At 68.7% G+C, this 56,236-nt stretch carries 51 protein-coding genes and 2 tRNA genes; 33 read left to right on the top strand and 20 right to left on the bottom strand.

The annotated features are described in order from the left end of the window. Window positions 1-137: 137 nt before the first annotated feature. Entirely contained in the window at window positions 138-1,211 is a 1,074-nt protein-coding gene (recA, locus tag H7F49_RS05185; protein WP_185682503.1) for a recombinase RecA, read from the bottom strand. 514 nt (window positions 1,212-1,725) lie between these two features. Here recA and H7F49_RS05180 point away from each other — a divergent pair. The 3 genes from H7F49_RS05180 to H7F49_RS05170 all read left to right on the top strand — a co-directional run bounded on the left by H7F49_RS05180 (window position 1,726) and on the right by H7F49_RS05170 (window position 4,068). Next, window positions 1,726-2,217: a hypothetical protein gene (locus H7F49_RS05180; protein WP_185682502.1), complete on the top strand. Its 492-nt coding sequence runs from the start codon at window positions 1,726-1,728 to the stop codon at window positions 2,215-2,217. A 180-nt stretch (window positions 2,218-2,397) separates the two neighbouring features. After that, the gene (locus tag H7F49_RS05175) at window positions 2,398-2,841 is read left to right on the top strand and encodes a hypothetical protein (RefSeq protein ID WP_185682501.1); all 444 of its coding nucleotides are present in this window, start codon (window positions 2,398-2,400) and stop codon (window positions 2,839-2,841) included. 57 nt (window positions 2,842-2,898) lie between these two features. Further along, window positions 2,899-4,068 (top strand): glycosyltransferase family 4 protein, encoded by a 1,170-nt coding sequence (locus H7F49_RS05170; RefSeq protein ID WP_185682500.1) that lies wholly within the window; start codon window positions 2,899-2,901, stop codon window positions 4,066-4,068. 6 nt (window positions 4,069-4,074) lie between these two features. Here H7F49_RS05170 and H7F49_RS05165 read toward each other — a convergent pair whose 3' ends face one another. The 3 genes from H7F49_RS05165 to H7F49_RS05155 all read right to left on the bottom strand — a co-directional run bounded on the left by H7F49_RS05165 (window position 4,075) and on the right by H7F49_RS05155 (window position 5,669). Then, window positions 4,075-4,521, bottom strand: coding sequence for a hypothetical protein (locus H7F49_RS05165; RefSeq protein ID WP_185682499.1), 447 nt, complete (start codon window positions 4,519-4,521; stop codon window positions 4,075-4,077). 162 nt (window positions 4,522-4,683) lie between these two features. After that, window positions 4,684-5,016, bottom strand: coding sequence for a DUF2218 domain-containing protein (locus H7F49_RS05160; protein ID WP_185682498.1), 333 nt, complete (start codon window positions 5,014-5,016; stop codon window positions 4,684-4,686). Continuing rightward, window positions 5,013-5,669 carry a PadR family transcriptional regulator gene (locus H7F49_RS05155; protein ID WP_185682497.1) on the bottom strand — a complete coding sequence of 219 codons (657 nt, stop codon included), beginning with the start codon at window positions 5,667-5,669 and terminating at the stop codon, window positions 5,013-5,015. The genes H7F49_RS05160 and H7F49_RS05155 overlap by 4 nt, the downstream gene beginning before the upstream one ends. Window positions 5,670-5,767: 98 nt before the next feature. On the opposite strand from H7F49_RS05155, the gene H7F49_RS05150 reads away from it, so the two are divergent. The 3 genes from H7F49_RS05150 to H7F49_RS05140 all read left to right on the top strand — a co-directional run bounded on the left by H7F49_RS05150 (window position 5,768) and on the right by H7F49_RS05140 (window position 8,051). After that, the gene (locus H7F49_RS05150) at window positions 5,768-7,090 is read left to right on the top strand and encodes a replication-associated recombination protein A (RefSeq protein WP_185682496.1); all 1,323 of its coding nucleotides are present in this window, start codon (window positions 5,768-5,770) and stop codon (window positions 7,088-7,090) included. Continuing rightward, the gene (locus tag H7F49_RS05145; RefSeq protein WP_185682495.1) at window positions 7,080-7,985 is read left to right on the top strand and encodes a hypothetical protein; all 906 of its coding nucleotides are present in this window, start codon (window positions 7,080-7,082) and stop codon (window positions 7,983-7,985) included. Before H7F49_RS05150 ends, H7F49_RS05145 begins: the two co-directional genes overlap by 11 nt. Beyond that, window positions 7,976-8,051, top strand: a tRNA-Thr gene (locus H7F49_RS05140). The genes H7F49_RS05145 and H7F49_RS05140 overlap by 10 nt, the downstream gene beginning before the upstream one ends. A gap of 48 nt (window positions 8,052-8,099) precedes the next feature. Here the strand turns inward: H7F49_RS05140 and H7F49_RS05135 are convergent. Further along, window positions 8,100-8,750, bottom strand: a complete 651-nt coding sequence (locus H7F49_RS05135) for a tetratricopeptide repeat protein (RefSeq protein ID WP_185682494.1) — start codon at window positions 8,748-8,750, stop codon at window positions 8,100-8,102. A 182-nt stretch (window positions 8,751-8,932) separates the two neighbouring features. Continuing rightward, window positions 8,933-9,502, bottom strand: coding sequence for an Npun_F0296 family exosortase-dependent surface protein (locus tag H7F49_RS05130; protein ID WP_185682493.1), 570 nt, complete (start codon window positions 9,500-9,502; stop codon window positions 8,933-8,935). Window positions 9,503-10,028: 526 nt separating this feature from the next. Between H7F49_RS05130 and H7F49_RS05125 the strand changes: the two genes are divergently transcribed. The 6 genes from H7F49_RS05125 (at window position 10,029) to H7F49_RS05100 (ending at window position 16,752) form a co-directional block, all read left to right on the top strand. After that, window positions 10,029-11,279, top strand: a complete 1,251-nt coding sequence (locus tag H7F49_RS05125) for an IS701 family transposase (protein ID WP_185682492.1) — start codon at window positions 10,029-10,031, stop codon at window positions 11,277-11,279. A gap of 210 nt (window positions 11,280-11,489) precedes the next feature. After that, entirely contained in the window at window positions 11,490-12,830 is a 1,341-nt protein-coding gene (gene miaB, locus H7F49_RS05120; protein WP_185682491.1) for a tRNA (N6-isopentenyl adenosine(37)-C2)-methylthiotransferase MiaB, read from the top strand. Window positions 12,831-13,209: 379 nt separating this feature from the next. After that, window positions 13,210-14,247 (top strand): PhoH family protein, encoded by a 1,038-nt coding sequence (locus H7F49_RS05115; protein WP_185682490.1) that lies wholly within the window; start codon window positions 13,210-13,212, stop codon window positions 14,245-14,247. A gap of 147 nt (window positions 14,248-14,394) precedes the next feature. Further along, the gene (gene ybeY, locus H7F49_RS05110; RefSeq protein WP_185682489.1) at window positions 14,395-14,892 is read left to right on the top strand and encodes an rRNA maturation RNase YbeY; all 498 of its coding nucleotides are present in this window, start codon (window positions 14,395-14,397) and stop codon (window positions 14,890-14,892) included. Window positions 14,893-14,931: 39 nt separating this feature from the next. After that, window positions 14,932-15,849 (top strand): hemolysin family protein, encoded by a 918-nt coding sequence (locus H7F49_RS05105; protein ID WP_185682488.1) that lies wholly within the window; start codon window positions 14,932-14,934, stop codon window positions 15,847-15,849. A 24-nt stretch (window positions 15,850-15,873) separates the two neighbouring features. Further along, window positions 15,874-16,752: a LysR family transcriptional regulator gene (locus H7F49_RS05100; protein ID WP_185682487.1), complete on the top strand. Its 879-nt coding sequence runs from the start codon at window positions 15,874-15,876 to the stop codon at window positions 16,750-16,752. On the opposite strand, the gene H7F49_RS05095 is transcribed toward H7F49_RS05100, so the two are convergent. Further along, entirely contained in the window at window positions 16,668-18,125 is a 1,458-nt protein-coding gene (locus H7F49_RS05095; RefSeq protein ID WP_185682486.1) for a hypothetical protein, read from the bottom strand. The two genes, H7F49_RS05100 and H7F49_RS05095, sit on opposite strands and share 85 nt — an antisense overlap. A gap of 245 nt (window positions 18,126-18,370) precedes the next feature. Here H7F49_RS05095 and H7F49_RS05090 point away from each other — a divergent pair, with 245 nt between their 5' ends. Next, complete coding sequence (locus H7F49_RS05090) at window positions 18,371-18,685, top strand: PilZ domain-containing protein (RefSeq protein WP_185682485.1); 315 nt, start codon at window positions 18,371-18,373, stop codon at window positions 18,683-18,685. A gap of 111 nt (window positions 18,686-18,796) precedes the next feature. Here the strand turns inward: H7F49_RS05090 and H7F49_RS05085 are convergent, their stop codons facing one another. Continuing rightward, window positions 18,797-19,267: a peptidylprolyl isomerase gene (locus H7F49_RS05085; protein ID WP_185682484.1), complete on the bottom strand. Its 471-nt coding sequence runs from the start codon at window positions 19,265-19,267 to the stop codon at window positions 18,797-18,799. 110 nt (window positions 19,268-19,377) lie between these two features. Here H7F49_RS05085 and mgtE point away from each other — a divergent pair, with 110 nt between their 5' ends. Both mgtE and H7F49_RS05075 read left to right on the top strand, forming a co-directional pair. Next, a complete protein-coding gene (mgtE, locus tag H7F49_RS05080) occupies window positions 19,378-20,829 on the top strand; it encodes a magnesium transporter (RefSeq protein ID WP_185682483.1) in 1,452 nt (483 codons plus the stop codon). 1 nt (window position 20,830) lies between these two features. After that, on the top strand, window positions 20,831-21,226 hold the full coding sequence (locus H7F49_RS05075) for a DUF1489 family protein (protein ID WP_185682482.1): 396 nt from the start codon (window positions 20,831-20,833) through the stop codon (window positions 21,224-21,226). Window positions 21,227-21,282: 56 nt separating this feature from the next. On the opposite strand, the gene H7F49_RS05070 is transcribed toward H7F49_RS05075, so the two are convergent. Genes H7F49_RS05070 through H7F49_RS05060 form a run of 3 tightly spaced genes read right to left on the bottom strand, consistent with a single transcriptional unit; the run spans window position 21,283 to window position 25,462 of the window. After that, window positions 21,283-22,842: a DHA2 family efflux MFS transporter permease subunit gene (locus tag H7F49_RS05070; protein ID WP_407940289.1), complete on the bottom strand. Its 1,560-nt coding sequence runs from the start codon at window positions 22,840-22,842 to the stop codon at window positions 21,283-21,285. Window positions 22,843-22,845: 3 nt separating this feature from the next. After that, window positions 22,846-23,994 carry an HlyD family secretion protein gene (locus tag H7F49_RS05065; RefSeq protein ID WP_185682481.1) on the bottom strand — a complete coding sequence of 383 codons (1,149 nt, stop codon included), beginning with the start codon at window positions 23,992-23,994 and terminating at the stop codon, window positions 22,846-22,848. Then, the gene (locus tag H7F49_RS05060; protein WP_328806526.1) at window positions 23,987-25,462 is read right to left on the bottom strand and encodes an efflux transporter outer membrane subunit; all 1,476 of its coding nucleotides are present in this window, start codon (window positions 25,460-25,462) and stop codon (window positions 23,987-23,989) included. Before H7F49_RS05060 ends, H7F49_RS05065 begins: the two co-directional genes overlap by 8 nt. A 122-nt stretch (window positions 25,463-25,584) precedes the next feature. Here H7F49_RS05060 and H7F49_RS05055 point away from each other — a divergent pair, with 122 nt between their 5' ends. The 10 genes from H7F49_RS05055 (at window position 25,585) to mtgA (ending at window position 34,798) form a co-directional block, all read left to right on the top strand. Further along, window positions 25,585-26,268 carry a TetR/AcrR family transcriptional regulator gene (locus H7F49_RS05055; RefSeq protein WP_185682480.1) on the top strand — a complete coding sequence of 228 codons (684 nt, stop codon included), beginning with the start codon at window positions 25,585-25,587 and terminating at the stop codon, window positions 26,266-26,268. Between the two features lie 114 nt (window positions 26,269-26,382). After that, the gene (gene bioB, locus H7F49_RS05050; protein WP_185682479.1) at window positions 26,383-27,414 is read left to right on the top strand and encodes a biotin synthase BioB; all 1,032 of its coding nucleotides are present in this window, start codon (window positions 26,383-26,385) and stop codon (window positions 27,412-27,414) included. Between the two features lie 10 nt (window positions 27,415-27,424). Continuing rightward, on the top strand, window positions 27,425-28,570 hold the full coding sequence (locus H7F49_RS05045) for an aminotransferase class I/II-fold pyridoxal phosphate-dependent enzyme (RefSeq protein WP_185682478.1): 1,146 nt from the start codon (window positions 27,425-27,427) through the stop codon (window positions 28,568-28,570). Next, on the top strand, window positions 28,567-29,190 hold the full coding sequence (locus H7F49_RS05040; RefSeq protein ID WP_185682477.1) for an alpha/beta fold hydrolase: 624 nt from the start codon (window positions 28,567-28,569) through the stop codon (window positions 29,188-29,190). The genes H7F49_RS05045 and H7F49_RS05040 overlap by 4 nt, the downstream gene beginning before the upstream one ends. 2 nt (window positions 29,191-29,192) lie before the next feature. Beyond that, entirely contained in the window at window positions 29,193-29,951 is a 759-nt protein-coding gene (locus H7F49_RS05035; protein WP_185682476.1) for a methyltransferase domain-containing protein, read from the top strand. Continuing rightward, the gene (gene bioD, locus H7F49_RS05030; protein ID WP_185682475.1) at window positions 29,948-30,604 is read left to right on the top strand and encodes a dethiobiotin synthase; all 657 of its coding nucleotides are present in this window, start codon (window positions 29,948-29,950) and stop codon (window positions 30,602-30,604) included. Before H7F49_RS05035 ends, bioD begins: the two co-directional genes overlap by 4 nt. Before the next feature lie 36 nt (window positions 30,605-30,640). Next, window positions 30,641-31,870 carry an adenosylmethionine--8-amino-7-oxononanoate transaminase gene (locus H7F49_RS05025; RefSeq protein WP_185682474.1) on the top strand — a complete coding sequence of 410 codons (1,230 nt, stop codon included), beginning with the start codon at window positions 30,641-30,643 and terminating at the stop codon, window positions 31,868-31,870. Window positions 31,871-31,925: 55 nt separating this feature from the next. Beyond that, window positions 31,926-32,915 carry an RluA family pseudouridine synthase gene (locus H7F49_RS05020; RefSeq protein WP_185682473.1) on the top strand — a complete coding sequence of 330 codons (990 nt, stop codon included), beginning with the start codon at window positions 31,926-31,928 and terminating at the stop codon, window positions 32,913-32,915. A gap of 92 nt (window positions 32,916-33,007) precedes the next feature. After that, window positions 33,008-33,910 carry an RNA polymerase sigma factor RpoH gene (gene rpoH / locus H7F49_RS05015; RefSeq protein ID WP_185682472.1) on the top strand — a complete coding sequence of 301 codons (903 nt, stop codon included), beginning with the start codon at window positions 33,008-33,010 and terminating at the stop codon, window positions 33,908-33,910. A gap of 171 nt (window positions 33,911-34,081) precedes the next feature. Beyond that, entirely contained in the window at window positions 34,082-34,798 is a 717-nt protein-coding gene (gene mtgA, locus H7F49_RS05010; protein WP_235981854.1) for a monofunctional biosynthetic peptidoglycan transglycosylase, read from the top strand. A gap of 353 nt (window positions 34,799-35,151) precedes the next feature. Here the strand turns inward: mtgA and H7F49_RS05005 are convergent, their stop codons facing one another. Then, window positions 35,152-38,514, bottom strand: coding sequence for an outer membrane beta-barrel protein (locus H7F49_RS05005; RefSeq protein ID WP_185682471.1), 3,363 nt, complete (start codon window positions 38,512-38,514; stop codon window positions 35,152-35,154). 514 nt (window positions 38,515-39,028) lie between these two features. On the opposite strand from H7F49_RS05005, the gene H7F49_RS05000 reads away from it, so the two are divergent. The 3 genes from H7F49_RS05000 (at window position 39,029) to H7F49_RS04990 (ending at window position 41,588) form a co-directional block, all read left to right on the top strand. Continuing rightward, entirely contained in the window at window positions 39,029-39,877 is an 849-nt protein-coding gene (locus H7F49_RS05000) for a cation diffusion facilitator family transporter (RefSeq protein WP_328806530.1), read from the top strand. 59 nt (window positions 39,878-39,936) lie between these two features. Further along, complete coding sequence (gene rarD, locus H7F49_RS04995; protein ID WP_185682469.1) at window positions 39,937-40,848, top strand: EamA family transporter RarD; 912 nt, start codon at window positions 39,937-39,939, stop codon at window positions 40,846-40,848. Between the two features lie 197 nt (window positions 40,849-41,045). After that, entirely contained in the window at window positions 41,046-41,588 is a 543-nt protein-coding gene (locus H7F49_RS04990) for a fasciclin domain-containing protein (RefSeq protein WP_185682468.1), read from the top strand. A gap of 97 nt (window positions 41,589-41,685) precedes the next feature. Here the strand turns inward: H7F49_RS04990 and clpX are convergent, their stop codons facing one another. The 4 genes from clpX to H7F49_RS04970 all read right to left on the bottom strand — a co-directional run bounded on the left by clpX (window position 41,686) and on the right by H7F49_RS04970 (window position 45,686). Then, the gene (gene clpX, locus H7F49_RS04985; RefSeq protein ID WP_185680247.1) at window positions 41,686-42,942 is read right to left on the bottom strand and encodes an ATP-dependent Clp protease ATP-binding subunit ClpX; all 1,257 of its coding nucleotides are present in this window, start codon (window positions 42,940-42,942) and stop codon (window positions 41,686-41,688) included. Window positions 42,943-43,102: 160 nt separating this feature from the next. Continuing rightward, a complete protein-coding gene (clpP, locus tag H7F49_RS04980) occupies window positions 43,103-43,786 on the bottom strand; it encodes an ATP-dependent Clp endopeptidase proteolytic subunit ClpP (protein ID WP_185682467.1) in 684 nt (227 codons plus the stop codon). A 182-nt stretch (window positions 43,787-43,968) separates the two neighbouring features. Then, a complete protein-coding gene (gene tig, locus H7F49_RS04975; protein ID WP_185682466.1) occupies window positions 43,969-45,537 on the bottom strand; it encodes a trigger factor in 1,569 nt (522 codons plus the stop codon). Window positions 45,538-45,601: 64 nt separating this feature from the next. Continuing rightward, window positions 45,602-45,686 (bottom strand) — tRNA-Leu (locus H7F49_RS04970). 143 nt (window positions 45,687-45,829) lie between these two features. On the opposite strand from H7F49_RS04970, the gene H7F49_RS04965 reads away from it, so the two are divergent. Next, the gene (locus tag H7F49_RS04965) at window positions 45,830-46,006 is read left to right on the top strand and encodes a hypothetical protein (RefSeq protein WP_185682465.1); all 177 of its coding nucleotides are present in this window, start codon (window positions 45,830-45,832) and stop codon (window positions 46,004-46,006) included. A gap of 298 nt (window positions 46,007-46,304) precedes the next feature. Here the strand turns inward: H7F49_RS04965 and sppA are convergent, their stop codons facing one another. Next, window positions 46,305-48,185 carry a signal peptide peptidase SppA gene (gene sppA / locus H7F49_RS04960; RefSeq protein WP_185682464.1) on the bottom strand — a complete coding sequence of 627 codons (1,881 nt, stop codon included), beginning with the start codon at window positions 48,183-48,185 and terminating at the stop codon, window positions 46,305-46,307. 155 nt (window positions 48,186-48,340) lie between these two features. On the opposite strand from sppA, the gene H7F49_RS04955 reads away from it, so the two are divergent. Together H7F49_RS04955 and H7F49_RS04950 are read left to right on the top strand one after the other, a co-directional pair. Next, complete coding sequence (locus H7F49_RS04955) at window positions 48,341-49,354, top strand: aspartate carbamoyltransferase catalytic subunit (protein WP_185682463.1); 1,014 nt, start codon at window positions 48,341-48,343, stop codon at window positions 49,352-49,354. Beyond that, a complete protein-coding gene (locus H7F49_RS04950; RefSeq protein ID WP_185682462.1) occupies window positions 49,351-50,583 on the top strand; it encodes a dihydroorotase in 1,233 nt (410 codons plus the stop codon). The genes H7F49_RS04955 and H7F49_RS04950 overlap by 4 nt, the downstream gene beginning before the upstream one ends. 113 nt (window positions 50,584-50,696) lie before the next feature. Here the strand turns inward: H7F49_RS04950 and H7F49_RS04945 are convergent, their stop codons facing one another. The 3 genes from H7F49_RS04945 to H7F49_RS04935 are packed head-to-tail and all read right to left on the bottom strand — an operon-like array spanning window position 50,697 to window position 53,429. Then, entirely contained in the window at window positions 50,697-52,064 is a 1,368-nt protein-coding gene (locus tag H7F49_RS04945; RefSeq protein ID WP_185682461.1) for a tetratricopeptide repeat protein, read from the bottom strand. Between the two features lie 17 nt (window positions 52,065-52,081). After that, window positions 52,082-52,696 carry a hypothetical protein gene (locus tag H7F49_RS04940; protein WP_185682460.1) on the bottom strand — a complete coding sequence of 205 codons (615 nt, stop codon included), beginning with the start codon at window positions 52,694-52,696 and terminating at the stop codon, window positions 52,082-52,084. 13 nt (window positions 52,697-52,709) lie between these two features. Next, window positions 52,710-53,429 carry a ParA family protein gene (locus H7F49_RS04935; RefSeq protein WP_185682459.1) on the bottom strand — a complete coding sequence of 240 codons (720 nt, stop codon included), beginning with the start codon at window positions 53,427-53,429 and terminating at the stop codon, window positions 52,710-52,712. 199 nt (window positions 53,430-53,628) lie between these two features. Here H7F49_RS04935 and H7F49_RS04930 point away from each other — a divergent pair, with 199 nt between their 5' ends. Continuing rightward, window positions 53,629-54,813, top strand: a complete 1,185-nt coding sequence (locus H7F49_RS04930; RefSeq protein WP_214647661.1) for an SPOR domain-containing protein — start codon at window positions 53,629-53,631, stop codon at window positions 54,811-54,813. 29 nt (window positions 54,814-54,842) lie between these two features. Then, window positions 54,843-56,054, top strand: a complete 1,212-nt coding sequence (locus H7F49_RS04925) for a DUF418 domain-containing protein (RefSeq protein ID WP_235981852.1) — start codon at window positions 54,843-54,845, stop codon at window positions 56,052-56,054. Window positions 56,055-56,236: the final 182 nt, after the last annotated feature.

Raw genomic sequence — 56,236 nt, 5'->3', positions numbered from 1 at the left:
GGGTGTAGGTGGCGGACGGTGGGGTATGGGCGCCGGGCTGGCCTTGGCGCATGGGCCCACACGCAAAGGCCGGCGCGAGGATCGTTCCCTCGCGCCGGCCCTGCGTTCCGGGCTCCGTCAGCGGAGCCCCTTGGGGATCAGAGGTCGTCGTCCGCGTCCGGACCCGTCATCATCTCCCCGGCAAGACCTTCGGTGCGGCTGCGGATGGCAGCCTCCAGCCGGTCGCAAACTTCGGGATTTTCCCGCAGGTAGGTCTTGGCATTCTCACGCCCCTGACCGATGCGGATCGAATCATAGCTGAACCAGGCGCCCGACTTCTCGACGATCCCGGCCTTGACCCCCAGATCGAGGATCTCGCCGATCTTCGAGATGCCTTCGCCGTACATGATGTCGAATTCGACCTGCTTGAACGGCGGGGCGACCTTGTTCTTGACCACCTTCACGCGGGTGGAGTTGCCGACGATATCGTCGCGGTCCTTGATCTGGCCGGTGCGGCGGATGTCGAGCCGGACCGAGGCATAGAACTTCAGCGCATTGCCGCCGGTGGTCGTTTCCGGATTGCCGTACATCACGCCGATCTTCATGCGGAGCTGGTTGATGAAGATCACCATGCAGCGCGACCGGCTGATCGATCCGGTCAGCTTGCGCAGCGACTGGCTCATCAGGCGGGCCTGGAGGCCGACGTGGCTGTCGCCCATCTCGCCCTCGATCTCGGCCCGGGGGACCAGCGCGGCGACCGAATCGACCACCAGCACGTCGATCGCGTTCGAGCGGACCAGGGTATCGGTGATCTCCAGCGCCTGTTCGCCGGTGTCGGGCTGGGAGACGATCAGCTCGTCGATGTTGACGCCCAGCTTCTTCGCATAGACCGGATCGAGCGCATGTTCGGCGTCGATGAAGGCGGCGGTGCCGCCCATCTTCTGTGCCTCGGCGATGACGTGGAGCGCGAGGGTGGTCTTGCCCGAGCTTTCCGGCCCGTAGACCTCGATCACCCGGCCGCGCGGCAGGCCGCCGACACCGAGCGCGATGTCGAGCCCGAGCGAGCCGGTGGAGATCGCTTCCACCTGCATGGTCTCCTTCGAGCCCAGCTTCATCGCGCTGCCCTTGCCGAACGCGCGGTCGATCTGGGCGAGCGCTGCCTCGAGCGCCTTCTGCCGGTCCATAGAGTCCTTGTCCTTGCCTTCCTGGATGAGCTTCAACTGAGCAGCCATCACGAGCCTCCTTGCCTAGTTGGCGCTGACCGGAAAGGTCAACCTTGAGCCCGATGTATCGCCTTTGTTCTCATGGAACAAGGGGGGAACGAAATTTTTCCTACGGCTTGCGCCAAGCGGCCGGAATCCTTGGAGCGGCGCCGCATGGGCACAAGGAACCCGGGCGGTGGTTGACACGGTTGACACGGTTCAGGCGAGAAAGTTCTCCCCGGTTTTCGTCGGCCTCCGGTCGACCTTGCGTCCGGCCATGCGTCCTTCCGATTCCCGCTGCGACCCAAAGGCCAGTGTGGCTTAGCGAACCCGGGTAGGACAGGCCCCCACGAGACCCCGCGCCGGACGGGCGCCTGCCAGCAGGGACGGCGGCCCTGTTAACATTCCTTTACGTCTGGATGAACGGTTCCTGCCCGGCCGGCACGGCTGCCGTTCAGGTTCGATCGCCTAAACATGAACTCACAGGCGAATCGCGGAAGGGGCAATGGGGCTCTCGTCCGGTCCGCCCGAGGAGTTTTGCGTCATGGGCATTCTCAAGAAGGCCACCCTCGCCACGGTTCTTGCCGCCACTGCCGTCACGTCGGTGACGCCCGCCATGGCCGACCCCTATTACGGCCGCCGCCGTGGGGGCGGAGACGCCACCGGCGCGGCGATCGCCGGCGGGATCATCGGTCTGGCACTCGGCGCGATCATCGCCTCGAGCGCCAACCGCAACAACCGCTTCGCCGATCGCGGCTGGACCTGGCGCGACGGATACTACTGGGACCGCCAGGGCCACCGTTACGATCGCGACGGCCGCCCCTGCGATGACGACGGCTATTACGATCGCCGCGGCTACAGCGACCGGGGCTGGAACGACCGGAACTGGAACGATCGCGGCTGGAACGATCGCGGCTGGAACGATCGCGGCTGGAACGATCGCAACTATGGCAACCAGGGCTGGTCGCGCGATGACCGCGGCGCTTACCGGAACGACGGGCCCCAAGGGGACCCGCGCTGGCGCTACGGCAACTGAACCGACCGGCCGGATCGTCCGGGGCCAGCCGCCCCGGACGATCCATCATCGCATCGGCAAGCACCGTACCGGCAATCACCAAATCGGATTGATCGTATATCGCTGAACGAATGAAGGTTCAGCGAGCATTCACCACCGGAATGGCGTGATCGGGTCAGTCCGGAACAGGCTGGAGTTCCCATGATGACGATCCTGCGCAATGTCCTGCTCGGCAGCGGTCTTGCTGCCGTTGCCCTCACCTCCTCCACCCCTGCCCTCGCCGACCACCGGGGCGGCGACACGACCGGGGCCGCGATCGCCGGCGGCATCGTCGGCCTGGCGGTTGGCGCCGCGGTCGCCTCGTCGGCGCGGCGCGACCGCTGGGACGACTGGGGCGGGCCGCCCCCCCGCTACTGGGGCGGGCCGCGCTACCGTGCCTATGTCTATCACGCCTATCCGCCGCGCTATTACTATCGCGACTGGAACCGCTATCGCTGGGAGCGCGAACGGTGGGAGCGCTGGCGCTGGCAAAACCGGGCCTGGCAGAACCGGGGCTGGCAGAACCGGGGCTGGCATGATCGGCGCTGGGACGGCCCACGGTACTGGGATGGTCCGCGCCACTGGGACGGACCGCGCGGCTGGTAAGCCTGCCCCCCGGCGGGACCCTCGCCAAAACGCGCCGAGCCGTGTAGGGGGCCCCGCATGACCGGCGCCCCCTCATCCTGTGCCGACCTGCGCATCGCGCTGTTCAGCGGCAACTACAACTATGTCCGCGATGGCGCCAACCAGGCGCTCAACCGCCTGGTCGGCTACCTGCTGCGCCAGGGTGCGGCGGTGCGGGTCTATGCCCCCGTGGTGGAGGAGCCCGCCTTTCCCCCGACCGGCGATCTGGTGGGGGTGCCATCCTTCGCGATCCCGACGCGGGCGGAATACCGCATTCCGCTGGGGCTGTTCGGCCGGGTCAAGGCCGATCTGGCCGCCTTCGCCCCCAACGTGGTCCATGTCTCGTCGCCCGATCCGGCGGCGCACCGCGCGGTCAGTTGGGCGCGCGGGCATGGGCTGCCGGTGCTGGCATCGGTCCACACCCGGTTCGAAACCTATCTGCGCTACTACAACCTGGCCGCGCTCGAGCCGGTGATGGTGGCCATGCTGCGGCGCTTCTACCGCCGCTGCGATGCCCTGGTCGCGCCATCGGAATCGATGGCCCAGGTGCTGCGCGAACAGCGCATGAACTATGACATCGACATCTGGTCGCGCGGAGTGGACCGTGAGATTTTCCACCCCGGCCGCCGCGACATGGCCTGGCGGCAGGGCCTGGGCGTGGCCGATGACGAGGTGGTGATCGGCTTCTTCAGCCGCCTGGTGATGGAAAAGGGGCTCGACGTCTTTTCCGACGCGATCGACGAGCTGAACCGCCGCGGGGTTAAGCACCGCGTGCTGGTGGTGGGCGATGGTCCGGCGCGCGAATGGTTCGCCGGGCGCCTGCCCCAGGCCCTGTTCACCGGCTTCCTCGGCGGCGGCGAGCTGGCCCGCGCCGTGGCGAGCATGGATGTGCTGTTCTTTCCCTCGGTGACCGAGACCTTCGGCAATGTGACGCTGGAAGCCATGGCCTGCCGCCTGCCGGTGGTCGTGTCCGAGGCGACCGGCAGCGAGAGCCTGGTCGACCATGGCCGCTCGGGCCGGATGATCCGTCCCGGAGCGATCCGCCAGTTCGCCGATGCCCTGCAGGGCTATGTCGAGAACCCCGCGCTGCGGGCCGAACACGGTGCCGCCGGCGAGGCACGCAGCCTGGACTTCTCGTGGGACCGGATCAACCAGACCGTGGCCGACACCTACCTCCGCCTGATCCGCCAGCGTGCATCCCGCGGCTGAGCGGCATCAGCGCAGCACGCCGTTCGCCGCCTGGCGCCGGGCATAGAGCAACTGGGCCAGCAACGCGACGGCGATCACCCCGGTCACCACATACATGGCCGGCGACATGACCCCCGCCGGCCGCGGCAGGATCGCCTCGGCCACCTGGCTCACGACAAAGCCGGTCAGCGATGCCGCGAAGGCTGTCACCGCGTGGCGCGAGCGGGCCAGCAGCAGCAGCGAACCGGCCAGCGATCCCCAGACCCCCAGGGCCCAGAATGCGGTGAGCCAGGCCGGCAGCCCGGTCATGTAATCCATCGCCGCCTGGCTCAACCCCATGCTGCCGAGGTAATCGGCGGGGTCGAGCTTGGTCATGGTGTAATCATAGCAGCCGAAGCTGTTCCACAGCAGGCTGACGATCCCGACGATCCACAGGTGGACCGGCGTGGTGTGGCGCGAGAGGGTCCGTTCCATCGCATACTCCCCATGCGGTGAGGCCTGGAGGGTACGCCGGGACCGGCCGCGGGGCAATGGGACGACCGGACCGCTCGCTCCGTCAGGTCGGCGCGGGCTGGCATCCCCGGCCGCGGAGCGCGGCCTGCGCCGGGAAGGTGGCGGCTGGAGCGGTGCCCCCGCTCAACCATCCACCCAAGCGAAGGTCAGCGGGGCCTCGCGGAAGGCGAAGCGGTCGAGGTGGCGCGCCACGGCGCCTTTCAGGCCCTCGAGCTGGCCCGGTTCGCTCGCCGCGATGGTGCAGGTCAGCGCCTCGGGTCCGGCGGTGAAGGTCACCACGGCATCGTCCTTCCACTCCGCCCCGCGGGCATCCCGGGGGAAGACGACGCGCCCCTGGCGCTCGTCGAACTCGACCGCGAGGTTGTGGGACCAGTGCTTGCACAACTGCTGGACATAGCGAGAGGCGCTGGTGGTGGGCACCGCGCAGGTGCTGGTGGTGCTGGCGGTCTGGCTCACAGGCGTTCGATCCTTCTGGCGGCCTCATCGAGGATGTCGGCGATCTGGTGGGAGATGTCGGTCTCCAGGCCGGCCATGGCGCGCTGGCGCAGGGCCATCTTGAGGTTGGTCATGGCCCGCATCACCGGCGGACTGGCCTCGCGGCCGCGGGCCTCGGCCAGAGCCTTGAGCCGGTCGACGATCGCCGCAGCCTCGTCGGCGCGGTGATCCAGCTCGGCGCGGCCGGCCTCGGTCAGGGTGAAGGCCTTGCGCGAACCCTCCCCGCCCGCTTCGGCGATCGCGTCCTCATCCAGCAGCAGGCTGAGCGTGGGATAGACCACCCCCGGGCTGGGGGCATAGTGCCCGCCGGTCAGTTCGCCGATCGCCTTGATCAGTTCATAGCCGTGGCGTTCGCCCTCGCCCAGCAGGTGCAGCAGCAGCAGGCGCAGCTCGCCCTGGCCGAACATCCGCCCGCGCCGGCCGCGACCGAACGGGCCGCCACCGAAGGGCCAACCACCGAACGGGCCGCCCCGGAAGCCCCCGCCCGGGGCATCGTCATCCGCGAAGCCCGCGCCGAATCCGGCGGCGTTCATCCGCATCATCATGGCCAGGGCGCGCGGGCTGAACCGGCGTCCCCGGAAAGGCCCATCAGGCCCGTGTCTGTCGAAACGCATATATCTCCTTTCGATTCGATGTTCTTAAGATATATCTTTATATGATCTTTGCAAGAGGCGGGTGCAAGATCGCGCGTGGGCCCCTATGTCGGGCGGCGATGGCCGAGCTGTTTCCCGATGCTGTTCCGCCCCCGACCGCCGAGCCGGTCCGCGCCGACGCCCCCCTGGCCGATCGGCTGCGGCCGCGCGCGCTGGACGAGGTGATCGGGCAGGACCATGTCACCGGACCCGAAGGCGCGATCGGGCGGATGGTCGCCGCCGGGCGACTGTCCTCGCTGATCCTGTGGGGGCCACCGGGCACCGGCAAGACCTCGATCGCGCGGCTGCTCGCCGATGCGGTGGGCATGCGCTATGCGGCGATCAGCGCGGTGTTCTCGGGCGTGGCCGATCTGCGCAAGGCCTTTGCCGAGGCCGAGACCGCGGCCCATGCCGGCCAGCGCACCCTGCTGTTCGTGGACGAGATCCACCGCTTCAACCGCGCCCAGCAGGACGGCTTCCTGCCCTTTGTCGAAGCCGGGACGGTCACCCTGGTCGGCGCCACCACCGAAAACCCCAGCTTCGAGCTGAACGCCGCGCTGCTGTCCCGCGCGCAGGTGTTGATACTCCACCGGCTCGACGCGGCGGCGCTGGAACAGTTGCTGGCCCGGGCCGAAGCGCTGGAGCAGCGCACCCTGCCCCTGACGCCTGAGGCGCGGGCCGCGCTGGTCGCCTCGGCCGACGGGGACGGGCGGTTTCTGCTCAACCAGGCGGAAACGCTGTGGTCGGTCAACCTGACCGAGCCGCTCGACCCGGCCGGGCTGGGCCAGTTCCTGCAGCGCCGCGTCGCGGTCTACGACAAGGACCGCGAAGGGCACTACAACCTGATCTCGGCGCTGCACAAGGCGCTGCGCGGGTCGGACCCGCAGGCGGCGCTCTATTACCTGGCGCGGATGCTGGTGGCGGGGGAAGAGCCGCTTTACGTGCTGCGCCGGCTGGTCCGCTTCGCCAGCGAGGACATCGGCCTGGCCGACCCGCAGGCGCTGGTGCAGTGCCTGGCGGCGAAGGACGCCTACGATTTCCTCGGCTCGCCGGAAGGCGAGCTCGCCGTGGTCCAGGCCTGCCTCTATTGCGCCACCGCGCCCAAGTCGAACGCGGCCTATGCGGCGCAGAAGGCGGCGTGGAAAAGCGCGAAGGAGACCGGATCGCTGATGCCGCCAGCCAACATCCTCAACGCACCCACCAAGCTGATGAAGGATATCGGCTATGGCGCCGGCTATGCCTACGACCATGATGCCGAGGACGGCTTTTCGGGCGCCAACTACTGGCCGGAAGGCATGCCCCCCCAGACCTTCTACCAGCCGGTCGAGCGCGGGTTCGAGCGCGAGGTGAAGAAGCGGCTGGACTGGTGGGACCGCAAGCGGCGCGAGCGGAATGGGGGGTGATCGCTTCGGCCATTTCGCCGCGATCGACTGGTCGGGCGCGGCGGGTGAGCGGCACCGCGGGATCGCCGTGGCCCTTGCGCACGCCGGCGATGAGGCCCCGGCCCTGATCCGCCCCGGCCATCGCTGGTCGCGCGGCGAGGTGCTGGACTGGCTGCTGCACGATCTGCCCGGCGATACGCTGGTGGGCTTCGATCTGGGTATCTCGCTGCCCTTCGCCGATTGCAGCACCTTCTTTCCCGATTGGGCAGACAGCCCGGCCACGGCCCGCGCGCTCTGGGCGCTGATCGATAACATCTGCGTCGACGAGCCGCACCTCGGGGTCAGCCGCTTTGTCGATCATCCCGAGCTGGCCCCCTATTTCCGCCGCCACGGCGGCCGCGAGGGAGCGCGGTTCGGTGGCGGGCGCGGCCGCTTCCGGGTCACCGAACGCGCGCAGGACAGCATGGGCTGCCGACCCACTTCGAACTTCAACCTGGTGGGCGCCGCCCAGGTGGGCAAGTCCAGCCTCTCGGGCATGCGCCTGCTGCACCGGCTGGGCGGCCGGCTGCCGGTATGGCCGGTCGACCCGGTGCCCGCCACCGGATCGGTGGTGGTGGAAATCTACACCACACTGGCGGCGCTCGCCGCCGGGCGTCCCCCGGGCCGTTCGAAGATGCGGACCATGGCCGAACTCAACGCAGCCCTGGTCGCCCCGGCCATCGCCAGCGCGCCGCTGGGCGGGCAAGGCGCGATCGATGACCATGCCAGCGATGCGCTGCTGACCGCCGCCTGGCTGCGCCGCGCCGCCGCCGACCGGTTGCTGTGGCATCCCCCTGGCCTGGATGCGGTGGCCCACACCGAAGGCTGGACCTTCGGCGCGACCTGGGGCAAAGACCCGGGCAACGCGCCGGCTTAGCTCAGTTGGTAGAGCACCTGATTTGTAATCAGGGGGCCACGGGTTCGAATCCTGTAGCCGGCACCAAGCTCCCGCCCGACCAGACCCTCGCTCTTGCGTCCGACGCGACCGCGATCAGTTGCCCGCCTTGCGCGGCTGCTCCGCAATGGCGCGCTGCATCGCCCGGGCAATCAGCTTCTGGTTGCGGCTGACCGAGGCGGTGATCGCCGCGCGGATCGATTCATCGGCATCCGAACCGGCGGGAACCTCGCGCAGCAGTTGCAGCCATTCGCCGATCGCCGCATCGTGCTGGCCGGTGAAGTCCTTCTCCATGGCGAAGTAGAACCGCGCGCGCGGGTCGCGGGGGTTCAGCGCCAGTGCCTTGCGGAAGGCCTCGGCGGCGCCGGCCGGCAGGCGCAGGCCATCGGAGCCCTCGAACTGGATGCGGGCCTCGCCCAGGGCCGACCACGTCTCGGAGCGACCCGGATCGAGGGCCACCGCCTTGGCATAGGACCGTTCGGCATCCCGGAACTTGCGCGCCTTGAGCTGGGCATTGCCCAGATCGCGCCAGGCAGCCGCATCATCCGGCTGCGTCCGGGTCCGGGCCAGGGCGTCCTCGGCACTGGCGGTCGGCGCATCGTAGGGCGAAAGGAACTCGGCGGTCCGCGCCGCCGCGGCCGGAGGCTTGGGCGCGGCAGGCGCCATCATCCGGATCGCGCCCAGAGCAATCAGGACAATCAGACCAAGCCCCAGAAGAACCAGGGCCAGACGCAAGGCAGTTTTCATGTCAGGCACTCGTGCAGAGGGCGCTGCCGCGCCGGCCCCGGGCTGCCCGGAGCGCAACGCAACAGACCATGGGGGCATGGCCTAGCGCGCCAACCCTTGCCGAACCGTCACCACGGGGGCGACGGTTCGACGGAAGGTGGTTCGGTGAGTGTGAGGCTTGGGGGCAGGCCGTGCGGCGCGGATCAGGCCCGCGCGATTGCCGACCGGCGCCGCAGCAGCGCAACGGCTGCCATGGCTCCGAACAACCCGGCCACGCCCGGCTCCGGCACGGCGACCGGACCCGCGTTGAAGAACGCGAAGTTGTCGGTCTCGAACGCGATGCTGGTGGACTTCAGCCGCACGCTGTTGATCAATTGACTCTTCGTGTCGGCATTGAAGGTGACGTAGCGGTTGGTGCGATCGGCGTTCCAATCCCCGTTGACCGGAGCCTGGGCTACCTGCGAACCCGTCAGGCTGCCCACGACCTTGCCGGTCTTGTCCAGGAATTCGACCAGGTTGTACGTGTCGATCGAGCCCCACAGGAAGCTGACCGAGCCATAGCCCTGATTGGCCGTGAGCGTGGCCGTCCCGATATCCGTCGTCAGATAATTGCCGGTCGAGCCCTTGGGCTGGGCCTGGACCCCGACCTTGCTGCCGGTGGTGATGCGCCCGCCGTTGAGCGAGAACCCGCTCGGCAGCGGCGAATCGAAGGTCACCCGAACCGCGTCATTGCCGCTGTACGGGGTGAGACTGGTAGAGAAAGACTGGGCCATCGCCGGCATCGACACCAACGCGCTGGCCAATACAAAACACTTAACGATCCTGGGCATAAGATAACCTCGTCTGCCCCCCTCTGCGCACCGCCCTAGCGAAAGCGTGAGGCGTTGACAGCCCGCCCGGGCGGCGGATTTTCCCGACGTGCCAAAGCGAAACATTAGGCCGTAAACTCATAAACAGTGCCATCGAGGCGCCCAAATGGCGAACCGATCGGGCGAAGCCGCCCGCGAGGAAGGCGGGTTGCCTTTCCAAGGGCGGGTTTGGCCGAGATGGAAGCCATTTGGGCGTCCCGCAGGGATTTGCTCAGAAAGGCCCATCGCCGCGTTTGGATAGGCTTGAAATAGAACCACTATTCCTGCGCCTATCCGCCTTGCGCTGGGCCTTTCTGCCTCAAACCTCGATGGCGCTGTTTATGAGTTTACGGCCTAACACTACTTTGGCAGAAATGTGATTTTTGGGATTCCCTTGGTGGCAAATGCGTGATTCATGGGGAGCCAGCTTTGATGAAGGCTGGCTGTGGATATGGAGTGGCAGAACGACCTCGAGCATTGGCTCGAACCGTTTCTGAAGGGGCTTGGTAACAAGACACGGCGCCGGATGTGCCCGGCCTATATCGCGGGCCTGATTGGCCCCGGTGATCGCAAGAGCATTCAGCCCATGGCGGCGCGCGTTGACGCAATCAGCTACGACCGGTTGCACCATTTTATTGGCGCCGGCGTCTGGGATAGCGCCCCCCTGGAAGCGACGTTGTGGCAACAGGCCGATGATCTTGTCGGTGGCGACAATGCGTGGTTGATTATCGACGACACGGCGTTGCCAAAGAAGGGCAATGCGTCTGTTGGCGTTGCGCCACAGTATGCCTCGGCCTTGGGCAAGAACGCCAATTGCCAGACGCTGGTATCGGTGACGCTGGCATCGGGGGAAGTCCCGCTCATGCTAAGCCTGCGACTGTTTCTGCCGGAAAGCTGGACGAGTAACGAGGCTCGCATGATCAAGGCCGGCGTGCCCGAGCAGTTCCGGCAGGCCAGAACGAAGCCAGAATTGGCCATCGAGGAGATTGATCGGATCGCAGCGGCCGGGGTGCGTTTCGGTTGTGTCCTGGCAGATGCAGGATACGGGCTTTCGGCACCATTCCGGCAGGCCCTAAGCGCGCGCGGGCTTTGCTGGGCGGTTGGCATTCCCAAGCACCAGAAGGTCTACCCGGCTGACGTGAAATTGGTCTTTCCTGTGGCCGGGCGTGGGCGTCCGCGCTTGCGCCACATACCCGACATCAAATCGGTCGCGGCGCACACGATGTTGGAAGGCGCCAAATGGCGGCGCGTAAGCTGGCGCAGAGGAACCAAAGGCCGGTTAGCCGCGCGTTTTGCCGCCATGCGTGTGCGCATCGCTGACGGCGCGCCGCAGCGTATCGGCTCTGCGGGAGCGCAGCACATGCCCGGCGAGGAAGCTTGGTTGGTGGGCGAACATCGTTCAAACGGTGAGCGGAAATACTACCTCGCAAACTTGCCTGCGGACACGCCGATCAAGGATGTAGCCGGTGCCATCAAGGCCCGCTGGATCTGCGAGCAGGCGCATCAGCAACTCAAGGAAGAACTCGGTCTCGACCATTTTGAGGGCCGTTCCTGGACGGGCCTCCATCGTCACACACTGATGGCAATAATGGCCTACGCTTTCTTGCAGACACGCCGCCTCGCCCAAGCGGGGCGGAAAAAAAAGAGTCCCAGGGCCACCACCTCAGCCCAGCCTGCCAGCAGTCCGGCAAGCCATCATTGAACGCCTTTCCAGATCGCCACCGCACCAATGTCCAAGATGCGGCTGTCCATTATCATGAACCCAAATCACATTTCTGCCAAAGTAGTGCTAACCATCCGCCCCCCTAACCCCGCTGCCCACCCCCGCTGTCCCCGCCCGTTCCGCCGGGTCGGACGGCGAGGCAGCATCGCGCTTCAACTCGCGGACGATATGGCGTAAGGCGCCGGCCCTATGCGTCCCACCCCCGCCCCCAAGACCTATCGCGTCAAGAGCTTCGGCTGCCAGATGAATGTCTATGACGGCGAACGCATGGCCGAACTGCTCGCCCAGCAGGGCATCGCCCCCGCGCCCGAGGGCGAGGAGGCCGATCTGGTGGTGCTCAACACCTGCCACATCCGCGAGAAGGCCGCCGAGAAGGTCTATTCCGACATCGGCCGGTTGCGGCGCGACGATGGTTCCAGCCCGCTGATCGCCGTCGCCGGCTGTGTCGCCCAGGCCGAGGGCGAGGAGATCATGGCCCGCGCCCCCGCCGTGTCGATGGTGGTCGGTCCGCAAGCCTATCACCGCCTGCCCGGGATGATCGCCGAGGCCGTGGCCGGGCGCCGGGCGGTCGACACCGACATGCCGGCCGAAACCAAGTTCGGCGCCCTCCCGGCACGCCGCAAGGTGGGACCGGGCGCCTTCCTGACCGTGCAGGAGGGCTGCGACAAGTTCTGCACCTATTGCGTGGTGCCCTACACCCGCGGCGCGGAAATCTCGCGCCCCTATGCCGAGATCCGGGCCGAGGCGGAGCGGCTGGTGGAAGCCGGCGCGCGCGAGATCACGCTGATCGGTCAGAACGTCAACGCCTGGCATGGCGAGGATGACAAGGGCCGCGCAATCGGGCTGGACGGGCTGGCGCGGGTCCTGGCGGAGCTGCCCGACCTGGCGCGCATCCGCTACACCACCAGCCATCCCAACGACATGACCGACGGGCTGATCGCCGCCCATGGCGACAACCCCAAGCTGATGCCCTTCCTGCACCTGCCGGTCCAGGCCGGAAACGACCGGGTGCTGCGCGCGATGAACCGGTCGCACACGGTGGACAGCTATCTGCGCATCCTCGACCGGGTCCGTGCGGTCCGGCCCGACATCGCGCTGTCGGGCGATTTCATCGTCGGCTTCCCGGGCGAGACCGAGGCCGAGTTCGCGGACACGCTGAAGCTGGTCGACGCGGTGGGCTATGCCCAGTGCTTCAGCTTCAAGTACAGCCCCCGCCCGGGCACCCCTGCGGCGACGATGGCGGACCAGGTTCCGGCCGCGGTGATGGACGATCGGCTGCAGCGGCTGCAGGCTGCGCTCAACCGCGATCAGTACGCGTTCAACCGGGCCTCTGTCGGCAAGCGCTGCACCGTGCTGGTGGAACGCAAGGGCAAGCTGCCGGGGCAGTGGCTGGGCAAGTCGCCCTGGCTGCAGTCGGTCCATTTCGAGGGCGGGGCCGCGATCGGGGACCTGGTCGAGGTCGAGCTGGTCCACGCCGGCCCCAATTCGCTCGGCGCGGTGCGGGTGGTGGGTTCGCCGTCTCGGGCCTGAGCCGGGGAGACCGGCATGGGTGGGGAGCGGACGTTTTCAGATCCTCCCCCACCGGGGGAGGGGGACCATCCGCAGGATGGTGGAGGGGCACCCCGCCTTGGCCAGCTGCCGTGCCCCAAGGAGAGTGCCCCTCCACCACCTTCGGTGGTCCCCCTCCCCGTACCGGGGAGGAAACAAAGGTCCGACTTCGGGCACTAGCCGCCATTCTGGTCCATCCGTGTGTCCCGGCATGGATGAGGCCAGTGGTCCCGGGGTGGGCCCGGGACAACGGCTCGGCGTTTTTCCACAAAGGTGCGGCCTGTGGCCGCTTGTGCCGACCAAGCCGGAGCCTATCTTGAGCCACGGGAATCGCCCGCCGGCGAACCCGTGAAAGGAGCGCATGGCCCGCAAAACCGCTCGTGCCCATGAAGAGATGGCGCATCCGTGGTCGTCCGAACCCCGTCGCGAAAGTGCGCGGCGCGCCAGGGCGGAGCTGGAATTCGATGAACCCATGGTCCTCGGGGCCCTGTTCGGACAGTTCGATTCGAACCTGGTGCTGATCGAGAACCGGCTGGGGGTCTACATCGCAGCGCGGGGCAACCGCATCCAGATCGAAGGCAGCGAGGATTCGGTCGCCCGCGCGCGCGACGTGCTGAAGGGCATGCACCAGCGGCTGCTGAGCGGGCAGGAGATCGATCCCGGCGCGGTCGAGGCCTTGATCGCCATGTCGAACGAACCGACGCTGGAAGGGATCATCTCGGGCGGGAACGAGGCTCCGCCGATCATGATCCGGACCCGCCGCAAGACGATCGTCCCGCGGTCGGCAACCCAGATCGAATACATGCGGGCGCTCGCCAAGTCCGACGTGATCTTCGCCCTGGGGCCGGCCGGCACCGGCAAGACCTATGTCGCCGTGGCCCAGGCGGTCAGCCAGTTGATGAACGGATCGGTCCAGCGGCTGATCCTGTCGCGCCCGGCGGTCGAGGCGGGCGAGCGGCTGGGCTTCCTGCCCGGCGACATGAAGGAGAAGGTCGATCCCTATCTCCGTCCGCTCTACGATGCCCTGTACGACTGCATGCCGCCCGAACAGGTCGAACGGCGCCTGGCCAGCGGCGAGATCGAGGTTGCGCCGATCGCCTTCATGCGCGGGCGCACCCTGGCCGATGCCTTCGTGATCCTGGACGAGGCCCAGAACACGACGCCGGCCCAGATGAAGATGTTCCTGACCCGCTTCGGCCAGAACAGCCGGATGGTGGTCTGCGGCGACCCGCGGCAGGTCGATATCCCGGGCGGCGATTCGTTCAGCGGGCTGGCCGATGCGGTCAAGCGGCTCGAAGGCGTCGACGGCATCGCCACGATCCGCTTCAACGCGGCCGATGTGGTGCGCCACCCGATCGTCGGGCGGATTGTCGAGGCCTATGAGGGCAAGGACGGATGAGGCCTGGGGCAAGCGCTGTGCGCGGGCTTCGACAGGCTCAGCCCGAGCGGTGTTTTGGATCGCTCGCCGATTGTCATGTCCGCCACTTCGCTCAGTCCCGCTCAGCCTGAGCTTGTCGAAGGCCACGCGCTGACCTACCCCGAAACAATGCTTTCGCTCGACATCGATATCGAAACCCCGTGGCCCGGCGACATCGACTGGGCCGATCTGGCCGAAGCCGCCGTGGAGGCCCTGGTCGACCTGGCCCCGGAACTGGACAACCCGCGCCTGACCGCCTCGGTCCTGTTCACCAGCGATGCCGAGGTTCACGTGCTCAACCGCGAATGGCGGGCCAAGGACAAGCCCACCAATGTCCTGTCCTTCCCGATGATCGCGCGCGAGGACCTGATCGCCATGCCGCGAGAGGGAGCGCCGGAACTGCTGGGCGACCTGGCCCTGGCCTTCGAGACCTGCGCGCGCGAGGCGGCCGACAAAGGTGTGCCGCTGAACCACCACGCGACCCATCTGATCGTCCATGGCCTGCTCCACCTGGCCGGGCACGATCACGAAATCTCGTCCGCCGATGCCGCGGCGATGGAGGCGCTGGAGATAAAGGCGCTTGCGAAACTGGGCATCGCGGACCCATATGGCGATCACGGCGATTGATGCCGGGGGCACCACGCAAGGGCAGGAGCTGAGCAGATCATGGCCGAACCGGGCCGCAACGGCGACTCCGGCAGCGGAGACGGGGACAGTAGCAGACGCAGCGTCTGGAAGAGCGTGCGCCGCCTGTTCGGCAGCGACCATGACCAGAGCCTGCGCGCCCAGTTGGAAGAAGCGATCGACGAGCACGAGGAGGATGGCGACCCCGGCCCGGCCGGCGACCTGTCCCCGCTAGAGCGCCAAATGGTCCGCAATCTCCTGCACTTCAGCGAGCACGATGCCGATGATGTGGCCATCCCGCGCAGCGAGATCGTGGCGGTGCCCGCTTCGGCCACCTGGGACGAGATGATCGCGATGTTCGCCCAGCATGGGCACAGCCGCATGCCGGTCCATGGCGATTCACTCGACGAAATCCGCGGCATGATGCACCTCAAGGACGTGTTCCCGTTCCTCGCCACCGGCAAGGCGCCGCCGAAGGACTGGACCGTGCTGATGCGCCAGCCGCTGTTCGTGCCGCAGGCGCGCGGCGCCCTGGACGTGCTGGCCGACATGCGCGCCAGCCGGGTCCATCTGGCCGTGGTGATCGACGAGTATTCCGGCACCGACGGAATCATCACCATCGAGGATCTGGTCGAGGAGATCGTCGGCGAGATCGAGGATGAGCACGACGACGCCCCGACCGAGCTGATCGTCCGCCAGACCGACGGGAGCTGGGAAGCCGACGCCCGGGTCGAGCTCGACGAGGTGGGCGAAAAGGTCGACGCGCGGCTCGCCGAGGTCGAAGAGGACGTCGATACCCTAGGCGGCCTCGCGTTTCTGCTCGCCGGGCAGGTTCCGGCGGTCGGGGCCTTGCTGTGCCATGACAGTGGCTGGAAACTTGAAGTCACAGCAGGTAACGAACGACACGTGACCCGGCTGCGGCTCCATCCGCCGGCCTTGTCCGATTCGCCCCTGACCTGACCTTTCGAGACCCCGCCAGCCCCCATGCGCCGCCTGCCGCCTCTCCGCGCGCTTGAAGCCTTTGTCCGCGTGGTCCGGCTCGGCTCGGCCAAGGCTGCCGCCAACGAGCTGGGGCTGAGCCCGTCAGCCCTGTCGCGCCGGGTCCAGGCGCTGGAGGACTTCACCGGCAAGAAGCTGTTCGTCCGGCAGCACCAGGCGATGAAGCTGACCGAGGATGGCCATGCCTTCTACGACGCGGTGAGCCCCAAGCTGGAAGACCTGGCCGAGGCGGTGGAAAGCCAGGTCGACAACGGGCTGGTGCTGCGGCTGCACCTGGGCGTGCCTTCGCTGTTCGGCGGGCAGCGCCTGTTCCCGCGCCTGCCTGAGCTGCGCAACCTGCATCCGCGCCTGCACATCGACATCGACACCAGCCCCCACCAGGAAACCCGGGTGGGCGACACGCTGGACGCGGCGATCATCCTATCGGCCAAGCCCGATCCCGCGCTTTACGCCGTGCGGCTGGACCACAACCGGGTCTATGCGATCACGTCGAAGGCGGTGGCGGCCGAACTGGGCGACACGCCCGACCTGGCCAAGCTGAGCCGGCAGACCTTCCTGATCAACCACGACCTGCCCGACAGCTTCGCGGCGTGGAAGGAGGCCACCGGGCTGGGCGATTTCACACCGGCCGCGATCGACCAGTTCGATTCGGGGCAACTGCTGCTGGAAGCGGCGGCCAATGGCCTCGGCATCGCGATCATGCATGACGATCACTTCAAGCGATCGGGCGATGACCGGCTGGCGCGGCTCTATGATTTCGAGGTGGAGAGCCCCTACTCCTACTGGTTCGTCTGCCGCCCCCGCGCGCTCGACAGCCGGCCCGTGCGGCTGTTCCACGATTGGCTGGTGAAGGCCGGCGTGTAGGCGCGGCCCGACCCGGCACCGGCCGGAACGAACAGCACGGCCGCCGGATCGCCGGGCACCTCACGCCATGCCTGCGGTTGGGCGCGCAGCGCCTCGATCAGTGGCCGGTCCATCCCCGGGCTCAGCACCCAGGCGACCGGACGATAGCGCGCGACCAGCGCGCTCACCGGCACCTGCCCCGCCATGGCGGCACGGCACAGGTCCCATTCGGCCATGCCATAGCGGTAATAGCGACCGTCGAAGGCGACCCTCAGCCTTGGGAAACCGCGATCGGCGATCACCCCGCCGAAGGGATAGCTGGCATAGACCGTGCCGGCGAGACCACGGGCCGCCAGCCGGTCCACCGCGGCGATCGGCAGGTCCGGGGCGAACCGGGGGCCCGGCCGGGCCGCAGCGGTCAGGGCGATCACCCCGGCGCCGGCCGCGAACAGCAGCAGGGCGAGGCGGTCGATCGGCCCGGAGTCATGGCGACCCCCCGCCAGGACCGGCACCAGCGCCAGGGCCCAGAACAGCACGAAGCGCCCCGCGATCAGGGCCATCAGCAGAAAGACCAGGGCGCCGGCCAGGGCCTCGAGGTCGAGTTCGCGCCGGACCACCCCCAGCAGGGCCAGCACGCCGCCATTGAGGATCAGCAGGATCGGCAGGAACGGGCGGTTCTGCGGATCGAGCACCGAAAGCCACTCGGTCGCGCCCATGGCCGTGCTCATCCGCGCGTTGAGCGTGGCCATGTCGAACACGGCGAACCCGGCGGGCGTGGCGACCATGGCCAGTCCGGCCAGCGGGAGCAGCAGGGTCTCGGCCCAGGGTGGTGTGGTGCGGCGTCCGGTGCGGTGGCGCAGCCAGCCCGCCGCAGCGCGCGCGCCCAGATAGGCGGCAGCCAGGCTGACCGAGGGATGCAGGTTCTGCCACAGCACCAGCACCGCGCCCCCGGCCAGGAGCGTTCGGCGCAGCGGCAGCTCCCGGCCGAGCAGCAGGATCAGGGCGCCCAGGCCGAGCACGGCGAAGCTTTGCGGACGCACCCCGGCGAAGGGCATGGCCATCAGCTGGCAGAGCACCAGGGCCAGGGCCAGGCGCAGCGGCATGGCTCCCCGGGCACGGGCGGCGAGCCCGACGGCGAGGAAGCCGCCGGTCCAGGCCAGCGCATCGACGATCTGGACCGCCGGCCAGCCGCCCAGCCGCCGCACCCCCGCGAGGACGATCTGCGCCAGCGCCGACAAGGGCACCAGCGCCTCGCCCAGATGAGTCGCGGCGAACGGCTCGCGCGTGACCGGCCAATGGCTGTCCAGCATCAAGTCGCCCAGCCGCAACTGCCAGAAGATGTCGACATCGCCGATCGGGGCGGCAAGCAGCCGGGCCAGCGCGAGCAGCGGCACGACGACCCACAGCGAATCCAGAGGCCTGACGCCGCGGGAGGCATCCCGCCCTGCTGCTTCGGCTCCGACTGTTCCGCCTGGTGTCACCGCGGCATGGCTAGCCGGGCGCGGCCCGGGACGCCAGCGGGTTGTTGCCAGGGGACCCTCGCGGACCGGCCTCCTCCGGCGGGCGGGGCAAGAACTAAGGGAAAACCCTATGCATCGGTTTGGCGAAACCTTGGCCCTGTCCGGGCCAGACCACGGCCATGACTCTGGTCGACAAGTCCCGCTTCGTGCCCACCCCGGTGTTCCGCGCCCGGCGCAAGCGGGTGGTCGTGCGCGTCCGCGTCGAGGGTGCGCCCGGCGAAAGCCAGGATGCGATGGTGCGCGACATATCCGCCGCGGGGATGAGCGCGGTGGCGCGGGTTGCGCCGCCGGCCGCGAACGATCTGGTGACGATTGCCCTGCCCGACGGATCGACCCTCTGGGGCATCGTCCGCTGGGTCGAAGGCAAGGCCTTCGGGGTCGAGTTCGACAAGGGCTCGCACGCCGCCGCGCCCAGCGGCCTGATCGCAGGCTGACGCACATCAGAAAGGGGCGGATCGCTCCGCCCCTTCCGACTTATGGCAATTCCGGCCTCAGCCTTCGCTGAGCAGCCCCGCCTGTCAGCCTTCGCTGACGGGCACCGGTTATCAGCCTTCGCTGATGGCTGCCTTCACGATCTTGCCCGGTTCGCGCGGGGGCTCGCCCTTGGGCAGGGCATCGACGTGCTCCATGCCTTCGACCACCTGGCCCCAGACCGTGTACTGGCGATCCAGGAAGGTCGCGTCGTCGAAGCAGATGAAGAACTGGCTGTTGGCCGAGTGCGGGTAGTTGGTCCGGGCCATCGAGCAGACGCCGCGGACATGCGGCTCGGCGTTGAATTCGGCCTGGAGATCCGGCTTGGACGATCCGCCCATCCCGGTGCCGTTCGGGCAGCCGCCCTGCGCCATGAAGCCCGGAATGACCCGGTGGAACTTGATCCCGTCATAGAAGCCTTCGCCCGTCAGCTCCTTGATGCGGGCGACGTGACCGGGCGCCAGATCGGGGCGCAGCTTGATCTTGACGTCGCCACCGCCGCCATTGCCGGTGTCGAGCGTGAGGGTGAGAAATTCGTCGGCCATCGGGCACACTCCACTTGTGATGGCGCGGATATAGCCGTGCCGGGCATAAAGTCACGCCTGCCCGCAACGTCCGGTTGCAATTGCGAGACGGGACAATAGACCCGACCGCGATGGCGACCGACGAACCCGACCTGTCGCTCCTCGAGGATTCGCCCGACCTCGACGGGGGCCTGCCTGCTGCGGACGATCCGCGGCGCGATGGCGATCGGCTGGACGATGAGAACCGCCTGAAGTCGGACTTCGTCCGGCGGGTCCGCGATGCGCTGGAGGAAGGCGAGCGCGACCGGGTTTACGATCTGGTCGAGCCGCTTCATCCGGCCGACCTTGCCGACCTGTTCGAGCTGCTCGACGCCGATGAGCGTCCGCTGCTGGCCAGCGCCATCACCGACCTGATGAGCGCCGACGTGATCGCCGAGATGAACGATCACGTTCGCGAGCAGCTCGTCGAGGACCTGCCGGCCGAGGATATCGCCGAGATCGCCGAGCAGCTCGACACCGACGATGCCGTCGCGATGCTGGAGGACCTCGACGAGGAGGACCAGCAGGCGGTGCTGGCCGAGCTCGATCCCGAGGACCGCGCCGCGATCGAAAGTGCGCTGGCCTATCCCGAGGAGTCGGCCGGCCGCCTGATGAGCCGCGACTTCATCGCGGTGCCCGGGCACATGACCGTCGGTCACCTGATCGACTATCTGCGCGAGGACCGGGGGCTCGCCACCGAGTTCTGGGAAGTGTTCATCGTCGACCAGCGGCATCATCCGGTCGGCACCTGCGCGCTGTCGTGGATCCTGCGCGCCCCGCGCCATATCGCCCTGGCCGACGTGATGATGCGCGATCAGACCCTGATCCCGGTCACCATGGACCAGGAAGAGGTGGCGCTGCGGTTCCAGAAGTACGCGCTGATCTCGGCCGCGGTGGTCGACGAATCGGGCCGCCTCGTCGGGCAGATCACGGTCGACGACGTGGTCCACATCATCCAGGAGGAAGCGGGCGAGGACGCGCTGCTGCTGTCCGGCGCGGGCGATGGCGACATCAACGAGCCGATCCACCTAACCATCCGCACCCGCCTGACCTGGCTGGTGGTCAACCTGGGCACGGCGATCATCGCCTCCAGCGTGGTCGGGCTGTTCCAGGGCGCCATCGCGAAGTTCGCCCTGCTGGCCGTGCTGATGCCGATTGTCTCGGGCATGGGCGGCAATGCCGGCACCCAGACGCTGGCTGTGGTGGTGCGCGCGCTGGCCACCAACCAGTTGACCGAAAGCAACACGCTGCGGATGATCTGGCGCGAGTTCCGCATCGCGCTGGCCAATGGCACCGCGCTGGGTCTGCTGATCGGCCTGGCGGTGGCGACGATCTTCCACAATCCGCTGCTGGGCGCGGTAATCGGCAGCGCCATGGTGATCAACAACCTGATGGCGGGCTGCGCCGGGATCGCCGTCCCGGTGGTGCTCGATCGGCTGAAGATCGATCCGGCCGTCTCGTCCGCGGTGTTCGTGACCATGGCGACCGACGTGATGGGCTTCTTCAGCTTCCTTGGCCTGGCCGTGCTGGCGGGACTGGCCTGACATGCCCCTGCACATGACCAAGGTGGCCTATGGGGCCCAGTCACTGGCGGAGGTGCACGGCTGGTTCGCCCAGCGTGGCGAGGTGGCCCGGCTGACCACCCGCTACCTGCCCAAGCGCCATGCCGAGATGATCGGCGGATCGGTGTTCTGGATCCTCAAGCACCAGTTGGTCGCCCGGTCGGAAATCCTCGGCTTCGAGGAGGCCGAGGGGGGGCGCACCAACATCGTCATTGCGGCCCGGCTGATCGACGTGCGCCCCAAGCCGCGCCGGGCGCATCAGGGCTGGCGCTATCTGGAGGACGCGGACGCTCCCGCCGACCTGACCGACGGGGAAGAGACCGGCGATATCCTGCCCGGACACATCGCCGGCGAACTGGCGCGGCTCGGGCTGGTCTAGAGCCTGTCCTGTTGAGGTGGACAGGCTCTAAGCCTGCGGAGCGAGGGCGGTCCGGTTCAGTGGCCGCCCATCGGTCCCGCGCCCTGGCGGGTGGTGTGCTTGGGCACGAACCACAGCACGGCGGCGGAGAAGAACAGCAGGAAGGCCGCGACCACGCTGGTGTTGTTGAGCGCCACGGTGATCGCCTGCTGATCGACCACTCCGTTGAGGAATCCGCTGATCGCTTCCGGTCCCAGGCCCAACCCGCCAAGCGCATCGGATGCCGGGCCGGGGTTGAGCGTGTTGGCGATCTCGTTGTGGACCAACCGCTGCTGGTTGCCCCAGTAGGTCAGGACCACCGAAGTGGACACCGCCACCGCCAGGGTACGTAGAAAGGCCTGCAGGCCCGCGCCCGAAGCGGTCTCCTGGGGATCGACCGCGGTCAGCGCCATGGTGGTGATGGTGATGAAGAAGAACGGCATCCCGAAGCCCTGCAGGAAGATGACCATCGCGTAGTCGAACATGGTCGCCTCGGTCGTCCAGGTTGACCGCAGCAGGTTGATCAGGCCCAGCCACACCAGCCCACCGCCCAGCAGCCAGCGCCGATCGACCTTGCCGCCATTGCTGAGCCGGGCGGCAAGCGGAGCGATCAGCAGGGCGGCGAGCGCGCTCGAGGCGGTGACCAGACCGGAATTGAAGGCGGTATAGCCCTGCACCGCCTGAAGCCACTGCGGCACCACCACGTTGCCGCAGAAGAAGGCACCGTAGCCCAGGGTCATCGTCACCATGATCGACGAGAACCCGACATGCCGGAACACCCGCAGGTCGACCACCGGGTGCTCCTCGGTCAGTTCCCAGATGATGAAGGCCACGAACCCGATCGCCGAGGCGCAGGTCAGCAGGACGATCCCCGTGTCGGCGAACCAGTCGTGGTCCCGACCGGTGTCGAGCACGATCTGCAGGCAGGCGATCCAGAAGATCAGGAGCCCCAGCCCGACCAGATCGATCGGCGCGCGGGTCAGCGGCGTCCTGACCTTGGCCAGCAGCACGCCGGCGGCCAGACCCGAGCCCAGCGCGATCGGCACGTTGATCAGGAAGATCCAGTGCCAGCTCCAGTTGTCGGAAATCCAGCCGCCCAGGATCGGGCCCAGCGCCGGCCCCATCAGCGTGGTCATGGCCCAGACCGCCATGAACGTGCCGCGCCGCTCAGGCGGGAAGACCAGCATCATCAGGGTCTGCGACATCGGCATCAGGGGGGCTCCGAACAGCCCCTGGCCGATGCGCGCGGCCACCAGCACGCCCAGCGTCGGCGCGATGCCGCAAAGCAGGGAAAAGGCCCCGAAGCCCGACATGGCGACAATGAACACCCGGGCCGCGCCGAACCGTGCGGCAAGCCATCCGGTCAGCGGCACGCAGACCGCCTCGGCCACGGCGTAGGAGGTGATGATCCAGGTTCCCTGGTCAAGCGAGATACCGAGGTTCCCCGCAATATGGGGGACCGAGACGTTCGCGATGGTCAGATCGAGCACCACCATGAAATTGCTGAGCGCCAGGATGACGCCCACCAGCCACTGCTGCCGAGCCGAAAGGTACGCGCCGCGCGCGCCCGGGGGCACCGGAGGGACTGGGCCGGCCACGGTTCAGTCCGCGCCGGTCAGGTCGATCTCGACCTCGGTCGACAATCCGACCCGCAGCGGATGGGCCGCCAGTTCCTTGGGATCGAGCTCGATCCGCACCGGCAGGCGCTGCACCACCTTGATCCAGTTGCCGGTGGCATTCTGGGCCGGGATCAGCGCCATCGAGGCGCCCGTGCCTCCGGCGATGCCCACGACCTTGCCGTGATAGACCACGTCGCTGCCATAGATGTCGGCCACCACCGTGGCGGGCATCCCGACCTTGACCCGGCGCAATTGACGCTCCTTGAAGTTGGCATCGATGTAGAGGGTGTTCACCGGGACGATGCTCATGATCGGCGCGCCCTGGGCGACCCGCTGACCAAGCTGGACCTGGCGGCGGGTGATCACGCCATCGATCGGCGCCCGGATCACCGCCCGGTCGATATCGAGCTTGGCCGCTTCGAGCCGGGCCTTGGCGGCGAGCACCGCGGGATCGGACTCGACACTGGATCCGCTGACCAGGGCCTCGTTGGCGGCGAGCTGCCCCGCCGCGGCGGCGCGACCGGCGCGGGCCTGCTGGACCGCCGCGCGCGCGCTGGTGGCCGCTGCCTGGGCGGCGGCGAAGCTGCGCCGCACCGCGGTCAGTTCGTCACCGGACACCGCGCCGGTGCCGGCCAGCGATTCACGGCGCTGGAGGTCGGTCCGGGCCTTGGCCAGATCGGCCTCGGCGGAGACCAGTTGCGCCTCGGCCCGGGCAATCTCGGCGGCTCCGCCCGAAACCTGGGCGCCCAGGGCGCCACTGGTCGCGGCCGCCTGCCGGAAGCGGCGGCGCGCCGCGGCCAGATCGGCTTCGGCCTGAGCCACGGCGATGCGCGCATTGGTGGCATCCAGCACCACCAGCACATCCCCGCGGCGCACGGCCTGCGTGTCCTTGACCCGCACCTCGATCACCTGGGCGGACAGCAGCGGGGTCACCTGGGCGACCTCGGCGTTGACATAGGCATTGTCGGTCGAGACGTGGTTGCGCCCGATCAGTAGGTACCAGCCCAGCCACAGCAGGCCGGCCACGACCACAAACCCGGCAAGCCGCGTCAGCCAGACCCGGCGCTGCGCCGCGCGGCGGGCCTTGGCCTCGGCGACGGCGGGATCCTGGGCAAGATTGGCGTCAGCCATGCGGACTATCCTTCTGTGAAGTCTGATCGGCAGCGGGATCGAACCCGCCGCCAAGGGCGCGCACCAGCGCCAGGTCGGCCCCGCGCGCCGCGGCGGCCACATCGGCCTCGGCGATCCGGGCGGCCAGCAGGCGGTCATCCACCTGCAGCACGTCAAGGTAGGTCGCGAGCCCGGCCTTGTAGCGCGCGCTGATCGTGGCGAACGCCTCCTCGCTGGCCGCCACCGCGGCGCGGGCATCGGCCAGGCGCTGCGCGGCCAGGCGCGTGGTCGTCACCGCATCAGCGGTTTCGCGATAGGCGCCCAGAATGGTGGCGTTGTAGCTGGCCACCGCCGCGTCATGGTCCGCGCGCGCCGCCCGATAGCGTCCGGCCAGCGCGCCGCCGCGAAAGATCGGCAGGCTGACCGCCGGGCCGACCCGGCCATAGGTGGCATCGGCCTCGAACAGCCGCTCGAGGCCCAGCGACTGGACCCCGAACAGGGCGTTGAGGCTGATCGACGGGAAGAACCCGGCGCGGGCTTCGCGAATCGAGCTGAGCCCGGCGGAAACCCGCTCGCGCGCGGCGATCACGTCGGGCCGGCGGGCCAGCAGCTCGGTCGTCGCCGTGGCGGGCAGGTCGCGCAGCGCGATCGGTGCCAGCGCCGGGGCCGTCAGGGCCAGGCCGCGATCGGGCCCGGCTCCGACCAGCGCGGCAATCTGGTGACGCCGCAAGGCCAGCGCCTCGTCCGCCTGGCTCAGCGCGATCCGCGCCACGGCCGCGGCGGCCGTGGCCTGGGCGGTGGTGCCGGTGGTTTCGAGCCCGCTGGCACGGCGCTGTTCGACCAGCTGGCTGGCCTGCTCCATGCCCCGGGCCTGGGTCGCGCGGATCGCGCGCTCGGCGATCAGCCGGTCGAGATCGACGTAGGCGGAGACGATCGCCACCGACAGCACCAGCCGGGCCTGCTGCAGATCGAGCGCGGCGGCGCGGCGCTGCGAGGTGGCGGCGGCGAAGGCGGCGCGGTTACGCCCCCACAGATCGAGATCGAAGCCCAGCGAGGTGGCAATCTGCCCGCCATCGTTCCAGCCCTGGGGCAGAACCGGCTTGAACTGCGGGGGGAAGCCCAGGTTCAGGCTCTGCTTTTCCTCCTGCACGCCGCCCTGCACATCGACCTGCGGGAGGCGCCCCGCCCCGGCCTGGCGCGCCAGCGCCGCGGCCCGGTCGAGCCGCGCCCGGGCCATGGCGACATCGGGCGACGCGGCCAGGCCTTCGGCGACAAGCGCGTCAAGCTGGGGATCCCGATAAGCGCGCCACCAGCCCTCGGCCGGCCAGGCGGCATCGGGCGCCGCCGGCGACAGGCTCTGCCGGGCGGCCACCGCTTCGGCGGCGATCGGTTGGGGCGCGGCACCGAGGTGGGGAACGGGCGCGCATCCTGCCAGCAGGGCAGCCCCCATGACCGCGACGCCACCCAACCCCGCCTGACGCCGACGCAAGGCAGTGCGAACAGAGAACTGTAACATGGGCGTCATGAAAAACCGTACCAGAGAGTATGGATTGTGCATTGCAACGCGTTAACGGGATAGTCAATCGAAAAAACGTACTATATGGTACGACAATGCCAACGTCCGAGCCCCCTGCTGGTTGCATCGAAGGAGACGTTCCCGAACGGGGCGTGGGCTACGGCGATCGTCCCAGCCGTCGCGAAACCCGGCGCGAGGAGCGGCGCGACGCGATCCTCGAGGTGGCGACCCGCTATTTCCTCGAACATGGCTACGCCGGTACCACCATGTCGGGCATCGCCGCCAGCCTGGGTGGCTCAAAGGGCACGCTGTGGTCCTACTACGCCAGCAAGGAGCTGCTGTTCGGCGATGTGCTGGACCGCGCCACCCGCGATTTCCGCGAACAGCTCAGCATGGTGCTCAACCGCGACGAGCCGGTCGAAAGTGCCCTGCTGCAGGTCTGCATCAAGTTTCTCACCCGGATCATCAACCCGGATGGCATTGCGCTGCACCGCCTGGTGGTGGGCGAGGCCGGGCGCTTTCCGGAAATGGGGCGGATCTTCTATGAACGGGTGCTGCAGCGGGTCCATTCGCTGCTGGCGCGATTCATTGCCGACGCGATGGAACAGGGCGATCTGCTGGCGGACGATCCTGAAGAGGCGGCGAGCGTGCTGACGGCGCTGTGCACGGCCGGACATCACCAGAAACTGCTGGTCGGAATCATCGATCGGGTGCCCGACGATCAAGCCGAACGCTGGGCCGCGAGGGCGGTGGAGAAGTTCCTCCGGGCCTATCGCTGAGCCTGCCGGGCCCCGGCGAGGCGCCCTGCCCTTGCGACTCCACGGGAAATCGGCAAGGGGGAGGCCGCTGCCCGAACCCGATGCTGCGGCAGCGCTGGACAGGACCCGACCGACATGACCGTGCTCGACCCGATCGCCCCCGCCGCTCCGGCCATCCGGACCGACTGGACCCGTGCCGAGATCGCCGAGCTGTTCGCCCTGCCCTTCACCGAGCTGGTGTTCCGCGCCGCCGAGGTTCACCGCGCGCACCATCGCGCGGGCGAGGTCCAGTTGGCGACGCTGCTTTCGATCAAGACCGGCGGCTGCCCCGAGGACTGCGGCTACTGCTCGCAGTCGGTCTCGGCCGAGAGCGGGGTCAAGGCGACCAAGCTGATGGACGTGCGCGAGGTGCTGCAGAACGCCGCCCGCGCCAAGGACAACGGCAGCCAGCGCTTCTGCATGGGCGCGGCCTGGCGCAACCCGAAGGACCGCGACATGCCCGCGATCGTCGAGATCGTGAAGGGCGTGCGCGCGCTCGGGCTGGAAACCTGCATGACGCTGGGCATGCTCACCCCGCAGCAGGCCGACCAGCTCGCCGAGGCCGGGCTCGACTATTACAACCACAACATCGACACCTCGCCCGAACGCTATGGCGAGGTGATCACCACCCGCTCCTTCGCCGACCGGCTGGAGACGATCGACAACGTCCGCAAGGCGGGGATCAACGTCTGCACCGGCGGGATCGTCGGCATGGGCGAAACGCGCGAGGACCGGGTGGGCTTCATCCACGCCCTCGCGACCATGCCGCAGCACCCGGAAAGCGTGCCGGTCAATGCGCTGGTCCCGGTCAAGGGCACGGTGCTGGGCGACATGCTGGCCGACACGCCGCTGGCCAAGATCGACGACATCGAATTCGTGCGCACCGTCGCCGTCGCCCGCATCACCATGCCGCTGAGCATGGTGCGCCTGTCGGCCGGGCGCGAATCGATGAGCGAAGCGACCCAGGCGCTGTGTTTCCTCGCCGGGGCGAACTCGATCTTCACCGGCGACCGCCTGCTCACCGCGCCCAATGCCGGGGATGACGCCGATCAGGCCATGTTCGCGCGGCTCGGACTGAAGCCGCTGGCCGGGCCCGAGCCGCTGCGCGCGGGCTGCGGCTGCGGCTGACCCCCGCCCGATGGGCAGCTTTGACGAACGCGTGGCGGATGGTCTCGCCGCGATCCGGGCCGGCGGGCGCTGGCGCGAACTGCGTCCGTCCCAGCTCGCCCAGGCGGGCCGGATCGGACGGGATGGCCAGGGCCTGATCGATTTTTCCAGCAACGACTACCTGGGCCTGGCGCTCCATCCGCGGCTGGCGGAACGCGCGGCCGACTGGGGCCACGCCTATGGCACCGGCGCGGGGGCCTCACGCCTGGTCACCGGGACCAATGCGGCGCACCTGGCGATCGAGGCCCGGGTCGCTGCGTTCAAGGGCACCGAGGCGGCCTTGCTGTTCGCATCGGGCTGGCAGGCCAACGCCGCGGTGATCCCGGCCTTGCTGGCGGCCGCGCCCGGGGCAGCGGTGTTCACCGACCGGCTGGTCCACGCCTCGATCCACGCCGGCCTGTCAGGAGTGCGCCAGCATCGCTTCCGGCACAACGACCTGGCCCATCTCAGCGAACTGCTCGACCGCCACGGCGCCGCCGCTCCGGCCAGGGTGATCCTGGTCGAAAGCGTCTATTCGATGGATGGCGACCGGGCCGACCTGCCGGCCCTCGCCACCCTGGCCGCGGCGCACGATGCGGTGCTGATCGTCGACGAGGCCCATGCCACCGGCGTGCTCGGCCCGGGCGGAGCGGGGCTGTGCCACGGGGTCCCGGGAATTGCCCTGGTGATGGGCACGTTCAGCAAGGCGCTGGGCAGCTTCGGGGCCTATGTCGCCTGTTCCGCCCTGCTGCGCGACTGGCTGGTCAACACCTGCTCGGGCTTCATCTTCACCACGGCCCCGCCGCCGCCGCTGCTGGGCGCTATCGACGCGGCGCTGGACCTGGTGCCCGGCATGACGGCCGAGCGCACCCACCTGGCCAACCTCGCCGACCGGCTCCGTGCCGGGCTGGCCGTGCGGGGCTTCGACACCGCCGGATCGACCACCCAGATCGTGCCGGCGATCATCGGCACCGAAGCCGATACCCTGGCGCTGAGCGCCCGTCTCGCCGGGGCCGGGATGCTCGCCGCGGCGATCCGCCCGCCGACGGTTCCGGCCGGCACCAGCCGCCTGCGGATCGCCCTGCGCGCCGGGCATGACATCGCCGATGTCGACCGGCTGCTGGAGGCGCTGGGGTGAAGATCGCCTTGCTGCATGGCTGGAGCGGGGATCGCGCGCTGTGGAGCCAGTTGATCCCGCAACTCGCCGGGTTTGACTGCCATGCCGATGACCGCGGCTATTTCGGCCAGCCCGTCGCGGTGGGCCAGGCCGACCTGGTCATTGCCCACAGCTTCGGCACCATGCGCGCGCTGGCCCATCCGCCCCATGGCACCCGCGCCGTGGTCGCCATCAACGGCTTCGACTGCTTCACCGCCCGCCCCGACTTCCCCGCCGGGGTGGCACCGCGCGTGCTCGAGCGCATGGTCCAGCGGCTCGGGACCGACCCGCTGGGCACCGTCAGCGAGTTCCGCCGCCGTTGCGGCGCGCTGCCCCCGGACCTGCCGCTCAGTCCGGAACCGCTGATCGCGGATCTGGACCGGTTGCGGGGCGAGGACCACCGTGGGGCCTGGACGGGACCGCTGCTGGTGATCCACGGGGCACGCGATCCGATCGTGCCCGCCACCCTGCAGGCCGCCACCTTCGCCGACCGTCCCGACGCGCGCCGGATCGTGCTGGACGGGCATGGCCATCTCGCCCCGCTAACCGCCGCGCGCAGTTGCGCCGCCGCCATCCGCCAGTTCATCGCCGAGCTGGGCTGAAGATGTCGGCCGACCCACGGATCGCCCCCGCCTTTGCCGCGGCCCATGGTTACGATGCCCACGCCCGGGTCCAGCAGCGCGTCGCCGTCGGGCTGGCCGATCGCATCGCCGCCTTGCCCTTGCCGCCCGCGCCCCGCGTGCTGGAGATCGGCTGCGGCACCGGCTTCCTCACCGCCGCGCTGCAGGACAGGGGCCTGGGCGGTCCCTGGCTGGTGACCGATCTGGCCGCCCCGATGGTCGAGCGGTGCCGAGCGCGGCTGGGCCAGCGCGCGGACACGCGGTTTGCCGTGCTGGACGGTGAACACGGCCCCCGCCCGGCGGAGGCACCGTTCGACCTGATCTGCGCCAGCCTGGCCTTCCAGTGGTTCACCGATCTGCCCACGGCCGTCGCCGGGCTGCGCGGCTGGCTGGCGCCGGGGGGCCATCTGGTCTTCACCACCCTGGCCGAGGGCACCTTCGCCGAATGGCAGGCCGCGCATCACGCCGAGGGTCTGTCTGCGGGCACGCTGCCCCTGCCGAACCGGGCGGCACTGGCCAGTCTCAGCCGGGCCACCCCGCTGGCGATCGCGCCTCACCGCGAGACCCACGCCGATGCCCGCTCCTTCCTGCGCAGCGTGAAGGCGATCGGCGCCGGGACTCCACACCGGCACCATCGGCCGCTTTCCCCTGCGGCGCTGCGCCGGGTAATGGCGCGATTCGATGAGGCCGGGGCCGTTGCCACCTATGTGGTTGCCACTTGCCATGACCGGAGAGAACCATGAGCACGATCCCCCCGAACACGCTGATCGTCACCGGCACCGATACCGGAGTCGGCAAGACGGTCTTTTCCGCCGCCCTGACCGGCGCGCTCGGCGCGCGGTACTGGAAGCCGGTCCAGGCCGGTCCCGACGAGTACGAAGGCACCGACGCCCTGCGCGTGGCGCGGCTGGCCGGGATCGCGGCCGACCGGGTCCATCCCGAGGTCTATCATCTCGCCACGCCCTGTTCGCCGCACCGCGCGGCCGAGATCGACGGGATCGTGATCGATCGGACCCGGCTCACCTTGCCCGCCGGCGACGGCCCGCTGGTGGTCGAAGGGGCCGGCGGCGCACTGGTGCCGCTGACCCGCGACTGGCTTTACGCCGATCAGTTCGCGGTGTGGGGCGCCCCGGTGGTGGTGGTCGCCCGCACCGCGCTGGGCACGATCAACCATTCGCTGCTCACCATCGAGGCCCTGCGCCGGCGCGGCGTGGCGGTGCTGGGGATCGCCTTCGTCGGCGATCCGGTGGAGGACAGCGAGGCGACGATCTGCGCCATGGGCGAGGTCAAGCGGCTGGGGCGCCTGCCGATGCTGCCGGACCTCAATGCGCAGACCCTGGCAGGGGCCTTCGCGGCGAACTTCCGGGTCGAGGATTTTCTCCTGCCCAACGCCTGACAGGCCCTGTTCTGTTCAACCGAGTTGGTCCCCACCATGACCTCACCGATCTGGCACCCCTTCACCCAGCATGGCCTGAACGAGCCGATCCCGCTGATCGCCCGCAGCGAGGGGGTCTGGCTGCACGGCGCGGACGGGCGCAAGTGGATCGATGCGATCTCGTCCTGGTGGGTGACCACCCATGGCCACAGCCACCCCCGGATCATGGCGGCGATCGCCGAGCAGGCCGGGCGGATGGACCAGTTGATCTTTGCCGGCTGGACGCACGAGCCGGCCGAAACCCTGGCCGCCGGGCTGACCGCGATCATGCCGGCCGACCTGACCCGGGTGTTCTTTTCCGATTCCGGATCGACCAGCGTCGAAGTCGCGCTGAAGATGGCGCTGGGATACTGGCTGCACCGCGGCGAGCCGCGCCAGCGGATCGTGGTGATGGAGCATTCCTATCACGGCGACACCATCGGCACGATGTCGGTGGGCGAACGCGGGGTCTACAACCGCGCGTACGAACCGCTGCTGTTCGACGTGACCACCGTGCCCTTCCCGGCAGCGGGGGCCGAGCAGGCCACTTATGACGCGCTCGAGGCTGCCTGCCGGTCCGGGGCGGCGGCCTTCATCGTCGAGCCGCTGCTGCTGGGTGCGGGCGGGATGCTGATCTACCCGCCGGCGGTCCTGGCCGAACTGGCCGCGATCTGCGCCCGGCACGGCGTGCTGTTCATCGCCGACGAGGTGATGACCGCCTGGGGCCGCACCGGCACGCTGCTGGCCTGTGAACAGGCCGGAGTGGTGCCCGATCTGCTGTGCCTGTCCAAGGGTCTGACCGGCGGCGCGGTGCCACTGGCCGTGACCATGGCCAGCGAGGCGATCTATGCCGCGCACCTGTCGACCGACCGGGGCCGGATGTTCTTCCATTCGTCCAGCTACACCGCCAACCCGATCGCCTGCGCCGCGGCCTGCGCCAATCTGGCGATCTGGCGCGAGGAACCCGTGCTGGACCGGATCGCCACCCTCGCCGCGCGGCAGGCCGAGCGGATCGCCCGCCTGCTCAACGTGGTGAACCCGCGTGTCTGCGGCACGGTGGCCGCAGCGGAGTTCCCGAGCGACCAGTCCGGCTACCTCGCCGGCATGGCCCCGCGGTTCAACGCCGCCGCGCGCGAGGCCGGAGTGCTGCTGCGCGCCCTGGGCAACACGGTCTATGTCATGCCGCCCTACTGCATCACGCCGGACGAACTCGACCAGGTCTATGCGGTGATCGCGGATTTCGTCTGATCCCGCCCAGGCCCGCACCCTTGCGGGCCGCCAAAGCGATCCCATATCCAACTCCATGGGGGGAACGACCGACGATATCCTGGACGGTGTGATCGCCGCGGACGGGCAGAGGCTCGACCGCGCGCTGGCCGACGTCACCGGTCTTTCCCGCGAACGGATCAAGGCGCTGCTGGGCGATGGGCGAATCGCGCTGGACGGAAAAACCGCCACCCAGGCCTCGCTCAAGCCCGCTGCCGGAACCGCCTTCCGCATTGCCGTGCCCGCCGCCATCCCGGCCGAGGCCGCCGCGCAGGACATCCCGCTGACGATCGTCCATGAGGACAAGGACCTGATCGTGGTCGACAAGCCTGCCGGGCTGGTGGTCCATCCCGCCGCCGGCAATCTGGACGGGACGCTGGTCAACGCCCTGCTGCACCATTGCCACGGGCAACTGTCGGGGATCGGCGGGGTCGCCCGGCCCGGGATCGTCCACCGGATCGACAAGGACACGTCCGGCCTGCTGGTCGTCGCCAAGAACGATGCCGCGCATGAAGGTCTGGCCCGCCAGTTCGCCGACCATTCGATCGAACGGGCCTACTTCGCGGTCACGTCGGGCCATCCGGTCCCGGCCGCCGGGACGGTGCGCGGCGCGATCGCGCGATCTGCCGCCAACCGCAAGAAGATGGCGCTCGTCGCAGACGGTCGGGGCAAGCACGCGGTCACCCATTACCGCACGCTGGAGCCGCTCGACGGTGCGGCGCTGGTCGAATGCCGGCTCGAGACCGGGCGGACTCACCAGGTGCGCGTTCACCTTGCGTCAATCGGTCATCCCTTAGTGGGCGATCCGGTCTATGGACGCACACCCCCGCGCCTTCGCCCGCTTCTCCAGCAGCTCGGCTTTGCCCGGCAGGCGCTGCATGCCGCCGTGCTGGGCTTCAACCATCCCGTCTCGGGCACGGCCCTGCGCTTTGCCAGCCCTGTCCCGCGGGACATGCAGGAACTGCTTCAGGAATTGGGCAGTAAGGTCAGCATCGATCATGTCGGGCAGGAAATGCGATCAGGCTGACCAGATTTTCAATCAACCCCCGATGTGGCGAAAATCGTTGATGCCTGCTAGGGTCAACACCCTTCGCCGACGCGAAAGGACGGTTTGGTAACGTGAGCAAGCAACGCAATCTTCCGGTGGTGCCGGCCCTGGGCGGTGAGGCCAGCCTCAACCGCTATCTGGCCGAGATCCGCAAGTTCCCGGTTCTGACCGCGGAACAGGAATACATGCTCGCCAAGCGCTTCTCCGAGCATGGCGATACCGACGCGGCCGCCCAGTTGGTCACCAGCCACCTGCGGCTCGTGGCGAAGATCGCCATGGGCTACCGCGGCTATGGCCTGCCGGTGTCCGAGCTGATCAGCGAGGGCAACATCGGCCTGATGCAGGGCGTCAAGAAGTTCGAGCCTGATCGCGGCTTCCGCCTGGCGACCTATGCCATGTGGTGGATCAAGGCCTCGATCCAGGAGTTCATCCTGCGCTCGTGGAGCCTGGTCAAGATCGGCACCACCGCCGCGCAGAAGAAGCTGTTCTTCAACCTGCGCCGGATGAAGAAGAACCTCGACGCGTACGAGGACGCCGATCTCAAGCCCGAGGATCTGAAGAAGATCGCCACCGATCTCGGCGTGTCCGAGCAGGAGGTGATCAACATGAACCGGCGCATGATGATGGGCGGCGATGCCTCGCTGAACGTCACCATGCGCGAGGACGGCGAAGGCCAGTGGCAGGACATGCTGGCCGACGATCGTCCGCTGCAGGACGAGACCGTCGCCGAGGCGGAAGAGGCGGCCTATCGCCGCGAGCTGCTGAGCGAGGCGCTGTCCAGCCTGAACGAGCGCGAACGGCACATCCTGACCGACCGCCGCCTGATCGACGAGCCCAAGACGCTCGAAGAGCTGAGCCAGGTCTACAATGTCAGCCGCGAGCGCGTGCGCCAGATCGAGGTCCGCGCCTTCGAAAAGCTGCAGAAGGCGATCACCCGCATCGCCACCGAACGGCACCTGCTGCCGGCGGCCTAAGCCAGCGCCCGGCCCCTCTCCCAACCCTCTCCCCTGAAAGGGGAGAGGGCCCAACCCGTTTTCAACTGCCCTCTCCCCTTCAGGGGAGCGATACGCAGGCTTGCCGGCAAGGCCGGCTCGCCGCACCATCCCCCCTTCCCCTGACCCGCCTGGCCGCGCTAACACCGCGGCATGGGATCGATCATGCGCTGGGGCCGACCGGGCCCGAATGCCGGCTTCGGCGTCCGCCTCGCCTCGTGGATCGCGCGCGCGATCCTCGCCTTCGTCGGGCTGAGCCTGTTTTTCGTGGTGGTCTACAAGTGGATCCCCGTGCCCGTGACACCCACCATGATCATGGACCCCAACGGCTTCACCAAGGACTGGACCCCGCTCAGCCGGATCGATCCCGACATGGTCGCCGCCGTGATCGCGGGCGAGGACGGCAAGTTCTGCAGCCATTCCGGCTTCGACACCGAGGCGATCGAGAAGGCCTGGGAGCGCAACCAGCGCGGCGGGCGAATCCGGGGCGGCTCCACGATCAGCCAGCAGACCGCCAAGAACGTGTTCCTGTGGCAGGGCGGCGGCTATTTCCGCAAGGCGCTGGAGGCCTGGTTCACCGTGCTGATCGAGCAGATCTGGGGCAAGCGGCGGATCATGGAGGTTTACCTCAACGTCGCCGAGACCGGGATCGGCACCTATGGCGTCGAGGCGGGCGCCCAGCGCTACTACCAGCATTCCGCCGCCAAGCTCAGCGCGGTCGAGGCGGCGCGCATCGCCGCCGCCCTGCCCAGCCCCAAGAAGCGCGCGGTCACCGGGGCGACCGGCTTCACCCGCCGCCACGGCAACGTCATCGCCCGGCGGACCACCGTGGTGCGCCGGTCCGACTATGACGAGTGCGTCTACGAGTGAGGGCGAGGCTTCGGGGGCACGGACTCGAGCGACGTCAAGCGATTCGAGCGGCGGGTTGCGCCTGGTTGCGGACGTGAAATCCCGCTCTTTTTCCGCACCAAACCCCGCTCAGGCTGAGCCTGTCGAAGCCCACGCGCGGCGGTTGGGCTGGGTGTTCGCGGCGGTTCCACCGCGAGGCAGGGTAGCAGGCTTGTGGGGCAGATGGCGGCGCATGGCCTTCGACAAGCTCAGGCTGAGCGGAGGAGGGAGATAGCGGGACGGGTTCCAGGCTTGCGCTTGCAATCGACCTCACAACCAAAAGAAAGGGGCGCCGAAGCGCCCCTTTCCGTGTGCGATGATCGCGGGAGCCAGGATCAGAAGCTGATCCGGGCGCCGATACGGATCGTGTAGAGCGACTGACGCGGATAGATCTGGTCGGTCGGCGCCACGAAGTTGCCGTTCGCGTCCTTCTGGTTCGCGTCGTAGCGATACTGGGCGCAGGCCTGGCCGGCGTTAGCCGTGATGGCTGCACCGGTGGCCGCGGTGCCGGTGGCAACCGGCGTGGTCAGGCAGGTCACGGTGACCGGAGCAACCGTATAGGCGAACGGATACTCGCGGATCTGGCCCCAGTTCTTGTTCAGCAGGTTGGTGAAGTTCTCCACGTCGGCGAAGACGGTGAAGCGGCTCTTGCCGAACCCGGTGGGCAGTTCCTGCTCGAGGTGCAGGTCGATGCGCGTCACCCACTTCGAGTTGAACGCGTTGCGCGGCGCGATGGTGCCGCGGTACTTGCCCAGGCCCGAAGCGTTGATGAAGTCGTCGATCTGCTGCGCCATGGTGGCGCTGGCATAGGACACCTTCGTATCGTTGATCCCGGTCGGCACGTACATCAGGTAGCGCGACTGGGCGCCGATCGTGCCGAACACGATCGAACGGGCGGCCGGATCACGCATGGTGTAGCTGTACACGTGGCCGGTGCGGCTTTCGCCGAACAGCGAGAACGTGGTCTTGTAATCGCCGAAGAACGCCTTCTTGAAGGTCAGGTCGAACTTGATGGCGTCACGCACCTGCTCGTTGCCGATGCCGTAGGCCGGGCCGTTGGGATCGAGCGAGACGCCCGCGGCGTAGTTCGACGCGGCGGTCGACGAGGTCGCCGGGTTGTTGTCCTTGATGTCCTGATAGGTGTAGCTGACGCCGGCGTTCAGGCCGAAGTCCCAATCCTTGCGCGCCCGGATCACGCCCACCCGGCTGCGGCCGAGCTTGGAATTGGTCAGGATGATGTCGGAGTTGGTGTCAGTGAACGGCGTGACCGGCGTGTAACGCGGGCGGCCATCCGGGGTGAACAGGCCGTTCGCCACGACGCGCGCATCGGTGAAGTAGACCTGATCGCGGACGCCCGAATAGAACACGTCCGCACCGAAGTTCCAGCCGCGACCCAGGAAGCCGAGTTCCTCGGGCGTCCAGTCGATCGACAGCGTCCCGCGCCACTGCGAGGGCAGACGGAAGTCCCGCGACAGGGCGTTGGTCGGCGCATTGGCGCTGAGCGAGGCGCTGTTCAAGACGGTGTTGGCCGCACCCGGGATAGTGGTGCCGCTGACATTGGTCAGGATCGAGGCGCCGGCGGCGTTGTTGTAGCTGGCGTTGCTGGTCTGCTGGATATCGATCGTGTTGGTCAGCACACCCGTGTTCGAGAAGCTGTTCGACACATAGACGTCCGGCGTACCGCCCGAGAACAGACCGACGCCACCGCGGATCGAGATCGAGTTCACCGGCTTGTAGTTGAAGCCGATGCGCGGCTGGAAGATGCCCAGGCCATCGAGGAACTTGTTGTTGGCAAAGCCATAACGCGACACGAAGATCGAATTCAGCGCGGCCCGGCTGTCACCACCGTAGAGGTCGTAACGACCGCCGTAGTTGATGGTCAGCTTCTCGCTGACGCGCCAGGTGTCCTGGATGCCGAAGGTGAACGACATGTAGCGGAAGGCCGCCGCAGCGTTCTCGGGCACGAGCGACGGGATCGCGTTGCCATAACGGAAGCGCTGGGCGTTGCCGGCCTGGAAGTCGGCGATCGAGTCGAAGTAGTAGTCACCCGCCGAGCGCTGCAGGAACGCGTTGAACGTGTTCGTGTTCGCATATTCGGCGAAGATCTTCAGGTCATGGTTTTCGTGCTTGTAGCGAAGCTGGAACAGGCCACCCCACGACTTGACCTTGAGCGCGTTGGTCTGGCGCGAGATGTCCGGGCCGAAGCTGACGATCGAGTTGGCCGTCGGGCAGTTGATCGACAGGGTGTTGCCGGAAACGGCGGTAGCCGGACGGTCCGAGGTCGGCGCGGTGCAGACCTGGAACTGGGCGAAGCCGCGACCCAGGTACGGATCCTGGCCGCGCACGTAGTCCTTGTAGAACGCGCGGAACTCGGTCGAGAGCTCATCGCTCCACTCCGAGTTCAACTGGAACACGCCGGTGTGCAGGCGGTTGGTCTGGACATAGGCGTTCGACGCCAGGCCCAGGCCCGAGGGCAGGTTGGTGGCGTTGGCGTTCTGGCCAAGGTTGATCGCGTCCTTGGCGTACATGTAGGTCACCGAGGCGCGCTGCGTGTCCGACAGGTTGGCGTCGATGCGCGCAACCAGGCGATCGTCCTGGTCGCCGTTGGTGTTGAGCACGCCGCCGGTCTCATGGCCGTACTTGCTCTTGGCGATCTGGCTGATCTGGTCGATCTGGGCCTGGGTCAGGTTGGGGATCGCGATGCCGGCATTGTTGTCGGTCGGACCCTCGGCAATCGGCTCGTTGGCGCGCAGGCGCTCGCCAGCGATCATGAAGAACAGCTTGTCCTTGATGATCGGACCCGACAGCTCGAGGCCATAGTTCTTGTAGTTGTAGTTGGGCAGGGTGACGCGGCCGGTCGGCACGCCGGGGCCGGCCTTGGTGTTCTTGCCGTTCAGCTCGTCGGCCGAATAGGCGAAGAACCCGGTGCCCTGGAACTCGTTCTTGCCCGAACGCAGCACGACGTTGATCGCGCCGCCCTGGAAGTTGCCTTCACGCACGTCGTACGGCGCGACCTTGGCCTGGAACTGGCCGATCGCGTCGAACGGGATCGGCGAACGGCGGCTCGGCAGGCCGTCCGAGTTCAGGCCGAAGCTGTCGGTGATCGCCACGCCGTCCACGGTGAAGCGGTTGTAGCGGGGGTTCTGGCCGGCGAACGAGATCGCACGGGTGGTCGGCGAGAAGTCGAGGCGCGCGAAGGGGTCGCGACGGGCAAGGTCGCGGACGTCGCGGTTGACCGAGGCCACGGCCGCGATGTCGGCCGCGCTCAGCACGGTGGCCGGACCCTGGCTGACGTTGCGGGCGCCGGTCAGCCGGTTCGCGGTGACCACGATCGGGGCGTTGACGTTGCTCTCGTCCTTGGTGAGCACGATCGGCAGCTCGAACACCTGGGCGGCCAGCGTCACGATGTCAGTGACCTGCGACGACGGGTAGCCCGGCGCGGTCACGGTAACGGTGTAGGAGTCGCCCGCACGCAGGCCCGACGCGTCAAAGTCGCCCGAGGCCGTGGTCGTGGTGGTGGAACGTCCGCCCGTCGAGGTGTTGAGGATTTCGACGGTCGCACCGGCAACCGGACCCGATTCGGAGGTCACCGAACCGTGGATGGTCGAAGTGGTTTCCTGCGCGAAGGCCGGCGTGGCAAGCGCGCACGCGAGCGAGACACCGGCCACACTGGCCGCCAAGAAAGTCCTGAGATGCATTGCGATACCCCGTCGTTAACCAGAAAAGGAAACGTCTGAACCCAACCCTCTACCGGGACGCTGCAGCGCAGCACGAATCCCGAACGCGGGCCTTTTACGGGCCAACAGGGGCTCTAGACAGGTCCTTGATGACGCTTTCTTGACAGTTTTCCGCCGTCCGACGGGGCAGTCGGTTGCAATTGAAATAATCCTGCGTTGGCTCGATCATGCTTATAGCAATGGTTCGCCAAAGGGCTCCACCACAGGCCCATTGCTGCGAGGATGCGATTGGCGCACTGACGATTCTTGCTGCACTGCGGCACCTGTGCAACAGAACGTGTAAAGGAGCCGCCGCTTGGCCAGTAATGAATCTTACCGTGGCGTTGAACAAGGCGGATCAGCCGGGCCGGACCCGTGCCAGCGACATGGACATGGGCATGGACATGGGTATGGTCACGAGCACGGGCATGGGCACGGCCACGGACATGGGCACGGACACCACCATCTCCCCGCCAGCTTCGGACGGGCTTTCGCCATCGGGGTCCTGCTCAACTCGGTCTTCGTCGCGGTCGAGGCCGGATTCGGCATTGCCTCGGGATCGATGGCGCTGGTCGCGGATGCGGGCCACAACCTGTCGGACGTGCTCGCGCTGCTGATCGCCTGGGGGGCCAGCACCCTCGCCGCCCGCCCGCCTTCCGCCCGGTTCACTTACGGGTTCAAGAGCTCGTCGATCCTGGCCGCGCTGGCCAATGCCGCCCTGCTGCTGATCGCGCTGGGGGCCATCACCATCGAAACCCTGCACCGGCTGATCGCGCCGGCGCCTGTCGCGGCCGATACGATGATCATCGTCGCGCTGGTCGGGATCGTGATCAACACCGCCACGGCCCTTCTTTTCCTGCGCGGGCGGGACCATGATCTGAACGTGCGCGGCGCCTTCCTGCACATGGCCGCCGATGCCGCGGTGTCGGCCGGGGTGGTGCTGGCCGGGCTGCTGATCCGCGATACCGGTCTGTGGTGGATCGATCCGGCCACCAGCCTGGCCATCGTCGCAGTGATCGCGTGGGGCACCTGGGGCCTCCTTAAGGATTCGCTGCGGCTTGGCCTGCTGGGCGTGCCGCCGGGGATCGATCAAGCCAGGGTGCGTGAGGTGCTGACGGCCCTGCCCGGGGTGTCCGCCGTCCATGATCTCCACATCTGGCCGATGAGCACCACCGAAACCGCGCTGACCGCCCACCTCGTCATGCCCGAGGGCTGCCCCGGTGACACCTTCCTCCACGATCTGGCCCACCGCCTGGAACACGATTTCGGCATCGGCCACGCCACCGTCCAGATCGAGCGACAGGCCGACGCCAGTTGCGCGCTGGCCGCCGATCACGTGGTCTGAAGGGCAGGACCGGCCGCGCCGCTTGCCGCCCCGCCGTCCCCCCTCTAGGGCTCGGCGCCATGGCTTCATCGTCTTCCTCCGACCCAGCCGCGCCGCGGGGCAGTGGCCTGCCCCAGGCCTTCGCCGCCTATGCGATCTGGGGGCTGCTGCCGATCTACCTGCATGCCACCAGGGGCGTGCCGGCGGCGGAATTTGTCGGCTGGCGGGTGGTGCTGACTGTTCCGGTCTGCCTGGGCCTGATCCTGGCGACCGGACAGGCCGGTGAACTGCTGGGCGTGCTGCGCGATCCGCGCCGGCTGGCCGCGCTGGGCCTCAGCGCGGCGCTGATCGGGGCCAACTGGCTGATCTACATCGCTGCGATCCAGGCGGGCCATGTCCTGGCGACGTCGATGGGCTACTACATCAATCCGCTGCTCAACATCCTGCTGGGCACCCTGTTCCTGGGGGAACGGCTTGCGCCACGGCAATGGCTGGCCGTGGCCGTGGCCGCCGCCGGGGTGATGGTGCTGGCCAGTGGCGCGCAGACCGCAGTCTGGCTGAGCCTCAGCCTCGCCGCGACCTTCGGGTTCTATGGCCTGGTGCGCAAGCTGGTGCCGGTCAGCGCGGTGACGGGGCTGACGGTCGAAACCCTGGTGCTGCTGCCGGTGGGGCTGGCGGTGGTCGGGTGGTATGCGGTGCAGCCCGCCGGAACCAGCCTGACCCACGGTCCGGGCACGGCGGCCCTGATCGTCGCCGCGGGCCCGATCACCGCCGTCCCGCTGCTGCTGTTCGCCGCCGCGGCGCGCCGCCTGCCTTACGCCACCATCGGCTTCATCCAGTTCATGTCGCCGACGCTGGTGTTCATCCAGGGCATCTGGCTGTTTCATGAGCCGATCAACCAGCGGCAATTGGTCTGCTTCGCGCTGATCTGGACAGCCTGCGCGATCTATTGCTGGGACCTGCTGCTGCGCCGGCGACAAGCCCCCGCCTGATCCTTTCACGAATTCGCCGGGGACCGTCCTTTGGGACAGTGTCCGGCGGGACAGGTCACAAGCCCGCCAAGGCTTCCCATCTGGGATAACGGAAGGGCCGGTGCGCGGTTTCGTGCCACCCGGCTTGCCGCATCACTCCCCCACGGCAGCCCCGCCGCACCGACCCTTCTCCCTCAGCCAATGGAGAGACCAAGCCCATGACCATCCGTTTCCCCCGCACCGCGGCCCTGCTGCTGGCCGCTGCCGTGCCGCTCGCCGCCACGCCCGCCCTGGCCGAACACCATCAGGGCCACAGCCAGACGATCGTCCAGGCGGCCGCCGGTTCGGCCGATCACACCACGCTGGTCGCCGCGGTGAAGGCTGCCGGGCTGGTCGACGCGCTGAGCGGCACCGGCCCGTTCACCGTCTTCGCCCCCACCAACGCCGCCTTCGGCAAGCTTCCGGCCGGGACGGTGGAGACGCTGCTCAAGCCCGAGAACAAGGCCCTGCTGACCAAGATCCTGACCTATCACGTGGTGGCGGGCAAGATCACCGCGGCCGATGCCATCGCCGCGATCAATGCCGGTGGCGGCAAGGCGGCACTGACCACCCTGGCCGGGACCACGCTGACCGCGACGATCGAGGGCGGCAAGGTTGTCCTGACCGACGCGAAGGGCGGCAAGGCCACCGTGATCGCCGCCGATGTGGGCGGCAGCAACGGCGTGATCCACGTCACCGACGCGGTCTCGCTGCCGGGCTGATCCCGCCGGCGCTGACGCCGCACAAAAGCCGCCCCGGAACTTCGGTTCCGGGGCGGTTGTGTTTCAGCGGTGTCGAAACATCAGGGCCGCGGAAGGCTCAGGCCGCCTGTTCCTTGCCCTTGTGGACGCGGACCGGCTCCTTGCGGCCCTCGACCACGTCCTTGTCGACCACGACCTCGGCAATGCCTTCTTCGGTCGGGATGTCGAACATGGTGTCGAGCAGCAGGCCTTCGACGATCGAGCGCAGCCCACGCGCGCCGGTCTTGCGTTCGATCGCCTTCTTGGCGATCGCCTCGAGCGCGTCGTCGGTGAAGGTAAGGGTCACGTCCTCCAGCTCGAACAGCTTGGCGTACTGCTTGACCAGCGCGTTCTTGGGTTCGCGCAGGATCTTGACCAGCGCCTCGATGTCGAGATCGTTCAGGGTCGCGATCACCGGCAGGCGGCCGACGAACTCGGGAATCAGGCCGAACTTGAGCAGGTCTTCCGGCTCGGCCTTCTGCAGCAGCTCGCCCACCTTGCGCTTGTCCGGATCGGCCACGTGCGCACCAAACCCGATCGAGCGCTTCTGCAGGCGATCGGCGATGATCTTTTCCAGGCCCGCGAAGGCGCCGCCGCAGATGAACAGGATGTTGGTCGTGTCCACCTGCAGGAATTCCTGCTGCGGATGCTTGCGCCCGCCCTGCGGCGGCACCGAGGCGGTGGTGCCCTCCATCAGCTTGAGCAGCGCCTGCTGCACGCCCTCACCCGAGACGTCGCGGGTGATCGAGGGGTTTTCGGCCTTGCGGCTGATCTTGTCGATCTCGTCGATGTAGACGATGCCGTGCTGGGCCTTCTCGACGTTGTAGTCGCTCGCCTGAAGCAGCTTGAGGATGATGTTCTCGACGTCCTCGCCCACATAGCCGGCCTCGGTCAGCGTGGTGGCATCGGCCATCGTGAAAGGCACGTCGAAGGTCTTGGCCAGGGTCTGGGCCAGCAGCGTCTTGCCCGAACCGGTCGGCCCGACCAGCAGGATGTTGCTCTTCGACAGCTCGACGTCGCCGCCCTTGCCGCTGTGCTTCAGCCGCTTGTAGTGGTTGTGCACTGCCACCGAGAGCACGCGCTTGGCGCGGTCCTGGCCGATCACGTAATCGTTGAGGGTCTCGAAGATGTCCTTCGGCGTGGGGACGCCGCCATCCTTCTTGCCCGCGATGCCGGCCTTGGTTTCCTCACGGATGATGTCGTTGCAGAGCTCGACGCATTCATCGCAGATGAACACCGTGGGGCCCGCAATGAGCTTGCGCACCTCGTGCTGCGACTTCCCGCAGAAGCTGCAGTAGAGGGTGCTCTTGGCGTCCGATCCGCTCAGTTTGGTCATCTCTTGTCCTGTTCGCCCCCGCGCGGGACGACTCGCCGAGTGTAGCCCGACGCGGGGTTTTATCAACTTCGCGCTGTAAACGCGCTATCCTTGCAGGGGCCTGAAGGTCCCCTCGTCGCAACTACGTGCGAACCCGGAAACCGTTCGCACGCGGTGAGCATCAGGCCATCGGGTCCGGTTCGCCGCCGACGGTGTCCGTCGCCGGGCGGCTGTCGAACACCTTGTCGACCAGTCCGAAGGCCAGGGCCTCTTCCGCCTCGAGGAAGGTGTCGCGGTCCATCGCCTTCTCGATCTCGTCGAGCGACTTGCCCGTGTACTTCACGTACATGTCATTCAGGCGCTTGCGCATCCGCAGGATCTCGCGCGCCTGGATCTCGATGTCGGAGGCCATGCCGCGCGCCCCGCCCGAGGGCTGGTGGACCATGATCCGCGCATTCGGCAGGGCGATCCGCATGCCCGGTTCACCGGCCGCGAGCAGGAAGCTGCCCATCGAGGCGGCCTGGCCGATGCACACGGTCGACACGCGCGGCCGGATGTACTGCATGGTGTCGTGGATCGCCATGCCCGCCGTCACCACGCCGCCCGGCGAGTTGATGTACATCGAGATGTCCTTGGAAGGGTTCTCCGATTCCAGGAACAGGAGCTGGGCAACGATCACCGAGGCCATGTGGTCCTCGATCTCGCCGGTGATGAAGATGATGCGTTCGCGCAACAGGCGCGAATAGATGTCGAAGCTGCGCTCGCCACGGCTGGTCTGCTCGACCACGACAGGCACGAGCGCGCCGGTAACCGGATCGACAGTGAACTTACCCTGCGCGCCGGCGGCGCCGAACAGATCGAGCATGAAGGTCCCTCGTTGATTGCGACGGCCTATGTCGCGTGCCCCGTCGCGATGTTCAAGGGCGTTTACCGTGAAATGCTGGTGATGAGGTGAAGATGGAACACCCGACCCGGTTCGCCGATCCAGCAAAAAGGGGCGCACCTTGCGGCGCGCCCCTCCCGAATGTCAGCCGACTGGCCCGCTGATCAGGCTTCGGCCTTCTTCTTGGCCGGAGCCTTCTTCTTCGGCGCCGGAGCGGCCTCGGCCTCGGCAGCCGGAGCCTCGGCCTCGGCGGCCTTCTTCTTGGCGGGCGCCTTCTTGGCCGGCTTCACCTCTTCGGCGGCGGGAGCGGCGTCCTCGGCAGCCTTCTTCTTGGCCGGAGCCTTCTTCTTGGCGGCGGGCTTGTCACCGTGGTCATGGCCGCAGTCCGGACCATGGACGTGGCCTTCCTCGGCCTCGATCGCGGCCTGCAGCTCCTCGCGGGTCACGCTCCGCTCGGTCACTTCGGCCTTGTCGAACAGGAAGTCGACCACCTTGTCCTCATAGAGCGGCGCGCGGAGCTGGGCCGCGGCGAGCGGTTCCGAACGGATGTACTCGACAAACCGCTGGCGGTCCTCGGGGCGGTACTGCTGGGCCGCCTGGTTGAGCAGCATCGACATTTCCTGCGCGGTCACCTCGACCCCGTTGGCCTGGCCGATCTCCGACAGGAGCAGGCCCAGCCGCACGCGGCGCTCGGCGATCTTGCGGTAATCGTCCTTTTCGGCCTCGATCTCGGCCAGGGCGGCGGCAGGGTCTTCCTCGCCGGCGGCTTCCTGGGTCAACTGCTGCCAGATCTGGTCGAATTCGGCCTCGACCATGCTCGGCGGCACTTCGAAATCGTGGCCGGCGGCCAGGATGTCGAGCAACTGGCGCTTCATCTGGGTGCGGGTCAGCCCGGCAGTTTCCTGCTCCAACTGGCCGCGCAGCAGGCCCTGCAATTGCTCCAGGCTCTCGAGGCCCAGGTTCTTGGCGAAGTCATCGTCGATCTTGGTCTCGCCCGCGATCTTCACGGCCTTGACGGTGATGTCGAAGGTCGCTTCCTGGCCGGCCAGGTGAGCGGCGGGGTAGTCCGCGGGGAAGGTCACCTTGATCTGGCGCTCCTCGCCGGCCTTGGCGCCGACCAGTTGCTCCTCGAAGCCCGGGATGAACCGGCCCGCGCCCAGTTCGATCGCGGTGTCCTCGGCCGAACCGCCCTCGAAGGCCTCGTCGCCCAGCTTGCCGACGAAGTCGATCACCAGCTGGTCGCCGTTCTCGGCCTTCTTGCCCTTCTTCGCGTCAACGAAGCTCTTGGCGCCCGACGCGATCCGCTCGACCGCCTCGGTAACCGCCTCGTCCGAGACCGGCACGACCAGCTTTTCCAGCTTCAGCCCGTCCAGCGACGGCGCGGCGATGGTGGGGAGCACTTCCAGGCTGACGGTCAGCTCGGCGTCCTGGCCCTCGGCATAGCCTTCGCCCAGGCTCACCGCAGGCTGGACCGCCGGGCGCAGTTGCTTGTCGGCCACCAGCTTGTCCATCGCCTCACGGATGGTGGTGTTCAGCGCTTCCTGGTGAATCGCCGGACCATGCATCTTGCGCACGAGGTTGGCGGGCACCTTGCCCGGGCGGAAGCCCGGCATGCGCACCTGCGGGGCGATCTTGGTGATCTCGCCCTCGACCCGCTCGGCGATCGCCGCGGCGGGGATGGTGATCGTGTAGGCGCGCTTCAAACCCTCGTTGGTGGTCTCGACAATCTGCATGACAATAAGTGCCTTCTCAAAAACGCCGATGCGCTCCGCCGTCTCGCTCTACCGGTGGCTGAACTGGTGCGGGCGAAGGGACTCGAACCCCCACATCTTGCGATACTGGAACCTAAATCCAGCGCGTCTACCAGTTCCGCCACGCCCGCGAGCCGACGAAGCCCGAAATCCGAAGGGCAGGCCCGTAGCGGGCTGGCGCGAAAAGGGCAAGCGTTGGCGGCACATGGCCCGAACGGGCGGAACCGGGGGCGGTTTCGGACGCTGGGAGGGCGACCCAGCAGGAGACTGACCAATGGCCACCCAGCCCGCCCCCAGCGACCCGACCACCCCGATCGACCCGACCCTGCCGGATGAACTGATCCCGGTGATCGCTCCCGAACCGCCCCCTGCGAACCCTGACGGGTTCCCGGAGATTGCCCCGGACGACGACGTTCCCGACCGCGCTCTCCCGGAATGGCCGGAGCTCTAGCCGAGCGGACAGGGTTCGGTGGTGCTTGGAACGACCGAACTGGGTGGAGAGCTGCCATGGGGCGCACGGGGACGGGGCCGGCCAACCCGGTGCTAACCCGAAAAAGATCATCGTCGTCCCGGGCTTGACCCGGGACAGGGCTCTTCTTACCCGGCCGTTGCGAACCAAGCCCTGCCCCGGCTCAAGGCCGGGGCGACGATCAAGGGGTGGGCGTTTGCTCTGCGTGGAGAGAATCTGGATGTCCGACTTCAGGCGCTAGCCGCCCCCGCACCACTCGGCCCGGCCCGTCCGCCCGTTCCTACCGCAGCAACCCCGCCAGCCAGCGGGTCAGCGGCCCGGGCTGGGCCGCAATGCGTCCGGCCGCCGCGGACGGCGGGCAGCCGAGGCAATAGGCCTGGGCCCCCTGCCCGCCGACCACCCGTTCCGCGCTGGCCAGCGTGCCGAGGAGCCTGTCCTGCTGGCGCGCCGCCAACTGGGCGAAGGCATCGCCCTCCGGCGCCTCGCTCTCGTCGTCGCGGCCGAACAGCTTCTGCAGCAGCGAGGCATAGCGGTTGTCGCTCTGCCCCAGGTACAGCGGGCTCCACGCGCCCTGGCCGAGCTTGGCCTGGCCCGCCACCCAGTTCAGCGCGTCATCGAGCGAGCCGAATTGATCGACCAGGCCGATCTGGCGCGCGGTCCCGCCGTCCCAGATGCGGCCCTGCGCCACGGCATCGATCTGCTGCGGGGTCTTGCCGCGCGATTTCGCCACCAGGCCCAGGAAGCGCTGGTAGCCGCCCTCGATATTGGCCTGCAGCACGGCCTCCACCTCGGGGGTGAAGCCCCCGAACACGTCGGGCTGACCGGACAGCGGCGTGGTGCGGACCCCGTCGGACTTGACCCCGTAATCGGCCAGGGTCCGTTCGAACGAGGGGATCACGGCGAAGATGCCGATCGATCCGGTGATCGTGCCGGGTTCGGCGAAGATCCGGGTGCCCGGCGTCGACACCCAGTACCCGCCGCTGGCCGCCAGATTGGCCATCGATACGGCCACCGGCACGCCCTTGGCCTTGATCCGCTCGATCGCGCCGCGGATCCGTTCGGACGCCATGACCGATCCGCCCGGCGAATCGACCCGGATCACCAGCCCGGCAAGATCGGCGGCCTGGCTGGATTCGAGCAGCTCGGCGATGCGATCACCCCCTGCCGTCCCGGGCCCGGCATCGCCGTCGACGATCTCGCCGGCGACGGTCACCACCCCGATCCGCTTGCCCCCGCTCGGGGCCGGATTGGCGGCGATCCAGGTGCGCAGCGAGGTGTGGGCGAAGGCGCCGGGGGTCTTGTCGGAATCGTCCTTGCCGACCAGCGCCGCGACCCGGTCGCCGAAGGCGGCACGGTCGCCGATCCTGTCGACCAGGCCGGACGCGGTCGCCGCCCTGGCGCTATCGCCGCCGGCCGCCTTGATCGTCTGGGCCAACTGCGCCGAGGCGAGCTCAAGCTTGGCCGCCGGCCGGGCCTTGCGGACATTGTCCTGCCATTGCCCATAGATCGCCTGGAGCACGGCACCCCGCGCCTCGCGCGCCGGGCCCGACATCTCGGTCCGCTCGAACGGCTCGACATAGTCCTTGTAGGTGCCCACGCGATAGACGTGGACGTTGACCTTGAAGCGATCGATCAGCCCCTTGAGATAGGGGGTCTGCCCACCCGGGCCCTGAACGAAGGCGCTGCCCAGCGGATGGATCCAGACCTCGCTGGCATGCGCGGCCAGCAGCACGCTGTCATCGTCGTAGACCGTGCCATAGACCAGCACCGGCTTCTTCGCCGCGCGGACCTGGTCGAGCGCCTCGCCGATCTCGCTGAGATGGACGAAGCCGCCGCCGCGAAACCCGGTCAAGTCAATCGCCACGCCCTTGATCCGGGCATCACTCGCCGCGGCCCGGATCGCGCGGACCAGATCGCGGGCGCGGTACTGGGTGACCGGCATCGAGCGGCTGGCCAGCGCGCTGAGCGGATCGACCTGCTCGGGCTCTTCCACCACGGCGCCCTTCAGCCGCAGCAGCAGGGCCCCCTCGCGCACCTGGGCGGGACTGGGCCGGCTCGACAGCCCGGCATAGAGCGCCCCGAAGAACAGGAGCATCAGCAGCAGGACCAGCCCGTCCTTGATCGCGACCAGCAGCTTCCAGACCTTGCGCGCGAAAATCATCGGTTCTTGTCCGTCCCGCAGCGGAGGAGCGCGGGCCCGGGGCCCGGATCCTCCCGGTTGAGCCTCCAAGATAGGCGGGCGCGGGAAATAAGAAAGTGGACAGTTGCGCGGGTGGCTTGTTGCCACGGCATGGCGCGGCTAGTGCGCTGTCTTCAATGACAGCGCCATCTCTCCCGAACACCGGCCGCTACCCTGCGGGCGGAGCCGCTTTCCCGCATCGCGACCTGCTGGGGCTGGCTGGCCTGGCCCCGCATGAGCTGCTCTACCTGCTGGACGAGGCCGAACCGTGGGTGGCGCTCAACCGCCAGCCGCACAAGCGGGCCGAAGTCCTGGCCGGGCTGACGATCATCAACGCCTTCTTCGAGAATTCCACGCGGACCCTGCTGAGCTTCGAGATCGCGGGCAAGCGCCTGGGGGCCGACGTCGTCAACATGCATGCCGCCACCTCCAGCGTGAAGAAGGGCGAGACGCTGATCGACACCGCGCTGACGCTCAACGCCATGCGCGCCGATGCCATCGTCATCCGTCATGCCAGTTCGGGCGCGGTGCGGCTGATCGCCGACAAGGTGGACTGCCCGGTGCTCAATGCCGGCGACGGCCAGCACGAACATCCCACCCAGGGCCTGCTCGATGCCCTGACGATCCGCAGCGCGCTGCGCGCCCGGGGCGAGACGGGCGAGCCCTTCGCCGGGCTCAAGGTGGTGATCTGCGGCGATATCCTGCACAGCCGGGTCGCGCGGTCGAACATCCACGCCCTGACCACGCTGGGTGCCGAGGTGCGCGTCTGCGCCCCTCCGGCGCTGATGCCGGCCGAGATCGAGCAGCTCAAGGTCACCCCCTTCCACGATTTCGACGCGGCGCTGGCCGGGGCCGACGTGGTGATGATGCTGCGGCTCCAACTGGAACGGATGCAGGGCCAGTTCGTCCCCTCCCCGCGCGAGTACCGCCATCTCTATGGCCTGACGCTCGACCGGCTGGCCCGGGCCGCGCCGGGGGCGCTGGTCATGCATCCCGGCCCGATGAACCGCGGGATCGAGATCGACAGCAACGTGGCCGATCATCCGGCTGTGTCGCTGATCACCACGCAGGTGGAAATGGGCGTGGCGATCCGCATGGCCTGCCTGGACGTGCTGACCCGCCGCGCGCGCGGGGTGGAGGGCTGGGCATGATTTCGGCGCCGCTGACCATCATCAACGCCCGGCTGGTGCTGCCCTCGGGCGATCCTGTTGCCGGGGCCCTGCGCACCGAGGGCGACCGGATCGTCGCCCTCGGGCCCGACGTGGTGCCCGCCCCGGACGACCGGGTGTTCGATGCCCGGGGCCAGCTCGTGACCCCGGGGATCGTCGATCTCGGGGTCTTCGCGGTCGACAAGCCGGCCTTCCACTTCGGCGGGATCACCCGCGCCGCGCTGATGCCCGACCAGGGACCACCGCTCGACCATCCGGCCCGGGTCCGCTTCGCCGCCCAGAGCGGCAAGCCCGGGCTGTGGGTCCACCCCCTCGCTGCCGCAACCCGCGCGCTCGACGGCAGCGAGATCGCCGAGATCGCCCTGATGCGCGATGCCGGGGCCCGGGCGGTGAGCACGGGACGGGCGTGGATCGCCGATTCGGGGACCATGCTGCGGCTGCTGCGCTATTGCGCGATGCTCGATCTGGTGGTGGTCAGCCACGCCGAGGACAGCGGGATCACCGGCCAGGCGGTCGCGACCGCCTCGGAGATGGCCACCAGGCTGGGCCTGCCCTCGGCTCCGGCCGAGGCCGAAGCGCTCGCCGTCGCCCGCGACATCGCCCTGGCCGAACTGGCCGGCGCGCGCCTGCACCTGCGGCAGGTGACCACTGCGGCCGGGCTCGATCTGGTGCGCGCGGCCAAGCGGCGCGGCGTCGCGGTCACCGCCGGGGTCACGCCGGCGCACTTCATGCTGTCGGACACGGCGCTGGCGGGCTTCCGCACCTTCCTGCGGCTGTCTCCGCCGCTGCGCTCGGAAGCCGATCGCAAGGCGGTGATCGCGGCGATCGCCGACGGTACGATCGACGTGATCGCCTCGGGCCATGATCCGCGCGGGCCAGAGGACAAGCGCCTGCCCTTCGCCGATGCCGAACCCGGCATGGCCGGGGCCGAGACCGTGCTGCCGATGACGCTATCGCTGGTGCGCGACGGGGTGATCGACCTGGCCCGCGCGTTCCGCCTGCTGGCGGCCACCCCCGCCACCCTGCTGAATGTGCCCGCCGGGGTGCTGGCGATCGATCATGCCGCCGATCTGGCGGTGATCGATCCGGACCGGCCGTGGATCGTCGATTCGGACAAGATGGCCGCCAGCGCGGGCAACACCCCGTTCGACCGCCAGCCGGTCCAGGGCCGCGTCACCGCGCTGTTCAAGGGCGCGGCCCAGGTGGCGTGACGCCCGACCGAACGGGCACCGCGGACAAGAAAAAACCCCTCCGAGGGATGTCGGAGGGGCTGAACAAGGTTGGTCGATGGGCCGGGTATAGACCGTCAAATCCTGTCGAAGCGTTAACGCCGCGCGCGCTGCGGGCCCGATAGGTCGCGACCGGGCAACACCGGCACGGCGGTGGGGCGCAGCGGCGTGGCATAGGCGAAGCAGGCCCCTCCGCCGGACTTGACCTGCGAACAGAGCCCGCTGGCCGCGCCCGAACCGTTAAGCCCGGCAGCCGCCACACGCCACAGCTGCTTGCCGCGCACATTGGCCTGGGTGATCGTCATCCGGAAGCTGGCAAGGTGCGGTGTGCGCTGGACGAAGATGCCCCAGGCGCGCCGCGCGCCCTGCTTGCTGGAGAAGGCGCCCAGTTGGACCAGGTGGGTGCCGCGCACGGCGCTGACCGCTGCGGCCGCCATCAGGGCCGGGCGCGCCGAGCGTGCGGGCTTGGGGGTGAGCCGGGCAAAGGCCGAGGCGACGCTGGGGCGCGGCAGGGCCTTGCCTGCGGGTTCGGCCGCCGGCTGATCGGTCTGGGCCGCCAGGTTCTGGGTCACGGCCACCGATTCCGCAGTGGCGGGGGTGGCGGGCAGTTCGTCACCGGCCTGGGCAAGAGCCGTAGCGGCGACCGGAGCCGGCGCGGCCGGCAGCGGACGGGCGGACTGGGCGGCAAGCTGCTCGCCCACCGGATCGCTGCGGAGCGCCAGCGCGGCCGGCTGGCCGGGATCGCTGCGGAGCGCCAGCGCGGCCGGCTGGCCGGGATCGCTGCGCAGCGGTGCGCCGATCAGGCCGGCAACGCGTTCCTGGGTCCGGTCCGGCAGCGCGGAGAGCGCCCAGATCGCCATGCGGCGGTCCAGTTCGGCCGCGGGCAGGTCCTGCGCGGCCATGACGCGCGCCTCGGTCCAGCGGCCGGACAGGGCATAGGCATAGGCCAGGTTCTGGCGCAGCTTGGGCGTGCTCTCGCCCGAGCGGGCGGCGTCGCTGAGGATCGCCACGCCGCGCGCGGGTTCCCCCGCCAGAGCGAGGGCGAGGCCCAGGTCGCTCGCCGGAATTTCGGCGCGCCAGTCGTCCAGCAGGGCGACGGCCTCGCGCTGGCGGCCGAGGCCGATCTGCGCCAGCGCCAGGCCAAGCGCGGTGCGCGCGCTGTTGTCGCCCAGCGACATCGCATCATCGAAGGTCGTCGCAGCCGACTGGAAACGCCCGGCCGCGAGGTAGGCCTGGGCCAGGGCGGCGCGTGCGGCGGCATCCTGCGGCGCCCGCTGCACGGCCTGTTCGGCCTTGGCCAGAGCGCGATCCGCGGTGCGGACCGAAGCCGCCGGCTCGGCCGAGGCCGAACGCGGCGATGCCGAACCGGCGCAACCGCCCAGGATCGACAGCGAGGCCGCAATGCTCACCGCTGCCGCAGCGCGGCTCAGCAACGGACCAGGGAATTCGCGCGAGGTGTTCATGGCAAGGTCCTGTCAGGTCAGGCGATCCGCTGGGCACCGCCAACGGCGGCCAGCGGGTTGAGGTCGGGCTGTTGGTCGAGAAAACGATCGACGGCTTCGGTCACCAGCGACTGGGCACTGCGCGCCTGCAGCGCACAGGCGACCCGCAGGCGATAGTGGCGGTCCGGATCCAGCCGCAGCGTGAAGGCCGCGGTGCGGGTCCGTCGGGTGATCGCGCGGGTGCCGATCTCGCCGAGCGAGGCCGGTCGCGCGGCTGCGGACCGGGCGGACGGCGCGGCGGGCGCCTCGCGCAGGAGGGGCACCACCTCGGCCGGGGCCGGCTTGGAGGCGAGCAGTTGGGCCGGCGGTTGGGCCGGCGCCGCAGCGTCCGGCAGGGGGTCCTGCATCGGCTCAAACACCACCACGGCCAGCGGAGCGGTCATGTCGGCAGGGGCCGGAGCAGGCTGGACCGATGCCGGCGCCACGTCGAAACCCATGTCGTTCCAGCCGAGATCGCTGAGCGGATCGTGGCGGGGCGCTTCGGCCGAATCATGGGCCGGGTCATGCAGGGCCGAGCGCATGGCGGGGCGCGCACCACCCTTGCGGGCGAGCAGCGCGGAGGACAGCGAGGCGAAGGCGCGGGAGCTGGTCATCGGCGGCGCTCCCTCACGAACCGGCGACGCGGCGGCCGAAGCCGCCGACCGGACGATGCACCGCGGCATGACCCGGCGTTGCCGCCGGCGCCGCGAAAACGGTGCGACGGAAGTTCTTCTCGAGCCGGTCGGCCACGTAGTTCCACAGCGCGGCAACCTCCATCGCGGAGCGGCCGGTGGGATCCACCTCCATCACGGTGCGTCCGTCGATCATCGACGCGGCGAAATCGGTGCGCTGGTGCAGGGTGATCGGGGCGACAGTGCCGTGCTGCGAGAGCGCGATGGCCGCCTCGCTGGTGATCCGCGCCTTCGGGGTGGCCGCGTTGACCACGAAGATCAGTGGCTTGCCGGCGCGCTCGCACAGATCGACCGTGGCCCCGACCGCGCGCAGGTCATGCGGGCTCGGCCGGGTCGGCACGACGACCAGTTCGGCGACCGCGATGACCGACTGGATGGCCATGGTGATCGCCGGCGGGGTATCGATGACGGCCAGCTTGAAGCCCTGCTGGCGCAGCACCTGGAGATCGGCCGCGAGCCGCGCCACGGTGGTCTGGGCGAACGCCGGCATGTCGGCCTCGCGCTCGTTCCACCAGTCGGCCAGCGAACCTTGCGGGTCGATGTCGATCAGCACCACCGGCCCCGCCCCGGCCCGCTGGGCCTGCACGGCGAGATGGCCGGACAAGGTGGTCTTGCCCGATCCACCCTTCTGCGAAGCCAGAGCCAATACACGCACGGTCTAAGTCCCCCGGAATACCGGCTAATCTGCCAAATCCGGGGCAACAAACCACGCGCACCCCTAAGATCGGGTTAACTGGCGGGGGGCGGGAAAAGCGGGTGTAAAGGAAGATTGGCAGTAAGGACAAAGTCTTTGCCACGAGTCCCGCGGTTGTGGCAGTACTCGGCGCGAGCCGGTTGGGCGTGGGGAAACAGAAATGCTTTTCGGTCGATCGCTGGGTCTTTGTTCGGTCGCCGCCGTGGCGCTCATCGTGGCGGTGCCGGCCATGGCCGATGTCAAAACTGGCGAAGATGCGTGGAACCGAGGTGACTATGCCGCAGCGGTTCGCGAATGGGAGGGTCCCGCCGCGCAGGGCGACCCCGACGCCCAGTTCCGCCTTGCCCAGGCCTACCGCCTTGGCCGGGGCGTAACGCGCGATCTGGCCAAGGCCGAAATGCTGTTCGGCAAGGCCTCCGCCCAGGGACACCTCGAGGCCGGCGATTTCTATGGCCTCATGATGTTCGATCGCGGCGAGCGTGCCGCCGCCATGCCCTATATCCGCTCGGCGGCGGACCGCGGCGATCCGCGGGCACAGTACCTGCTGGGCATTGCCCACTTCAATGGCGATCTGGCACCGAAGGACTGGGTCCGGGCCTATGCGCTGATGACCCTGGCCCAGAGCGCGGGCCTGCCCCAGGCCGCGCCGGCGATCACCCAGATGGACCAGCACATCCCGCTCGCCCAGCGGCAGGCCGCCGCCTCGCTGGCGGCCAAGCTGGGCGAGGAGGCCGAGACCAACCGGCGCAATCAATTGGCCGCCGCCGACCTGGGCAGCCGGATCGTCCCGCCTGCCGCGCCCGCTTCCGCCGCGCCGGCCTCGCCCCCCCGCGGCAGCCCGCCCGCCCCGGCCAGGCCGGTCGTGCCCCCCCGCCCGGCCCAGGTGGCGACGGCCGGCTTGCCGTCGACAGGGGCCGTGCCGACCGGGCTTCCGCCTGCGCCACTCCCTGCCCCGCTCCCGGCGCCACGTCCGCCCTTCGGTCTGGCCCAGGCCGAGACGCCGCCGGCGGCACCTGCACCGTCCGATCCGGGTGACATGGCCGAGGCTCCCCCGCCCGCTCCGCGCCCGGTGGTCCGCCCGGCGCCCCGTCCGGCTGCCGCAGTGGCCACGGCAACCGGGCCATGGCGGGTTCAGCTTGGTGCCTTCGGCGTGGCCAGCAATGCCGATGCGCTGTGGGCCCGGGTCAAGGGGCGTCCGGAGATCGCCGGTCACCCGCGCGCCAACGTCAAGGCTGGCGCGGTGACCCGGCTGCTCGCGACCGGCTATGCCAGCCGTGAGGCGGCGAACCGGGCCTGCTCGGCGCTCTCGGCGGCGGGCATCGCCTGCCTGCCCGTGCAGGACTGACCATCCCGACCGAAGCGGACCGGCTGCCGTTGCTTGACCTCGTGCGCGGGGTCGCGGTGCTCGGCATCCTGGCGATCAACCTCGGCGCCTATGCCGGACCGATCGCCGCCTCGCTTTCGCCGCACCTCCCCGATCCCGGCAGCCGCGCGGACGAAGCGTGGTTCGCGCTGAACACGATCATCTTCGAAGGGAAGATGCGCGCGCTGTTCACCCTGCTGTTCGGCGCCTCGCTGCTGCTGTTCATCGATCGCGCCGAGGCGCGAGATCCGGGCGACCTCGTGGCGGGCGAGCGCCTGCAATTGCGCCGGCTCGGCTGGCTGGCGCTGTTCGGCTACCTTCACTTCCTGCTGCTGTGGTGGGGCGACATCCTGTTCACTTACGCGATCGCCGGGTTTGCCGCGCTCGCTTTCCGCCAGGCCCGGCCCGCCGCCCTGATGATCGCCGGGGTCACGCTGTTCGCGGGCTGGCACCTGACCATGGCGGCGGTGGGCCTGCCCCAGATCCGCGCCGAGGAGCGGGTTCTGCAGGCCGTCGCGCCACCCGCCGAGGCGCAGGCCTATGCCCGCGAACGGCGCAAGGATGCGGTCGCCACCGCACGCGAGTTGGCCGGCTATCGCCGCGGCTTTGCCGCCCAGGTGATCGGCAAGCTGAGCACCCAGCCAGACGAGCCGCTGCGGGCAGCGGTGGGCACACTGGGCGAAAGCCTGCCGCTGATGCTGATCGGCATGGCCCTGTTCCGCACCGGGCTGTACGCCGGACATTGGTCCCGGCGCCGGCTGGCCGGCCTCGCCGCGCTGGGGATCGGGATCGGCGGTCTCCTGACGGGCCTGCTCGTGGCCTTCGCCTGGAGCCGCCATTTTCCGCCGGTGCGGATGGTGCAGATGCTGGCCTATCACATGGCCCTGCCGCACCTGCTGATGGCGCTCGGTTATCTCGCCGCATTGATCCTGGCCGCGCCTGCCCTGCTGCGCACTGCGCTCGGCGACCGGCTGGTCGCGGCGGGACGGATGGCCTTCAGCAACTATCTGGGCATGACCGTGGTGATGACCAGCCTGTTCTACGGCTGGGGTCTGGGCTGGGTGGGACAGGTTCCGGAGCACTGGCTCTGGCCGTTCCTGCTGGGCGGCTGGGCCCTGATGCTGGGGTGGAGCCGGCCCTGGCTGGCACGGTTCCGCCATGGCCCGCTGGAATGGCTGTGGCGCTGCCTGACCTATGGCCGACGGATGCCGCTGCGCCGCTGAGCGGGCGAACAGTTGGGCTTGGCCGGCCGCAAGACAGACTTGCTCGACACGAGTCTACCATATCAGTAGACATTAATCCGTCGCTGCCGGGCTCTCCTCTCTCCCGTGTCCCACCCGGCAGCGGCCGCGGCTTTTGATCCGTCCAGCTTGCCCCGCGTCACCAAAGGCTAAAGCGCACGAAC

Source organism: Novosphingobium aerophilum (assembly GCF_014230305.1).
Classification (GTDB): domain Bacteria; phylum Pseudomonadota; class Alphaproteobacteria; order Sphingomonadales; family Sphingomonadaceae; genus Novosphingobium; species Novosphingobium aerophilum.
The sequence above is the reverse complement of the archived record's forward strand: the minus strand, read 5'-3'. Positions and strand labels throughout refer to the sequence as shown.

Bases quoted from the DNA above. Each gene is read 5' to 3' on its own strand.
- recA (WP_185682503.1), bottom strand. From the start codon at position 1,211: ATGGCTGCTCAGTTGAAGCTCATCCAGGAAGGCAAGGACAAGGACTCT.
- H7F49_RS05180 (WP_185682502.1), top strand. From the start codon at position 1,726: ATGGGCATTCTCAAGAAGGCCACCCTCGCCACGGTTCTTGCCGCCACT.
- H7F49_RS05175 (WP_185682501.1), top strand. From the start codon at position 2,398: ATGATGACGATCCTGCGCAATGTCCTGCTCGGCAGCGGTCTTGCTGCC.
- H7F49_RS05170 (WP_185682500.1), top strand. From the start codon at position 2,899: ATGACCGGCGCCCCCTCATCCTGTGCCGACCTGCGCATCGCGCTGTTC.
- H7F49_RS05165 (WP_185682499.1), bottom strand. From the start codon at position 4,521: ATGGAACGGACCCTCTCGCGCCACACCACGCCGGTCCACCTGTGGATC.
- H7F49_RS05155 (WP_185682497.1), bottom strand. From the start codon at position 5,669: ATGCGTTTCGACAGACACGGGCCTGATGGGCCTTTCCGGGGACGCCGG.
- H7F49_RS05150 (WP_185682496.1), top strand. From the start codon at position 5,768: ATGGCCGAGCTGTTTCCCGATGCTGTTCCGCCCCCGACCGCCGAGCCG.
- H7F49_RS05145 (WP_185682495.1), top strand. From the start codon at position 7,080: ATGGGGGGTGATCGCTTCGGCCATTTCGCCGCGATCGACTGGTCGGGC.
- H7F49_RS05135 (WP_185682494.1), bottom strand. From the start codon at position 8,750: ATGAAAACTGCCTTGCGTCTGGCCCTGGTTCTTCTGGGGCTTGGTCTG.
- H7F49_RS05130 (WP_185682493.1), bottom strand. From the start codon at position 9,502: ATGGCCCAGTCTTTCTCTACCAGTCTCACCCCGTACAGCGGCAATGAC.
- H7F49_RS05125 (WP_185682492.1), top strand. From the start codon at position 10,029: ATGGAGTGGCAGAACGACCTCGAGCATTGGCTCGAACCGTTTCTGAAG.
- miaB (WP_185682491.1), top strand. From the start codon at position 11,490: ATGCGTCCCACCCCCGCCCCCAAGACCTATCGCGTCAAGAGCTTCGGC.
- H7F49_RS05115 (WP_185682490.1), top strand. From the start codon at position 13,210: ATGGCCCGCAAAACCGCTCGTGCCCATGAAGAGATGGCGCATCCGTGG.
- ybeY (WP_185682489.1), top strand. From the start codon at position 14,395: ATGCTTTCGCTCGACATCGATATCGAAACCCCGTGGCCCGGCGACATC.
- H7F49_RS05105 (WP_185682488.1), top strand. From the start codon at position 14,932: ATGGCCGAACCGGGCCGCAACGGCGACTCCGGCAGCGGAGACGGGGAC.
- H7F49_RS05100 (WP_185682487.1), top strand. From the start codon at position 15,874: ATGCGCCGCCTGCCGCCTCTCCGCGCGCTTGAAGCCTTTGTCCGCGTG.
- H7F49_RS05090 (WP_185682485.1), top strand. From the start codon at position 18,371: ATGACTCTGGTCGACAAGTCCCGCTTCGTGCCCACCCCGGTGTTCCGC.
- H7F49_RS05085 (WP_185682484.1), bottom strand. From the start codon at position 19,267: ATGGCCGACGAATTTCTCACCCTCACGCTCGACACCGGCAATGGCGGC.
- mgtE (WP_185682483.1), top strand. From the start codon at position 19,378: ATGGCGACCGACGAACCCGACCTGTCGCTCCTCGAGGATTCGCCCGAC.
- H7F49_RS05075 (WP_185682482.1), top strand. From the start codon at position 20,831: ATGCCCCTGCACATGACCAAGGTGGCCTATGGGGCCCAGTCACTGGCG.
- H7F49_RS05065 (WP_185682481.1), bottom strand. From the start codon at position 23,994: ATGGCTGACGCCAATCTTGCCCAGGATCCCGCCGTCGCCGAGGCCAAG.
- H7F49_RS05055 (WP_185682480.1), top strand. From the start codon at position 25,585: ATGCCAACGTCCGAGCCCCCTGCTGGTTGCATCGAAGGAGACGTTCCC.
- bioB (WP_185682479.1), top strand. From the start codon at position 26,383: ATGACCGTGCTCGACCCGATCGCCCCCGCCGCTCCGGCCATCCGGACC.
- H7F49_RS05045 (WP_185682478.1), top strand. From the start codon at position 27,425: ATGGGCAGCTTTGACGAACGCGTGGCGGATGGTCTCGCCGCGATCCGG.
- H7F49_RS05035 (WP_185682476.1), top strand. From the start codon at position 29,193: ATGTCGGCCGACCCACGGATCGCCCCCGCCTTTGCCGCGGCCCATGGT.
- bioD (WP_185682475.1), top strand. From the start codon at position 29,948: ATGAGCACGATCCCCCCGAACACGCTGATCGTCACCGGCACCGATACC.
- H7F49_RS05025 (WP_185682474.1), top strand. From the start codon at position 30,641: ATGACCTCACCGATCTGGCACCCCTTCACCCAGCATGGCCTGAACGAG.
- H7F49_RS05020 (WP_185682473.1), top strand. From the start codon at position 31,926: ATGGGGGGAACGACCGACGATATCCTGGACGGTGTGATCGCCGCGGAC.
- mtgA (WP_235981854.1), top strand. From the start codon at position 34,082: ATGGGATCGATCATGCGCTGGGGCCGACCGGGCCCGAATGCCGGCTTC.
- H7F49_RS05005 (WP_185682471.1), bottom strand. From the start codon at position 38,514: ATGCATCTCAGGACTTTCTTGGCGGCCAGTGTGGCCGGTGTCTCGCTC.
- rarD (WP_185682469.1), top strand. From the start codon at position 39,937: ATGGCTTCATCGTCTTCCTCCGACCCAGCCGCGCCGCGGGGCAGTGGC.
- H7F49_RS04990 (WP_185682468.1), top strand. From the start codon at position 41,046: ATGACCATCCGTTTCCCCCGCACCGCGGCCCTGCTGCTGGCCGCTGCC.
- clpX (WP_185680247.1), bottom strand. From the start codon at position 42,942: ATGACCAAACTGAGCGGATCGGACGCCAAGAGCACCCTCTACTGCAGC.
- clpP (WP_185682467.1), bottom strand. From the start codon at position 43,786: ATGCTCGATCTGTTCGGCGCCGCCGGCGCGCAGGGTAAGTTCACTGTC.
- tig (WP_185682466.1), bottom strand. From the start codon at position 45,537: ATGCAGATTGTCGAGACCACCAACGAGGGTTTGAAGCGCGCCTACACG.
- H7F49_RS04965 (WP_185682465.1), top strand. From the start codon at position 45,830: ATGGCCACCCAGCCCGCCCCCAGCGACCCGACCACCCCGATCGACCCG.
- sppA (WP_185682464.1), bottom strand. From the start codon at position 48,185: ATGATTTTCGCGCGCAAGGTCTGGAAGCTGCTGGTCGCGATCAAGGAC.
- H7F49_RS04955 (WP_185682463.1), top strand. From the start codon at position 48,341: ATGACAGCGCCATCTCTCCCGAACACCGGCCGCTACCCTGCGGGCGGA.
- H7F49_RS04950 (WP_185682462.1), top strand. From the start codon at position 49,351: ATGATTTCGGCGCCGCTGACCATCATCAACGCCCGGCTGGTGCTGCCC.
- H7F49_RS04945 (WP_185682461.1), bottom strand. From the start codon at position 52,064: ATGAACACCTCGCGCGAATTCCCTGGTCCGTTGCTGAGCCGCGCTGCG.
- H7F49_RS04940 (WP_185682460.1), bottom strand. From the start codon at position 52,696: ATGACCAGCTCCCGCGCCTTCGCCTCGCTGTCCTCCGCGCTGCTCGCC.
- H7F49_RS04930 (WP_214647661.1), top strand. From the start codon at position 53,629: ATGCTTTTCGGTCGATCGCTGGGTCTTTGTTCGGTCGCCGCCGTGGCG.